Source organism: Streptomyces sp. sk2.1 (genome assembly GCF_008120935.1).
Taxonomy (GTDB): Bacteria; Actinomycetota; Actinomycetes; order Streptomycetales; family Streptomycetaceae; genus Streptomyces.
On sequence record NZ_RDBO01000077.1, the window covers coordinates 1788593 to 1843096 of the forward strand.

At 72.8% G+C, this 54504-nt stretch carries 51 protein-coding genes and 1 pseudogene; 26 read left to right on the plus strand and 26 right to left on the minus strand.

Features of this window, described 5'->3' with window-relative positions:
* From EAO76_RS35090 to EAO76_RS35105, 4 genes are all read left to right on the plus strand, one after another.
* A partial coding sequence (locus tag EAO76_RS35090; protein WP_148840485.1) for an urease subunit alpha occupies window positions 1-785 on the plus strand: 785 nt, incomplete at its 5' end.
* Window positions 785-1450: an urease accessory protein UreF gene (locus EAO76_RS35095; RefSeq protein WP_148840486.1), complete on the plus strand. Its 666-nt coding sequence runs from the start codon at window positions 785-787 to the stop codon at window positions 1448-1450. The genes EAO76_RS35090 and EAO76_RS35095, both read left to right, overlap by 1 nt.
* Complete coding sequence (gene ureG, locus EAO76_RS35100; protein WP_376036810.1) at window positions 1443-2198, plus strand: urease accessory protein UreG; 756 nt, start codon at window positions 1443-1445, stop codon at window positions 2196-2198. The genes EAO76_RS35095 and ureG overlap by 8 nt, the downstream gene beginning before the upstream one ends.
* Window positions 2195-2944 (plus strand): urease accessory protein UreD, encoded by a 750-nt coding sequence (locus EAO76_RS35105; protein ID WP_148840116.1) that lies wholly within the window; start codon window positions 2195-2197, stop codon window positions 2942-2944. The genes ureG and EAO76_RS35105 overlap by 4 nt, the downstream gene beginning before the upstream one ends.
* On the opposite strand, the gene EAO76_RS35110 is transcribed toward EAO76_RS35105, so the two are convergent.
* Together EAO76_RS35110 and EAO76_RS35115 are read right to left on the minus strand one after the other, a co-directional pair.
* Entirely contained in the window at window positions 2931-4208 is a 1278-nt protein-coding gene (locus tag EAO76_RS35110) for an MFS transporter (protein ID WP_148840117.1), read from the minus strand. The two genes, EAO76_RS35105 and EAO76_RS35110, sit on opposite strands and share 14 nt — an antisense overlap.
* A gap of 178 nt (window positions 4209-4386) precedes the next feature.
* On the minus strand, window positions 4387-5433 hold the full coding sequence (locus EAO76_RS35115) for a hypothetical protein (RefSeq protein ID WP_148840118.1): 1047 nt from the start codon (window positions 5431-5433) through the stop codon (window positions 4387-4389).
* A gap of 216 nt (window positions 5434-5649) precedes the next feature.
* On the opposite strand from EAO76_RS35115, the gene EAO76_RS35120 reads away from it, so the two are divergent.
* On the plus strand, window positions 5650-6228 hold the full coding sequence (locus EAO76_RS35120; protein WP_148840119.1) for a dihydrofolate reductase family protein: 579 nt from the start codon (window positions 5650-5652) through the stop codon (window positions 6226-6228).
* A gap of 104 nt (window positions 6229-6332) precedes the next feature.
* The gene (locus tag EAO76_RS35125; RefSeq protein ID WP_148840120.1) at window positions 6333-6764 is read left to right on the plus strand and encodes a nuclear transport factor 2 family protein; all 432 of its coding nucleotides are present in this window, start codon (window positions 6333-6335) and stop codon (window positions 6762-6764) included.
* A gap of 78 nt (window positions 6765-6842) precedes the next feature.
* Here the strand turns inward: EAO76_RS35125 and EAO76_RS35130 are convergent, their stop codons facing one another.
* The 9 genes from EAO76_RS35130 to EAO76_RS35170 form a co-directional block, all read right to left on the minus strand.
* Window positions 6843-7982 (minus strand): zinc-binding dehydrogenase, encoded by a 1140-nt coding sequence (locus EAO76_RS35130; RefSeq protein ID WP_148840121.1) that lies wholly within the window; start codon window positions 7980-7982, stop codon window positions 6843-6845.
* Window positions 7979-8281 carry a putative quinol monooxygenase gene (locus EAO76_RS35135; RefSeq protein WP_148840122.1) on the minus strand — a complete coding sequence of 101 codons (303 nt, stop codon included), beginning with the start codon at window positions 8279-8281 and terminating at the stop codon, window positions 7979-7981. The genes EAO76_RS35130 and EAO76_RS35135 overlap by 4 nt, the downstream gene beginning before the upstream one ends.
* Window positions 8282-8287: 6 nt before the next feature.
* On the minus strand, window positions 8288-8950 hold the full coding sequence (locus tag EAO76_RS35140; RefSeq protein ID WP_148840123.1) for a glycerol-3-phosphate responsive antiterminator: 663 nt from the start codon (window positions 8948-8950) through the stop codon (window positions 8288-8290).
* 44 nt (window positions 8951-8994) lie between these two features.
* The gene (locus EAO76_RS35145; RefSeq protein WP_148840124.1) at window positions 8995-10548 is read right to left on the minus strand and encodes an FAD-binding oxidoreductase; all 1554 of its coding nucleotides are present in this window, start codon (window positions 10546-10548) and stop codon (window positions 8995-8997) included.
* Window positions 10545-12218, minus strand: coding sequence for a glycerol-3-phosphate dehydrogenase/oxidase (locus tag EAO76_RS35150; RefSeq protein ID WP_148840125.1), 1674 nt, complete (start codon window positions 12216-12218; stop codon window positions 10545-10547). Before EAO76_RS35150 ends, EAO76_RS35145 begins: the two co-directional genes overlap by 4 nt.
* A 73-nt stretch (window positions 12219-12291) precedes the next feature.
* Entirely contained in the window at window positions 12292-13860 is a 1569-nt protein-coding gene (locus tag EAO76_RS35155; protein WP_148840126.1) for an FGGY family carbohydrate kinase, read from the minus strand.
* Between the two features lie 94 nt (window positions 13861-13954).
* On the minus strand, window positions 13955-15385 hold the full coding sequence (locus tag EAO76_RS35160) for an MFS transporter (RefSeq protein WP_148840127.1): 1431 nt from the start codon (window positions 15383-15385) through the stop codon (window positions 13955-13957).
* A 351-nt stretch (window positions 15386-15736) separates the two neighbouring features.
* A complete protein-coding gene (locus tag EAO76_RS35165) occupies window positions 15737-17287 on the minus strand; it encodes an N-acetylmuramoyl-L-alanine amidase (RefSeq protein ID WP_148840128.1) in 1551 nt (516 codons plus the stop codon).
* Window positions 17288-17528: 241 nt separating this feature from the next.
* On the minus strand, window positions 17529-18245 hold the full coding sequence (locus EAO76_RS35170) for a nitroreductase family protein (RefSeq protein WP_148840129.1): 717 nt from the start codon (window positions 18243-18245) through the stop codon (window positions 17529-17531).
* A gap of 283 nt (window positions 18246-18528) precedes the next feature.
* Here EAO76_RS35170 and EAO76_RS35175 point away from each other — a divergent pair, with 283 nt between their 5' ends.
* From EAO76_RS35175 to EAO76_RS35185, 3 genes are read left to right on the plus strand one after another with little or no spacing between them, the layout of a single operon-like run.
* The gene (locus tag EAO76_RS35175; RefSeq protein ID WP_148840130.1) at window positions 18529-18762 is read left to right on the plus strand and encodes an acyl carrier protein; all 234 of its coding nucleotides are present in this window, start codon (window positions 18529-18531) and stop codon (window positions 18760-18762) included.
* The gene (locus EAO76_RS35180; RefSeq protein ID WP_148840131.1) at window positions 18759-20009 is read left to right on the plus strand and encodes a beta-ketoacyl synthase; all 1251 of its coding nucleotides are present in this window, start codon (window positions 18759-18761) and stop codon (window positions 20007-20009) included. Before EAO76_RS35175 ends, EAO76_RS35180 begins: the two co-directional genes overlap by 4 nt.
* A 28-nt stretch (window positions 20010-20037) precedes the next feature.
* On the plus strand, window positions 20038-20955 hold the full coding sequence (locus EAO76_RS35185; RefSeq protein WP_148840132.1) for an alpha/beta fold hydrolase: 918 nt from the start codon (window positions 20038-20040) through the stop codon (window positions 20953-20955).
* Window positions 20956-20991: 36 nt separating this feature from the next.
* Here EAO76_RS35185 and EAO76_RS35190 read toward each other — a convergent pair whose 3' ends face one another.
* A complete protein-coding gene (locus tag EAO76_RS35190) occupies window positions 20992-21360 on the minus strand; it encodes a nuclear transport factor 2 family protein (protein ID WP_148840133.1) in 369 nt (122 codons plus the stop codon).
* A 152-nt stretch (window positions 21361-21512) separates the two neighbouring features.
* Window positions 21513-21965, minus strand: coding sequence for a DUF5709 domain-containing protein (locus EAO76_RS35195; RefSeq protein ID WP_148840134.1), 453 nt, complete (start codon window positions 21963-21965; stop codon window positions 21513-21515).
* A gap of 249 nt (window positions 21966-22214) precedes the next feature.
* On the opposite strand from EAO76_RS35195, the gene EAO76_RS35200 reads away from it, so the two are divergent.
* Complete coding sequence (locus tag EAO76_RS35200; RefSeq protein WP_148840135.1) at window positions 22215-22484, plus strand: DUF6296 family protein; 270 nt, start codon at window positions 22215-22217, stop codon at window positions 22482-22484.
* 102 nt (window positions 22485-22586) lie between these two features.
* On the opposite strand, the gene EAO76_RS35205 is transcribed toward EAO76_RS35200, so the two are convergent.
* Together EAO76_RS35205 and EAO76_RS35210 are read right to left on the minus strand one after the other, a co-directional pair.
* Window positions 22587-23006, minus strand: a complete 420-nt coding sequence (locus EAO76_RS35205; protein ID WP_148840136.1) for a cold-shock protein — start codon at window positions 23004-23006, stop codon at window positions 22587-22589.
* Between the two features lie 149 nt (window positions 23007-23155).
* Entirely contained in the window at window positions 23156-24031 is an 876-nt protein-coding gene (locus tag EAO76_RS35210; RefSeq protein ID WP_148840137.1) for a DMT family transporter, read from the minus strand.
* Window positions 24032-24162: 131 nt separating this feature from the next.
* Here EAO76_RS35210 and EAO76_RS35215 point away from each other — a divergent pair, with 131 nt between their 5' ends.
* Window positions 24163-25437: a winged helix DNA-binding domain-containing protein gene (locus EAO76_RS35215; protein ID WP_148840138.1), complete on the plus strand. Its 1275-nt coding sequence runs from the start codon at window positions 24163-24165 to the stop codon at window positions 25435-25437.
* Window positions 25438-25482: 45 nt separating this feature from the next.
* On the opposite strand, the gene EAO76_RS35220 is transcribed toward EAO76_RS35215, so the two are convergent.
* On the minus strand, window positions 25483-26325 hold the full coding sequence (locus EAO76_RS35220; protein ID WP_187438886.1) for a helix-turn-helix transcriptional regulator: 843 nt from the start codon (window positions 26323-26325) through the stop codon (window positions 25483-25485).
* Window positions 26326-26454: 129 nt separating this feature from the next.
* Between EAO76_RS35220 and EAO76_RS35225 the strand changes: the two genes are divergently transcribed.
* Window positions 26455-28137 (plus strand): AMP-binding protein, encoded by a 1683-nt coding sequence (locus EAO76_RS35225; RefSeq protein ID WP_148840139.1) that lies wholly within the window; start codon window positions 26455-26457, stop codon window positions 28135-28137.
* Window positions 28134-29741 (plus strand): AMP-binding protein, encoded by a 1608-nt coding sequence (locus EAO76_RS35230; RefSeq protein ID WP_148840140.1) that lies wholly within the window; start codon window positions 28134-28136, stop codon window positions 29739-29741. Before EAO76_RS35225 ends, EAO76_RS35230 begins: the two co-directional genes overlap by 4 nt.
* Before the next feature lie 22 nt (window positions 29742-29763).
* On the opposite strand, the gene EAO76_RS35235 is transcribed toward EAO76_RS35230, so the two are convergent.
* The 3 genes and pseudogenes from EAO76_RS35235 to EAO76_RS35245 all read right to left on the minus strand — a co-directional run.
* Window positions 29764-29985, minus strand: coding sequence for a hypothetical protein (locus EAO76_RS35235; protein WP_148840141.1), 222 nt, complete (start codon window positions 29983-29985; stop codon window positions 29764-29766).
* Window positions 29986-30125: 140 nt separating this feature from the next.
* Window positions 30126-30650, minus strand: a complete 525-nt coding sequence (locus tag EAO76_RS35240; protein ID WP_148840489.1) for a GNAT family N-acetyltransferase — start codon at window positions 30648-30650, stop codon at window positions 30126-30128.
* Window positions 30651-30698: 48 nt separating this feature from the next.
* Window positions 30699-31397, minus strand: a pseudogene (locus tag EAO76_RS35245) (hypothetical protein); the annotation flags it as partial.
* A 329-nt stretch (window positions 31398-31726) separates the two neighbouring features.
* On the opposite strand from EAO76_RS35245, the gene gcl reads away from it, so the two are divergent.
* Window positions 31727-33502: a glyoxylate carboligase gene (gcl, locus tag EAO76_RS35250; protein WP_148840142.1), complete on the plus strand. Its 1776-nt coding sequence runs from the start codon at window positions 31727-31729 to the stop codon at window positions 33500-33502.
* A 494-nt stretch (window positions 33503-33996) separates the two neighbouring features.
* On the opposite strand, the gene EAO76_RS35255 is transcribed toward gcl, so the two are convergent.
* The 3 genes from EAO76_RS35255 to EAO76_RS35265 all read right to left on the minus strand — a co-directional run bounded on the left by EAO76_RS35255 (window position 33997) and on the right by EAO76_RS35265 (window position 37513).
* Window positions 33997-35454, minus strand: a complete 1458-nt coding sequence (locus EAO76_RS35255; RefSeq protein ID WP_148840143.1) for a catalase — start codon at window positions 35452-35454, stop codon at window positions 33997-33999.
* A 273-nt stretch (window positions 35455-35727) separates the two neighbouring features.
* Complete coding sequence (locus tag EAO76_RS35260; protein ID WP_148840144.1) at window positions 35728-36627, minus strand: 2-hydroxy-3-oxopropionate reductase; 900 nt, start codon at window positions 36625-36627, stop codon at window positions 35728-35730.
* A gap of 46 nt (window positions 36628-36673) precedes the next feature.
* A complete protein-coding gene (locus EAO76_RS35265) occupies window positions 36674-37513 on the minus strand; it encodes a TIM barrel protein (protein WP_148840145.1) in 840 nt (279 codons plus the stop codon).
* A gap of 223 nt (window positions 37514-37736) precedes the next feature.
* On the opposite strand from EAO76_RS35265, the gene EAO76_RS35270 reads away from it, so the two are divergent.
* The 9 genes from EAO76_RS35270 to EAO76_RS35310 all read left to right on the plus strand — a co-directional run bounded on the left by EAO76_RS35270 (window position 37737) and on the right by EAO76_RS35310 (window position 46378).
* The gene (locus tag EAO76_RS35270; RefSeq protein WP_148840146.1) at window positions 37737-39044 is read left to right on the plus strand and encodes a lactonase family protein; all 1308 of its coding nucleotides are present in this window, start codon (window positions 37737-37739) and stop codon (window positions 39042-39044) included.
* Entirely contained in the window at window positions 39035-39286 is a 252-nt protein-coding gene (locus EAO76_RS35275; RefSeq protein ID WP_148840147.1) for a hypothetical protein, read from the plus strand. Before EAO76_RS35270 ends, EAO76_RS35275 begins: the two co-directional genes overlap by 10 nt.
* Window positions 39283-39660 (plus strand): helix-turn-helix domain-containing protein, encoded by a 378-nt coding sequence (locus tag EAO76_RS35280; RefSeq protein WP_148840148.1) that lies wholly within the window; start codon window positions 39283-39285, stop codon window positions 39658-39660. The genes EAO76_RS35275 and EAO76_RS35280 overlap by 4 nt, the downstream gene beginning before the upstream one ends.
* Window positions 39661-39851: 191 nt before the next feature.
* Entirely contained in the window at window positions 39852-40361 is a 510-nt protein-coding gene (gene uraD / locus EAO76_RS35285; protein WP_148840149.1) for a 2-oxo-4-hydroxy-4-carboxy-5-ureidoimidazoline decarboxylase, read from the plus strand.
* A 69-nt stretch (window positions 40362-40430) separates the two neighbouring features.
* Window positions 40431-40823 carry a hydroxyisourate hydrolase gene (uraH, locus tag EAO76_RS35290; protein WP_148840150.1) on the plus strand — a complete coding sequence of 131 codons (393 nt, stop codon included), beginning with the start codon at window positions 40431-40433 and terminating at the stop codon, window positions 40821-40823.
* 7 nt (window positions 40824-40830) lie between these two features.
* The gene (gene pucL / locus EAO76_RS35295) at window positions 40831-41778 is read left to right on the plus strand and encodes a factor-independent urate hydroxylase (protein WP_148840151.1); all 948 of its coding nucleotides are present in this window, start codon (window positions 40831-40833) and stop codon (window positions 41776-41778) included.
* A gap of 71 nt (window positions 41779-41849) precedes the next feature.
* Complete coding sequence (locus EAO76_RS35300) at window positions 41850-43247, plus strand: nucleobase:cation symporter-2 family protein (protein ID WP_148840152.1); 1398 nt, start codon at window positions 41850-41852, stop codon at window positions 43245-43247.
* Window positions 43248-43292: 45 nt separating this feature from the next.
* Entirely contained in the window at window positions 43293-44690 is a 1398-nt protein-coding gene (locus EAO76_RS35305; protein WP_148840153.1) for an 8-oxoguanine deaminase, read from the plus strand.
* A 245-nt stretch (window positions 44691-44935) separates the two neighbouring features.
* A complete protein-coding gene (locus EAO76_RS35310) occupies window positions 44936-46378 on the plus strand; it encodes a nucleobase:cation symporter-2 family protein (RefSeq protein WP_148840154.1) in 1443 nt (480 codons plus the stop codon).
* 83 nt (window positions 46379-46461) lie between these two features.
* On the opposite strand, the gene EAO76_RS35315 is transcribed toward EAO76_RS35310, so the two are convergent.
* The gene (locus EAO76_RS35315; protein ID WP_148840155.1) at window positions 46462-47349 is read right to left on the minus strand and encodes a chitosanase; all 888 of its coding nucleotides are present in this window, start codon (window positions 47347-47349) and stop codon (window positions 46462-46464) included.
* A 220-nt stretch (window positions 47350-47569) separates the two neighbouring features.
* On the minus strand, window positions 47570-47878 hold the full coding sequence (locus EAO76_RS35320; protein ID WP_148840156.1) for an SH3 domain-containing protein: 309 nt from the start codon (window positions 47876-47878) through the stop codon (window positions 47570-47572).
* Between the two features lie 357 nt (window positions 47879-48235).
* Here EAO76_RS35320 and EAO76_RS35325 point away from each other — a divergent pair, with 357 nt between their 5' ends.
* Both EAO76_RS35325 and EAO76_RS35330 read left to right on the plus strand, forming a co-directional pair.
* Complete coding sequence (locus EAO76_RS35325) at window positions 48236-49015, plus strand: hypothetical protein (protein ID WP_148840157.1); 780 nt, start codon at window positions 48236-48238, stop codon at window positions 49013-49015.
* Between the two features lie 403 nt (window positions 49016-49418).
* The gene (locus EAO76_RS35330) at window positions 49419-51545 is read left to right on the plus strand and encodes a hypothetical protein (protein ID WP_262375959.1); all 2127 of its coding nucleotides are present in this window, start codon (window positions 49419-49421) and stop codon (window positions 51543-51545) included.
* A gap of 90 nt (window positions 51546-51635) precedes the next feature.
* Here the strand turns inward: EAO76_RS35330 and EAO76_RS35335 are convergent, their stop codons facing one another.
* A complete protein-coding gene (locus EAO76_RS35335; RefSeq protein WP_148840159.1) occupies window positions 51636-52241 on the minus strand; it encodes a TIGR03086 family metal-binding protein in 606 nt (201 codons plus the stop codon).
* Between the two features lie 36 nt (window positions 52242-52277).
* Window positions 52278-53339: an amidohydrolase family protein gene (locus EAO76_RS35340; protein ID WP_187438887.1), complete on the minus strand. Its 1062-nt coding sequence runs from the start codon at window positions 53337-53339 to the stop codon at window positions 52278-52280.
* 158 nt (window positions 53340-53497) lie between these two features.
* Between EAO76_RS35340 and EAO76_RS35345 the strand changes: the two genes are divergently transcribed.
* On the plus strand, window positions 53498-54487 hold the full coding sequence (locus tag EAO76_RS35345; protein WP_187438919.1) for a fibronectin type III domain-containing protein: 990 nt from the start codon (window positions 53498-53500) through the stop codon (window positions 54485-54487).
* Window positions 54488-54504 lie beyond the last annotated feature (17 nt).

Consider the following 54504-nt stretch of genomic DNA (forward strand, 5'->3'; position numbering starts at 1 on the left):
ACACCGTCAACACCGTCGCCGAACACCTCGACATGCTGATGGTCTGCCACCACCTCAACCCGCGCGTCCCCGAGGACCTCGCCTTCGCCGAGTCCCGCATCCGCGCCACCACCATCGCCGCCGAGGACGTCCTGCACGACATCGGCGCCCTCTCCATCACCTCCTCCGACGCCCAGGCCATGGGCCGCATCGGCGAGGTGGTCTGCCGCACCTGGCAGGTCGCCCACACCATGAAGCAGCGCTTCGGCGACCGCGGCAGCCAACTGCCCGCCGACAACGAACGCGCCCGCCGCTACGTCGCCAAGTACACGATCTGCCCCGCCGTCGCCCACGGCATCGACCACGTCGTCGGCTCCGTCGAACCGGGCAAACTGGCCGACCTGGTGCTGTGGGACCCCGCCTTCTTCGGCATCCGCCCCGCCGCCGTCGTCAAGGGCGGCATGGTGGTGTACGCCCCGCTCGGCGACGCCAACGCCGCGATCCCCACCACCCAGCCCGTCCTGCTGCGCCCCACCGCGGCCGCCGACGCCGCCCCGCACCTCTCGGTCGGTTTCGTCGCCCCGGCCGCCCTGGCCGACGGACTGGCCGAACGGCTCGGGATCGTACGGGAGCTGGTGGCCGTGAAACCCACCCGCCACCTCACCAAGGCGGACCTGCCGAACAACACGGCGCTCCCGGACATCGACGTCGACCCGGAGACCTTCGCCATCCGGATCGACGGAGAGCTCGTCGAGCCCGCCCCCGCCACCGAACTGCCGCTGGCCCAGCGGTACTCCATGTTCTGATGGCGAACCCGGCACTCCTCCTGCTCGGCGACGGACGGCTCCCGGTCGGCGCGTACACCTACAGCGCGGGACTCGAACCGGCCGTCGCGGCCGGACTCACCCGCGACGACATCCCCGCCCTGCTGCGGGCCCGGCTGCACACCGCGGCCGTCACCGAGGCCGCCGCCGCCGTGCTCGCCCTGCGGGCCGCGGGGCGGGACCCGGTGGACTACGGCCCCGTCCAGCACGCCCTCGCGGCCCGGACTCCCGCCGCACCCCTGCGCGAGGCGTCGGCGACGCTCGGCCGCGGGGTGCACCGGCTGGCCCGGCGGCTGGCCCCGGACCACCCCGCGGTCACCGCCCTGGCCGCGCTCCGGCCCCGCCCGCTGCGGCCGGTCGCGCTCGGCGCCCTCGGGGCGGTCATGAAGGTGACCCCGGAGGAACTGGCGCACGCCGTCGTCCACGACGAACTCCAGACCATCACCTCCGCGGCGCTCAAGCTCCTGCCCGGCGACCCGCTCGACACGGTCGCCTGGGTCCTCGACGCCGAACCGCACACCACCGCCGCGGTCGCCGAGGCCCTCGCGGTACGGACCCCGGCCGGACTGCCGGCCCGTACGCCCCCGCTCACCGAACAGTGGGCACTCGAACACGCACGACGAGAACGGAGACTCTTCCTTGCCTGACCAGCACCACGACCAGCACACCCACACCCGCACCCCGGCCCACCCGCACGGGCACCGGCCGCGCGCCCTGCGCCTCGGCGTCGCGGGCCCGGTCGGCACCGGCAAGAGCTCGATCCTCGCCACCCTGTGCCGCGAACTGGCCGGCGAACTCGCCATGGCCGTCGTCACCAACGACATCTACACCGACGAGGACGCCCGCTTCCTCCGCTCGGCGGGCGTCCTGCCCACCGAACGCATCCGCGCCGTCGAGACCGGCGCCTGCCCGCACACCGCGATCCGCGACGACATCACCGCCAACCTCGACGCCGTCGAGGACCTGGAGGAGGCGTACGGGCCGCTCGACCTGGTGCTCGTCGAGAGCGGCGGCGACAACCTCACCGCCACCTTCAGCCCGGCCCTCGCCGACGCCCAGCTCTTCTGCATCGACGTCGCGGGCGGCGGCGACGTCGCCCGCAAGGGCGGCCCCGGCATCACCGGGGCCGACCTCCTGATCATCAACAAGACCGACCTCGCACCCCATGTGGAGGTCGACGTGGCCGCGATGGTCGCCGACGCGTCGGACGCGCGCGACGGCCTGCCCGTCCTCGCGCTCTCCAAGCACGACCCGGCCTCGGTCGCCGAACTCGCCGCCTGGGTGCGGTCGGTGCTCGCACGCCACCGCGACGGCACCCTGGTCCCCACCGACCCGGGCCCGATGGCACCGCACAGCCACGGCGACGGGGACACCCGCGGCCACGGCCACTCATGACCACGGAGCCGGCCGATCCCACCGTCGTCCGCGTCGAACGCGACGGCACGGGCCGCCACCTCGCCCGCGAACTGCGCCCCGGGGCGTTCCTCGCGCCCCGCCCCCTGCTGCCGTCCCCCGACCGGCTGCGGATCGCCCTGGTCGGGACCCGGGCGGGCCTGCTCGCCGGTGACGACCTGCTGCTGCGCGTCTCGGTCGGCCCCGGTGCCCGGCTCGAACTGGTCGAACCGTCCGGCCTGGTCGCGTACGACCACCGCGGCGGCACGTCCAGGTGGCGGGCCGTCGTCGACGTCGCGGAGGGCGGCGAACTGCACTGGGACGCCCGGCCGTTCGTGATCTCGGCCGGAGCGGCGGTCGAGCGCTCGATGGAGGTCGCGCTGGCGGCCGGGGCCCGGATGCTGTGGCGCGAGACCCTGGTCCTGGGCCGCTCCGGCGAGCGCGGCGGCGCCGTGCGGGCGACCACCCGGGCCACGTACGACGGTCACGAGCTGCTGGTCGAGGACCTGGACCTCACCGACCCGGAGCTGCGCGAACTCCCCGGAATCCTGGGCCCCCACCGGATCATCGGCTCGGTCACCGCCCTCGGCACGGTGCCGGGCGACCGGCCCCACCCGTACCGCACGGTACTGGCGGGGCCGGGAGCACAGGTGCGGCTGCTGGACACGGTGGCCCCGGCCGTCGAGGCGGAACTCGCCGCGGTCTGGGCGGACTGGTGCGCGCCGGACCTCCCGGTCACGGACGGCTGACCGCGCCCCGGGCCGCTCCGTCACGGTCCACCGGACCCCGTGCCACCGGGGCACGGAACACCACCGCCGCGCACAGCAGCGCGGGAACCGCCGCGACCGCGAAACAGGTGACCGGCGACAGCCGGTCCACCAGCAGCCCCACGACGGCGGTGCCCACCGAGGACCCGGCGTTGACCGCCGTGTTGACCCACGCACCCGCCCGGGTGCGGACCTCCTCCGCCACGGACTCGTCCGCGACGAGATAGGCGGTCGTCAGCGCCGGGGCGACGAACACCCCGGCGACCGCGACCACCCCGGCCAGCACGTACACATCGGGCGACAGCCCGGCCACGGCCAGCGCCACCCCCAGGCCGACGGCCGGCCACGGCAGCCGCGCCCGGTTCGACGCACGCCAGGGGACGGCGCCGTGGGCCAGCCCGCCGACCGCGCTGCCCGCCGAGAGCGCGGCCAGCACCCACGCCGCGGCCGAGCCCCGGCCGTGCTGCTCGGCGAAGGCCACCACCAGCAGATCCAGACCGCCCAGGCACAGCCCCACGGCCGCCGCCACCAGCGCGGCGTGCCGCACCCCGACGACACCGAGCAGCCGCCGCCGGCGGGGGGCGTCCGGCCCGGCCCCGGCCTCCTTCGCCGCCGGGGCCGCGCCCCCGCCGCGCAGCGCGGGCGAGGACACCAGGGCCAGGGTGCCCACCAGCACGAGCGCCGAGCCGATCGCGACGCCCGCCGCGGGAACGGTGAGACCGATGACCACACCCACCAGCAACGGCCCGGTGACGAACAGCAGTTCCTCGGCGACACCGTCCAGGCTGTACGCCCGCCGCAGCAGCTCCCGCTCCGGGACGAGGCGGCTCCACAGGGTCCGCATCACCGGCCCCAGCGGCGGCGTGCAGGCACCCGCCGTCACGGCGAGCGCCCCCAGCAGGACCGGCGGGGCGCCCGGCCGCCAAGTGACGTACGCCAGGACGGCGAGCAGCACCGCGTAGCTCCCGGCCATCGGCGGCAGGGCCCGGCGCGGCCCGTACCGGTCGATCAGCGCGGCACGGGCGGGGGAGAGGAAGACACTGGTGGCCCCGAACAGGGCCATGACGGTACCGGCGACGGAGTACGAGCCGGTGGCGTCGTTCACCGCCAGCATCAGGGAGAGCGGCGCCATCCCGTACGAGAGCCGCCCCAGCAGGGCGGAACCGAAGGCGCGGGCGGCGTGCGGGGTGCGCAGGACGGCGGCGTACGAGGGCGCGCGCGACGGCGCGGGTGAAGACGAAGGCATGAGGACGTTCCTCGTGAAGGGCAGCGCGACGCACGGCGCTGCGGGCATGCGGGGACACCGAAGTGCCGCACCCGGTGGGACGACGGGGTGCGGGCGGTCACGGGGTCCTACGCACGGGGGAGGAACATGCCGACCAAGGTAGCAGCGCGACAGGCCCGGCCGGAGGGGGAGCCGGACCTCAACCGGACCGGGGGACACCGCCGGGACCGGCCGCCAGGATCCGCTCGGCGGTCCGCCGGAGTCGGGGGAGGAAGGCGATGACCTCCTCGCCCCGGCGGAGCAGGTCCTCGGTGGAGGCGATGCCGAGGTCGGCGACCGCCTCCCGGAAGGCCGGGAGACGCGCACGGTGCAGTTCGGGGGCGTCCGCGGCCAGCACGGTGTGGCAACGCGCGAAGGTCGCGACGATCCAGAACACGGCTTCGCGGTGGTCGCCCCGCTCGACGAGGTGCCGACTGCCGTCGATGGCGACCGGCCGCGCCCCGGCGGTGATGTCGCCGCTGAAGAAGAACGGGGTGCGGGCGACCGCGGCGGCGGCGTCGAAGGTGCGGGCCAGCTCGTCCAGATGATGACCCGTCCGGCGGGCCGACAGCCGCGCACAGCCCAGGAGCTCCAGCAGCTCCGGGTACAGGTGCGCCTGCCCGTACGCGTCGAGGACCTCCCTGGCCGCCGGGTACCGCAGCCGGACCGTGGGGTTGCGCAGCGCCGCGACCAGCAGGACGTGGGTGGTCACCCCGGTGGGGAACAGCCAGGACGTCACCTGTTCGTGGAACGGCGCGGAGGCGTCGAGGGCGGCGAGCCGGCTCTCGATCCGGTGCTCGGCGTCCAGACACCGACGGCGCACCCACGACGGCTCGGCGAACCGGCGCGACACGTCCGCCCGCAGCTCGCGCAGCCGGCCCGTCGGGTCGTCGATGACCGTGTCCCGGCGGAAGCTCCCCGCCAGGTGGTACGAGGAGAGCACCGCGTCCGCCGAGGCGAGTTCGTCCCACGGCAGATGGCTGACCTCCAGCAGCGCGTCCCGGAACCGGAACTTTCCGGGCCCGGCGGGCGGGCCCGGTGCGGCGGTGACGACCACCACGTCCACGTCCGAGAACGGGGACAGCTCGGCGTCGTCCGGCAGGCCCACCGTGGAGCCGCTGAAACAGGCACCCCGGAAGCCGGCATCGGGCCGGGCGTGCTCGGCGACCCACTGGACCGCGGCCGATCGGGCCGTACCGACTCTCATGCCGAACCTCTTTCCGAACCGTGGGGACGCACCGGCCGAAGCCCCCGGGCCGCCCGGTGACCGGACCGGCGCGGCGCTGCTCCGGGGCCACCGTACGCGGGCCCGCGCCGTTCCGGGCCCGGGAGGCGTGTCACTCGTTGCCAGGGCATGCCGCCGGGGCGTCAACTGTTGTGTCGCGGCGGCACGGCGCGACGTCTCCGGAGAAAGAGGATCGGTATGAGGAAGATCGTCCTGATGGCCTCGATGTCCCTCGACGGCTTCATGGAGGGGCCGGACCGCGAGATCGACTGGCACGTGGTCGACGACGAACTGCACCGTCACTTCAACGAGCTGCTCGCGACCATGGGCGGCTTCCTCGAAGGCCGGGTGACCTATCAGCTCATGGAGGACTTCTGGCCGACCGCCGACTCCGATCCCTCCGCCACCGAAACCACGGTGGAGTTCGCCGGTATCTGGCGGGAGAAGCCCAAGATCGTGTTCTCCCGGACCCTGGAACACGTCGGCCGGAACGCCACGATCAGGCGGGAGGTCGACGCGGAGGAGATGAGGGCGCTGAAGGCGCAGCCCGGCGGGGACCTGTGCCTCGGAGGCGCCGACCTCGGCGCGGCCTTCATGCGGCTCGACCTGGTCGACGAGTACCGCGTCTACGTCCATCCGGTCCTCATCGGCCGGGGCAAGCCCCTGTTCCCCGAATCGGCGGCCCGGACCGGCCTCCGTCTGGTCGAGACCAGGGCATTCGGCAACGGGGTCGTGCTGCTTCGTCACGAGCGCCGCGAGGTTGCTCCAGCGGAATGAACTCCCCGGGCCACGACGGTGTGCGACCGGTGCTGTGCCGGGTCGTACGGGAGCCCTCCCCGTATAACTGCCGCACATCGCGAGATCTCATGAAAGGACCGGCGATGACGCTCAGTGTCGAGGACCGTCTGGACATCTCCGAACTGCTCGCCCTGCACGGGCACTTGGTCGACAACGACGAAATGGACCGGCTGGACGAGCTGTTCACCGACGACGTCGTCTACGAGACCTCGAACCTCGGGCACGGGGAGGTGCGTGGACTGGCGGCCTTCCGGGACATGGCGCGGGCACGGGCGGGCAAGCCGGGCGCGCCCGTCGGCCACCACGTCACCAACATCGTGCTCACCGAGGCCGGGGACGGCCGGGTCCACGCGAGGTCCAAGGGGATCGGCGCAGGCCCGGACGGTGAGTGCGGAAGCGTGACCTACGAGGACGTGATCGTGCGCGGCGAGCGGGGATGGCGCATCAGCCGGCGCAGGATCTTCCTGCACTTCACGCCCGCGGCCGCGCCGGAGACCGGGAAGGCCGGCGGCTGAACGGCCGGCGGCTGAAAGACCGGCGGCGCCCCCTCGGACCTGCGGAGGGGGCGCCACCGGCCGTTCACGGCTCCGGCCTCAGCCGTCCAGCATGCCCGAGGTGTCGATGACCTGACGGATCGCCCGGCCCGAGGCCAGCTCCTCCAGCGCCGTGTTGATGTCGGCCAGCGGCAGTGTGCCCGTGTGCATCAGCTCCACCGGCATCAGGCCCGCCCGCCACAGGTCCAGGAACCTCGGTATGTCACGGCGCGGCACCGCGTCGCCCATGTACGAACCCAGCAGGGACTTGCCCTCGCCCGCGAACGCCAGCGCCGGTACCTCCAGCACCCGGTCGGGGGCGGGCAGGCCCACCGAGACGACCTTGCCGCCCCGGGCCACGGCCGTCAGGCACTCGGCCATCACCTTCGGGCTGCCCACCGCCTCGATCGCCACCTCGGCGCCGCCGGAGGTGAGTTCGCGGATCCGCCGCACGGCGTCGTCGGGGGCGAACGCGTGGGTCGCGCCCAGGCGGAGGGCCAGTTCGCGCTTCTCCGGGACCGGGTCGATCGCGACGACCGGGTACGCGCCGGCCGCGCGGGCGCCCAGCACCGCGGACAGGCCCACCCCGCCCAGGCCGTAGACCACCGCCGACTGCCCCGGCCGCAGCGCCGCCGTGTTGATCACGGCCCCGGCACCGGTCAGCACCGCGCAGCCGAACAGCGACGCCACGGCGAACGGGACGTCCTTCGGGATCGGCACCACCGACTCCTGGGCCAGCACCGCGTGCTCGGAGAACGCGGAGACGCCCAGCTGGTGGTGGACCGTTTCGCCGGACGCGTCGGTCAGCAGCGACGGGCCGTGCAGCAGCGCGCCCGAACCGTTCGCCGCGGCGGCCCGCGCGCACAGCGCCGGCCGGCCCGCCGCGCAGTCGGCGCAGGAACCGCAGCTCGGCACGAAGACCAGGGCCACGTGGTCACCGGGGGAGACCCGGCCGACGCCCGGCCCGGTGTCCTCGACGACCCCCACCGCCTCGTGGCCCAGGGCCATCGGCAGCGGACGGACCCGGTCGCCGTTGACCACCGAGAGGTCGGAGTGGCAGAGCGAGGCGGCCGCGACGCGGACCAGCACCTCGCCCTCGCGCGGGGCGCCCAGCTCCAGCTCCTCCACCTCGACCGGGCGGGTCTCGGAGTAGGGGCGGGCGGTCGACACGCCGCGCAGCACCACCGCGCGGGTCCTCACGCCGTCACCTCCGCACGCGGGGCGCAGCGCAGCACGTCACGGCTCTCCAGCAGCGGGACGACCCGGCCGAGCACGATCTCCCGGAAGTGCTCGGTGGCACAGTGCGCGGTGAAGTCGGCCTCGGAGGCGTACTCCTCGTACAGCACGACCGCCCGCGGGTCCTCGGTGCCCTGGTGGACCCGGTAGGCGAGGTTGCCCGGCTCCTGCCGGGAGGCGGCGGCCATCGCGTCGAGCAGGGGCAGGACGGTGTTCTCCTCGCCCTCCTTGGTGCGGTAGCGGGCGACGACGACGTAGGACATGGGGACTTACTCCTGGGGTGGTGCGGCGGGCCTCTTCAGGGCGGCGGACGGGACCGGCGGCAGCTGGTCCCGGCGCAGGTGCCAGAGGCGGGGATCGGACGTGGCGGCGGCGGCCGAACCGAGGGCCAGCGCCAGCGCGACGTCCGCGGGGGACTCCACGAAGCCCGCGGCGATCGAGGGGGACATCGCGCGCTGTGCCTGCGCGCTCATCCGGCCGATGATCGGAGCGGGCATGATCTCGACCAGGTCCGGCGCCCCGCGCGAGATCGCGTCCGTGGAACGGCGCAGGTTGGACCGGTCGGTGACGAACACCTTCATCATCGTCAGCAGGCCGAGCGGGCGGCCCTTCTCTATGAGGGACAGCCGGGTGCTGACCACGCCGTGCGCGCCCATGTTCTTGATGAACTCCAGCGCGCCCCGGTCCTGTGCCAGACCGGGGCTGCTGTCCACGTTCACGAACACGGTCTTCCCCGCCCGGCCCAGCGCCGGCACGACCTGGGGCAGCTGCCCCACCGCGAGCGAGGCGACGATGCACACCTTGGCCGGTGCGGTCAGGAACTGCCGCAGCGGCTGGGTGCCGACGACCGACGCGACGACCGGCACCTCGGCGAACGCCGAGACGAGCCGGGGGTCGAGCGCGGAACCGGACCGGGAGGGGGAAGGGGTCATGGCGAGGGCCTGCCTGGAGGAGGAGGGTTTCGTGGCCGCCGTGATCAGTGCAGCGGGGACGTACCGAATCGGCTGGGAAGGCCCAGTTTGCCAGGGTTGAGGATGCCGGCCGGGTCCAGGGCCTTCTTCACCGCGACGAAGGTCGCGAAGCCCGCCCCGAGGGATTCCTCCAGGTAGGGGCCGCGCAGCAGACCGCAGCCGTGGTGGTGGCTGAGCGCCGCCGCGTGCTTGATCAGTACGGCGTTGGCGGCGTCCCACACCGAGCGGTACCAGTCGCGGCGCGACTCGGGAGCCACGTCGCCGCGCAGCGAGAAGTAGACGCAGGCGCCGTCGGTGTACGCGTGGGACTGGTGGGCCGAGGCGGCCAGGGTGCCGTCCACCGACTGGATCGCGGCGACCACCTCGTCGTAGATCACCGGGAGGTCGGTCCAGGACGCGGCCATCTCCAGGGTGTCGGCGACGAAGCCGGGACCGGGCTTGAAGCCGTCGGCGGACTTGCCGACCAGCATCCGCTCGTCCAGCCAGCGCTCGAAGACCGCCTTGCTGTCCAGCTCGGGGCCGTACTTCGCGCAGACCTCCTTCGCCACCCGGATCGAGGCGTCCACGATCGCCGGGTCGCCCTCGTCCGCGACGAGCAGGAGGTTGGTCTCCGGGTGGCCGAAGTGGGTGCCCGACTCCAGGGCGTCGTACAGCCGCAGGACGGCCGGGGTGGCGCCGCGCTGCATGATCCGGCGGCAGGCGTCCAGGCCCTGGGCGAAGGTCTCGAAGCCGTACGCGACGGCGTTCGCGTACTCGGGCAGCGGGTGGACCCGCAGCCGGGCCGACACGATCACGCCGAGGGTGCCCTCGGAGCCGACGAACAGCTGGCGCAGGTCCGGGCCGACCGCGGCGCGGGCGTAGTCGCCGTACGTGGCCCGGGTGCCGTCGGCGTGCACCACGTCCACGCCGACGACCATGTCCTCGATCTTGCCGTACCGGGTGGAGAGCTGACCGGCGCCGCGGCAGGCGATCCAGCCGCCGACCGTGGAGACGGCGAAGGCGGACGGCCAGTGGCCGGTGGTGACGCCGTACTCCTCCTGGAGCTGCTTCTCGAAGAGGTCGCCGAACATGCCGGCCTGGACGTCCACGATGTTCGACTCGGCGTCGAAGCCGGTGATCGTGTTCAGCCCGCAGACGTCCAGGACGACACCGCCGAACACCGGCAGCGCCGCGCCCGTGACGTTGGAGCGGCCCGCGGACGGGGTGACCGGGACGCCCGCCTCGTGGCAGATCCGCAGCACGGCCGCGACCTGGTCGGCGTCGGCCGCCTCGACGACCACGGCGTCCGGCGTCGCGGGACGGCCCTCGGTCTCGCCGATCATCGACCCGGCCCACCAGTCACGGGTCCGGGTGACGACCTCCTCGCGCGTGGTGTGCACCGCGTGCGCGGCCCCGCGCAGCGCCTCGACCACGGCCTCGGGAACCTCGACCGGGTCCACCTGGAGGGCGGCCCCGCCGTCCCCGATCGGGGTGTTGCGCGCCCACTTCGCGAAGCTGGGGGCGCCGACGGTGTAGTCGCCCCGGTTGAACGGATGGGTGATGGTCTGACGGCTGATCATGCTGCTGCCCCTTCGAGGAGTACGGACTTTTCGTGACGGACGGCTGCGAGGTACTCGGCGACCGAGCGCTCGACCTCCGCCTCCGTGAGGTTCAGTTCCCGGCCGAGGATGGCGCCGACGGCCCCGGCGGCGTCCGCGGACGCGTCCCGGGCGAACAGCCGGGCGCGCAGTCGGCGCGAGAGCACGTCGTCGACCGAGCGGGCCAGTTCGGCGCGGGCCGCGTAGACGACCTCCGCCTTCGTGTACGGGAGTCCCGCGACGATCGGCTCGGCCAGCGCCGGGTCGTCCTGGATCAGGTCGCCGACGAACCGGGCCTCGGTGCCGAAGCGCTCGCCCAGGTGCGCGGCGATGCCGCCGGACGCGGCGACGGCCTCGGAGTCGTAACCGGCGCCGCCGAGCAGCGGGAGGTCGGTGGTGCGGCTGCGGCCCTTGCGGCCGAGGACGGTCATCACCTTGTCGATGACGAGTTCGCCCATGTGCCGGCTGGTGGTGAGCTTGCCGCCGGTCACCGTCACCATGCCGGTGCGGCCGATGGTGATGTGGTGGTCGCGGCGCATGTCGAGCGTCGCGCCCTCCTTGCCGCCGACCAGCGGGCGCAGGCCGCCGATCGAGCCGACCACGTCGTCCGGGGTGAGCTTCCCCTCGAAGGCGGTGTTGGCGCCCTCCAGCAGGAAGTCCATCTCCTCGCGGGTGCAGTGCACGTCGTCGGGGGAACCCTGGTAGTCCTCGTCGGTGGTGCCCAGCACGACGCTGTTGCCCCAGCGGGTGCAGGTCGCGCGGCGGGCCCGGCCGGGGATCGGCACGGTGACCGTGCAGTTGATCCGCACCTTGTCCCACGGCACCACGATGTGGACGCCCTTGGCGGGCCGCACCTGCGGCCTGTGCCCGTCGTCCGCCTTCGCGTCCAGCTCGTCGGTCCACACCCCGGTGGCGTTGACGACGGCGCGGGCGCGGATGTCGATGCTGTCGCCGTCCGCCGAGACCCGGGCCCCGGACACCCTGCCCATCTGCGTCAGCAGCCCCTCGGCCTTCGCCCCGTTGAGGACCGTCGCGCCGAGCGCGGCGGCGGTGCGGACGATGGTGAGGACGAGCCGGGCGTCGTCGGTGCGGGCGTCGAAGTACATCAGCCCGCCCTTGAGGTTCTCCGAGCGCAGCGTCGGCGCCTGCGCGAGGACCTCGGGCACGCTGAGCCGCTGGTGGAGCTTGCCGATCCGCCACCCCCCGACCAGGTCGTACGTCCACAGCAGACCCTCGAAGCCCTTGGCCAGCCGGGCGTCGAACACCCCCTCCTTCTCCAGGATCGGGAAGAGGAACGGCAGCCGGTGCACCAGGTGCGGGGCGTTCTTCCGGAAGCGGTGGCGCTCCAGGAGCGAGTGACGGACCAGGTTGACGTTGCCCTGCTCGATGTAGCGCAGACCGCCGTGCACCATCTTCGAGGACTTCGACGAGGTGCCGGAGGCGAAGTCGTCCTTCTCGACCAGGGCCGCGCGCAGACCGCGCGAGACCGCGTCGAGCACGGCGTACGCCCCGGTGATGCCGCCGCCGATGACGAGCACGTCGTACGTGTCGTCGGCCAGCCGGCGCTTGAGGGCCGCCCGGTCGAGCAGCAGGGGCGTACGGCGGGTCGCCGCGGCGGAGCGCCGCGGTTTCCTGGCGGGCATGGTGATCACAACATCAACTCCTGGTGTTTCGGTGCGGCGGCCGCGTGGTCGGGTGCGGCCGCCGGGGCGACGGCCGGGGCCGTCAGCGAGGGGTGTGGGGTTCGGGGGCCTTCAGCGGGAGCAGCGCGGGATCGTCCAGGTGGGCGATCAGCACGTCGCGCCAGGCGCGTCGCTGGTCGGCGCGTTCGGCCGCGGTGATCGAGGGTTCGAAGATCCGGCCCCGGGGCTGCGCCTCGACGACCTCCTCGAGCGAGGACCACAGGCCCTGGGCGACCCCGGCCAGATAGGCGGTGCCGCGCAGGCTCGCGGTCGCGGAGTCGGCGACCCGCTCCAGCGGCAGGCCGGTCAGGTCGGCCTGGATGCGCATGAGCGGGTCGCTGCCGGAGACGCCGCCGCCGACCCGGAGCCGGGTGAACGGGGTGCCCATGGTGTCGGCGACGCCGTCGATCAGGTCGCACACCGAGTGCGCGATCCCGTCGAGGACGGCGCGCGCGAGGTCGGCGCGGGTGGTGGCGAGGGTGAGCCCGGTGAGGGAGGCGGTGGCCTCCGGGTGCCAGACCGGCGTACGGACCCCGGCGAGCGCCGGGACGAAACGCGGGGTGCGGCCCGGCCGGGTGGGGACCCGGCCCGCCTCCTCACCGAGCTCCTTCGGCGAGGCGAACAGCCCCAGGTCGTCGCAGAGCCAGCGCAGCGCCGAACCCGCCGTGGAGGTGTACGCCTCCAGGCTGTAGTGGCTGGTGTCGCCCTGCCGCCGGCCGGGCTGGGCGAGCACCCCGGAGATGTCCGGCCGGGGCAGGGCGGGCGTGGTGCCGGTCGCCGCGTCGACGAAGGCGCCGGTCCCGTACACGCACATGCCCTGCCCGGCGGCGAGACCGCCGAGCGCGACGAGTGCGGCGTGCTGGTCGCCCATGGAGGCGGCCAGCGGGACGGCGATGCCGAGGGCGGCCGGGTCGGTGGTGCCGAATCCGGCGTCGTCGGAGCGGAGCTCCGGCAGCAGGTCGAGGGGGAAGCCGAGGTGGCCGATCCACTCCTCGTCCCAGGCGTGCCGCTCCAGCAGGTAACCACCGGTGGAGGCGGCGTTCGTCGGTGTGGTGGCGTGCACGGCGCCGCCGGTGAGGCGCCAGATCAGCCAGGTGTCGACGGTGCCGAAGAGCAGTCGGCCCTCGCGGTGCGCGGCGGCCGTCTCCGGGTGCGTGGCGATCTGCCGGGCGGCCCAGAGGAAGGGGGAGCGGGCGCCGACCGGCCGGCCCTGGCGGGCCAGCAGGGCGGCGTCCCACTCGGATTCGTACGCGGTCAGCTCGGCCGCGTGGCGCCGGTCCTGCCACACCACCGCGGGCAGCAGCGGCCGGCCGGTGACCCGGTCCCACAGCATCGCGGTGGCCCGCTGGGTGGAGAGGGCCACCGAGGTGATCCCGATGCCCTCCGCACGGGCCCGGCCGACGGCCCGGCGCGCCACCTCGACGGTGGCGGTCCAGATCTCCATCGGGTCCTGCTCGACGGAGAGGTCGTCGGGGTGACCGACCTTGATCGACCGGTAGAACACCTCGTGGGCGGCCCCGGAGTCGAGGACGACTCCGGCCCTGGTGCCCGTGGTGCCCTCGTCGATGGACAGCACACCGCGCCGTGGGGCGGCGGGGAACGTCTGCGTCATGGCAGCCCTTTCGTTGCGGGCATCGCGAGCGAGCCGTGCGGAGGGGTACGGAGGGGAGGGGACCATCGTGGGGTGCGACGGGTCCGGCGGCCGGTCAGCGCGCGGTGGCGGGCGCCGCGGATTCCGTCGATCCGGCCCGTGCGGCGACCTCGTCGGGGGAGGCGGCCTTCGTGGGGTCCCACTTGATCGCCAGGCAGGTGATCAGGCCGAGCAGCGGCACGACGGAGAGCACCAGGAAGGTGTCGGCCAGCCCGAGGGAGTCCTTGATCTGCGGGAAGACGTACAGCCCGACGACGCTGCCGAAACTGCCGACCATCCCGGTGACCCCGGTGCCGAGCGCACGGACGTCACTGCTGTACGAGAGCGCGGCGATGGACTTGCCGTTGGCGCCGGGGCCCGCGGAGTGGCAGAGGATGAACAGCACCGGCAGCAGGAACGCCACGGCCGTGGGCACCTTCTCGAAGGTCAGCCCCATCGCGAGCAGCGCCACGAAGACCCCGGCGAACCCGGCGGCGGAGCTGAGCCGCAGCCCGAGCCGGCGGCCGAAGTACGCGGAGAGCAGACCGCCCGCGATGCCGAAGGCGTTGAAGACCATCGAGCCGATCGTGGCCTTCTCGAAGCTCTCGCCGAAGATCGTCAGGCTGATCAGCGGGAGGTACCAGCCGACCGCGAAGTACTGCATCGACTGGCCGAGCGAGATGACCGAGGAGAGGATCGTCCGGGGCAGGTAGTCGCCCTTGAAGAGCAGCCCGGCCTGGCGGAAGCCGATGGCGGGCGCCTCGGTCGCGGCCCGGGTCACCTCGTCCGGCCGGCCGGCGACGGCCCGGATGCCGTAGATCCGGTCCAGGTTGGCGACGGCCTCGTCCAGCCGGCCCTTGCTCGCCAGCCAGGTGGGGCTCTCCTTGAGCATCAGCCACTGGCCCACCAGCAGGACCCCGGCGACGACCGCGGCCGAGCCGACCGACCAGCGCCAGATGTCCGCGCCGACGTCCAGGTTGAAGAAGACCAGGGCGAGCGCGAGGTTGCTGGTGGTGGCGACGTACCAGACGGCCTGCCACAGGTTCAGCCGGCCGCCCAGCTTCGCGGGGGTGTACTCGGCGAGCAGCGCCATGGCGACGGCGAAGTCGATGCCGTACGCGACACCCACCAGGACCCGGCCGAGCCAGACGACGGTGAAGTCACCGGCGAAGGCGGCCAGCAGGGCCCCCGCGATGGCGAACACCTTGGCGATGAGCAGCGGGGGGACGCGGCCGATCCGGGTGGCGAGCCAGCCGCCCACCGGGTTGAAGATGATCGCCAGGGCCGGAGCGGTGGCCGTGAGGATCGACACCTGGGTGCTGGTCAGCTCCATCTGGGTCGTCATCGGCCCCAGACCGGCGCTCAGCGCGGCGTTCGAGTAGGCGTCGAGGAACAGCCCGCCGAACACGAGGAACCAGATGACCTGCGCCCGGCCGGTGATCTTGCCCAGCCCATCGATGAGCGCAACGACGTCGCCGACGCCCTTGACGCTCGGACGTTGTGCCATGAATCCGCCTTCGGGGAAGACCCATCGGCGGCACGGGGAGCACAAAAAAACAGGCATGACGAAACCACCGACAGGTGGTCTGTGTCTGTGCCTGTCAAAACACTGCGGAAAGCGCCGCAGCACGTGAACTGCAAGAAGTACGAACTACGCAGTGAGGTTAAGAACGAGTCAGGAGAAACGTCAAGGGTTTCCGGAAGGTTGCCCGGACATTGCGTGTGTCCGACGTCCCGCGGGCGGTGCCCCGCCGGCCCGCCGTCCGAGTGACGGGCCGACGGGCGAACGGGGACGGGCGGGGCGCCGCGGGTCCGTGCCGCGCCGCCCCGCCCGTGGGGTGTCCGGGGGAGGAGTCCGTCAGCGCCCGGCCTGCAGCGCCGCCCAGGTCTTGGCCCCCACGAGACCGTCGGCCGTCAGGCCCCGGCTCGTCTGGTAGCTGCGCACCGCGGTCGTCGTCGCCGGTCCGAAGCTGCCGTCGACGGCGACCGTCGAGCCGAGCGCCGCGGTCAGCGAACGCTGGAGCCGCTTCACCGCGTCGCCCGACGAGCCCTCCTGGAGGGACGTCGCGGAGCCGGCCGACAGCAGCGCGGTCCAGGTCCTGGCCCCCACGATCCCGTCGGCCGTCAGACCGCGCGCCTTCTGGTAGGCGGTCACCGCGCTCTTGGTGGTCGGCCCGAAGCTGCCGTCCACCGCGCCCGCGTTCTGCCCCTGCTCGTTCAGCAGCTGCTGGACGGCCTTGACCTGGGCGCCCGTCGAGCCGCTCTGCTGGGTCGCGTACGAGGTGAAGCTCAGCCCGTCGCTGGTGCCGCCGCCGTTGTCCCCGCCGACCAGCTCCATGTAGCGGTTCCAGTCCCAGTACGGGCCCGGGTCGGTGTGGTCGTTGCCCGGTACTTCCTTGTGCCCGAGGATGTGCGCCCGGTCCTTCGGGATGCCGTACCGGTCGCACAGGTGCTTGGTCAGGGCCGCCGACGAGCGGTACATCGTGTCCGTGAACCAGGACGGGTCGTCGATGAAGCCCTCGTGCTCGATGCCGAGCGACGAGGCGTTGGCGCTCCGGGCGTGGTACGCGGTGTCGCTGTCGCGCACGGTCTGGGTGATCTGGCCGTCGGAGGACCGCACCACGTAGTGGGCGCTGACCTCCGACGTCGGGTTCTGGAACCAGCTGATCGAGCCCGCGTACGAGCCCTGCGTGACGTGGATGACGACCTTGTCGATCTTCGCCGTGCGGCCCTTGGTGTAGTTGTTCGTGTGGGCCGCGGCCCACAGCGCCGACGGGTAGTCGGTGCTCCGGGTGCTCACGTCGGCGGCGGAGACCGAGCCCTTCTGCGGGGCGACCGGACGGCCCGTCACCGAGATCCGCTCGCCCCCGGGCACGACGGCGTCGAGCCCGTCGGCCAGGAAGGTGTAGACGGTGTCGGCGTACAGGGCGGCGAGGGGTCCCTGCGAGCCGCTGTACCGGGCGACGACCGGGTACCAGGCGTCGATGTCGTCGCGGTCCCGGGCGTCGAGGCCGAGCTTGTCCGCGTGGGCGCGCAGCACCGCCGCGCCGCCCATGATGTTGGCCCCGGTGTCGGTGCGCAGCTCGGAGAGGGGTTCGCCGGTGAGGGCGGCGGCCCGTTCCAGCGACTGGTTGGTGGGGTTGCTCACCAGGTGCATCACGCCGTAGCCGTTGGCCTGGCTGGGGCGTCCCGAGTGGCCGTCGAGGCGGGTCTCGCCGTAGCCGACGGCCGCGAGCAGATCACGGGGTACGTCGAACTCCGCGGCGGCCCGTGCGAACGCCCGGTCCATCGGGTGGTCGTCGCCCGGGGCGGCGAGGGCCGGGGTGCCGGTCGCGGTCAGGACGGTGGCGGTGAGGGCCGCGAGGACGGATGCGCGGCCCGTGGTGAGGGCGGCGGGGCGTCGGGGCATACCTGCTCCTGCTCGGTGGGTGGGGGGAGAAGAATGGCCCCCGGGCCCGAGTGGGGTGGGCCGAGGGGCCGCGAAGCCCGCTCAGACTATCCATCTGTTAAGGGCATGACAATCATCTGACGGTGTGTCGAACTCCCTTTCACTCCAATGGAGTTGAGCAGTGTTCAGGGATGCCCGATGACCTGCCCGGCAACCGGGTGACGGTTGCCGGGCAGGGATGGAGCGGGGCGGTGAAGTCGTTCTACCAGCGGTCGCGGTGGATGACGTCCGCCACCGGACGGCGCCGGACCGGGCCGAAGTTGCCCTGCGGCCATCCGACCGGGACGGCGGCGTAGGTGTGCATGTCCTCGGGGATGCCGAGCGCCTCCTTCCACTCCTGCTCCAGCATCAGGTGCCAGATGGTGATGTTCGCGGCGAGCCCCAGGGCCCGCGCGGCGAGCAGGAGGTTCTGCACGCCGGGGTAGACGCAGGAGCCCTCGGCGAGCGCCTGGAAACGCGTCTGGGTGTGCGCCATGCGCTCGGTCGCGGCCGGGCCGAGCGCCCGCGCGGAGGCCAGCAGCCCCTCCTCGTCCAGGCGGGGCTCCGGGAAGCGGTAGCAGGGCACGATCAGCGCCGGGGTGTCGGCGAAGTGGTCGCGCTGGTACTCGATCGCGGCGACCATCCGGCCGTACGCCGCCTCGTCCATGCCCTTCGGCGCGTACTTCCCGGTCGTCGCCAGATAGGCGTCCACGCACCGCTTCCACAGCGGCGCGAGACGGGCCATCACCTCACGGTCGGTCACCACCACGTACTCGTAACACTGCATGTTGCCGCCGCTGGGACCCCAGACGGCCGCCTGTATCAGCTGCTCCAGCGTCTCGTCCGGCACCGGCTCCGGCTTCAGGCGGCGCATCGCGCGCATGGTGGACATCGTGGCGAAGAGCGCGGGACCGTCGGTCCGATTCATATCGATCGTCATGATCGCGGAGTGTACGGGCGAAGTGCGGTGGAAGGGGAGGGGCTTTCGTCCCGGTCCGCGGGCGCCGGCGCACCGGGCGGTACGGGTGCCGACGCGCCGGACGGACGGTGCGGGCCACCGGATTCGTACACCCGGTCGCCCCAACGTCGTACGGGGGAACGCGGACCGGTTTCTTCTTCGCGAAGGCGTATAAAGGGTTTCTCCGGACCGGCCGGCGTCCCTCGATGGCACTCACCCCTCACGCGGCAGGGCGTCACCGCGTACGAGAGCGCAGGAGCGCCGCATGAGCACGGCAGAAGAGATCAACGACTTGCTGGTGGCGAACTTCGGGACCGACCCCCTCGCCATCCGGCCCGAGGTGTCGCTGCGTCACCTCAGGCTCGACTCCCTCGCGCTGGAGGAGCTCCGGCTGCTCATCGAGGACCGGCTGGGCGTCGACCTGGACGATGTGCACCTGACCTCCCGGGACACCGTCGAACGGCTCGTCGACGCGGTGCACCGCAGGATCGTCGCGTGACGGGCCGCCCGTACCGCCCCGAGCCGTTCGCCGCCGCCGTCACCGGGATCGGCCTGGTCACCGCGGCGGGCACCGGCACCGGGGCCACCTGGAAGGCCGTCACCGGGGCGTCGGACCCGCCCTCGGTCCTGCACCGGCCCGAACTCCACGGCCTGCCCTGCGACTTCATGTACACCATCACCGGCCTCGACCCCCGGACCCGGCTCGGGGTGGCCACCGCGCGGCTGATGGACCGCTTCTCGCAACTGGCCGTCATCGCGGCCCGCGAGGCCGTCGCCGACGCCGGACTCGACCCCCTGCTCTGGGACGGCGGACGGGTCGCCGTCGTCATCGGCTCCGCGCACGGCGGACTGCCCTTCTACGACGAACAGCACACGATCCTCACCGAACGCGGCGCCCGCCGGGTCTCCCCGAAACTCGCCCCGCTCACCGTCGTCAACGGCGCGGCCAGCAGCGTCGCCACCGACCTGGGCGCCCTCGGCCCGAGCCAGGCCGTCTCCACCGCGTGCTCCTCCGGCACCGTCGCCATCGGCACCGCCCACCAGATGCTCCGTACCGGGGCCTGCGACGTCGTCGTCGCGGGCGGCGCCGAATCGGTCTGCTCCCGGCTGCTGATCGCCAGCGCCTGCCAGCTGAAGGCCGTCTCCACCCGGCGCGAGGACCCCGGGGCCGCCTGCCGCCCCTTCGACATCCACCGCGACGGCTTCGTCGTCGGGGAGGGCGCCGGACTCCTCGTGATGGAGCGGCCGGAGCACGCCCGGGCCCGCGGCGCCACCGTCCGCGCGCACATCGCCGGTTACGGGGCCGCCTGCGACGCCTACTCCGCCGTGGCCCCCGACCCCGGGGGCCGGGGCATCGAACGGGCGCTGCGCACCGCGCTCGCGGACGCCGGGATCGACGCCCGGGACATCGGACACGTCAACGCCCACGGCACCTCGACCGTCTCCAACGACCTCATCGAGGCGACGATGCTGCGCCGGGTCGTCGGCGAACACCCCCTGGTCACCTCGACGAAGGCGATGACCGGGCACACGCTCGGGGCGGCCGGTGGCATCGAGACCGCGCTGACCGCGCTGGCGCTCCAGCACCAACTCGTCCCGCCCACCGTGAACCTCGACGCCCCCGACCCCGGCATCCCCGTCGACGTGGTGAGCAAGGAGGCCCGGCGGGGAACGTTCGACGCGGCCGTCAAGACCTCGCTCGGCTTCGGCGGACACAATGCCGCGCTCGTCCTCACCAGGCCCTGACCGGAAACCCCAGAGACACGGAGCCACCATGGCCGACGAGATCATCCGGACCCTGTCGGTGGACGGACTGCGCTACGGCTACCGGGTCCTGCGGCAGCCCGCCCCGCGCACCGAGCCGGTCATCGTGCTCGGCGGCGCGCTCCAGGGGATGCACGGCTGGCCGCAGATGGACGACCACCTGGGTCCGCTCGCCTCCGTCGTCACCGCCGACCTGCCCGGCATGGGGGACGCCGACCCCATGCCGGCCGACACCGGCAACGAAGTCCTGTGCGCCGCCGTCGCCGGGATCATCGACGACCTCGGCGTGCCGAAGGTCAACATCTTCGGGTTCTCCTACGGCACGGCGATCGCCTTCGGCTGCGCCCGGCGCGATCCCGGCCGCGTCGCCCGGCTGGTCCTCGGCGGGGTGCCGTCCCACATCACCGACGACCAGCGCGACCGGTGGAGCCGCGCCGTGGGCCGACTGGGGACCGGCGACCTGGAAGGGCTCGCCGCCCTGGCCGCCGGGGTGCTGATGTGCCAGGACCCGGAACGCCGGGTCCACCGGGGCGAACTGGCGCGGCGCTATGTGCGGCGCTCGTTCCTGCACGCCCTGAACCATTCCCCGCACGCCGCGCGGTCCCTGCACCGGGCGCTGGAGCACCGGCCGGACTTCTCCGGCGGGCTGACGGGCGTACCGACCCTCGTCTTCGCCGGCGAGCACGACACGGTGACCTCGCCCGAACGGCAGCGCGCCTTCGCGGCCACGATCGAGGGCAGCCGGTTCGTCACGATCGAGGAGTCCGACCACTGGGTCGTCCTGGAGCGGCCGGACGACGTCGCGGACCTCGCGGCCCGATTCTTCACCGACCGCCCGCTGGAGCAGGCCCCCGGCCTCGCCGCGCTCCCCGCCCAGGCCCGCGCGTCGTCGTCGCGGGCGGTCCGGCCGCCCGCGACGAAGCGGTGACCGGGTGGCGGGGAGGCGCGGCGGGCCGCCCGGTGCTCAGGCCCCGGGGACGCGGTCGAGGAAGCCGCTGACCGAGGCGATGCGCCCGTCGTCGGCGAGGGCGATCACGTCCGATCCGGCGACGGGCGCCGAGCCGTCGGCGGTGGAGACCAGGTCCCAGCTGAAGCGCACGATGTCGTGGTGCCCGTCGTGGGCGCCGGTCAGCCGGAACTCGAAACCGGGGAACTGCTGGTGGACGCCGCTGATCGCGGCCGCGAGCCCGTCGTGGCCGCGCACGTCGGCCAACGGGTCGGTGTAGGTGGCCTCCTCGGTGAAAGCCGCCGCGACGGCCTTCTCCAGGCCCTCGGGCGTGGCGGCGTTCCAGGCGGTGAAGTAGCGCCGGACGGCGTCCTCGTACACGGCCATGGGTTGTGTCCTCTCCTCGCGGTCCGGCCCCGGGCCTCCCGTCCGGATCGCGCCGGGCCCGCGTGCCCCGGACCGATCCGGACGAAAGCCCCTGAGGAACGGCTTCCGTCTGCTGGTGAGGACCACGATGTCCGAAGGCGCGCGGGGCGGTACTAACCGTCCGACACCACGTGCATGGCCGCTTCCTCGGCCGAGGCCCCGGCCCCGTCGATGCCGACGTCCTCGGCCGCCAGGGTGTCCGGCTCGTCGATGTCCAACTGCCGGGTGAGCCGGCCGGCGCGCACCGTGCCGACCTCGCCGTCCCACGGCTCGCCGTCGCCGTCGGACAGGTCCCCCATGCCGTCCCCGTCGCCGTCGGCCCCGGCGGTGTCGGGCAGTTCCCTGGCCAGCCGGCTCTCCAGCGACTCACCGGTGTGCTGCTCGGCGGCGGTGGTGCCCAGGTCCTCCACCGCCCAGGGGCGCTCGGGCGGGGAATAGCCCTCGTCGAGCGCGTCGGTCAGACCCCGGTCGTCCAGGGTGTCCTCGACGTCGAGTTGTTCCATGGGGTCCGAGGCCTCCGGCTGCTGGGGCTGGTAGACGTCATCTCCCCTGTCGGCATCATTCATGGTGTGTCCCTTCCCGATCCTCGGGGATCCCGGTCGCACATGCCGTGCATGCCGTGCACGCGACGCATACGACTCGGGACAAAGGGGGCCTTCGTGCGGTGTGTGCCCGAATGTCGTCGAACCGCCCGTACGGGTTCAGGATAAGTGGCCGGGGCGCGAGGCCGCTGCTCGGGCGTGACGGGCCGGACGGGGGGACCATGGAAGGTACAGGCGGAAGACGCCCTGCCCCACCCGTCACGGGAGACCGCCATGGATTACCCGGAGAGCTACCAGCTGGTGTTTCAGGCGTCCGCGGTGGAGGACGACACGGTGACCGTCTGGCGCACCGCGCAGTCGGGGGCGGGCGGATACCCGGTCTACGAGGACGAGACCGGGATCGTGCGCGCGGAGATCAGCGACCGGGGCGAGGTCCGCATGCTGGCCAGTGGCGGACACCAGGTGCTCGGCACCCCGCTCGTGGTGCGGGAGGTGAGGGACGGACAACTGGGCGCGCCCCGCGGTGGCGGCGGACCGGTGTAGGAGGCGGGTCGGCGCGGACGGGGCGACGCCCCGCGGACCGGGACGACCCGAGGGGTCCGGTCGCGGGGCGTCGGCCCTGCTGCCCGCGTGCGTTGTCCGGGATCAGCCCTCGGTCCAGCCGCGGTTCTTCGCGAACTGCAGCAACCCGCGCCGGATCTGCAGGATCTGGGACCCCGTCAGCGTCGGCGCCGACTCCAGCAGGACGTCGGTGACGTCCCGCGTGAACTCGGCCGCACTGAGCACGTCGCACAGGGCGTCGTCGTCCGACGCCCCGGAGACCACCGCGGGCCTCGGCGGCGTCACGGGTTTTCCGTCCGCCCCCTCGGCGAGCCGGACCGACGAGGCCTTCAGCCCGCGGTCGCCGTCCTCGATCTCGAACTCGACAGCCGTGCCCGTATGTACATAGGACTCGGGGATCAACATGTCGTTCACATGGAGAAAGACATCCTCACCACCGTGATCGGGTGCGATGAACCCGTATCCCCGAGCTCCGTCGAACCGCACGACGCGACCAGAAACCACACCAACCCCCAAGAAAGAACCGGGCCCCTCGCCCGTTCGCCACACATGGCTCGACCGGAGAATAGCCCTGGTCGACCGGGGCGCGCGACCCGATCGCAACAATCGGTCGTGGCCCGCCCGGGCGGGCGCGCCCGCGGTACCGGCCCCGTTCAGCGGAGCCGGCGCGGGGGCGGAGGAGCGCTGCCGGACGCCAGTGGGGAGCGGGACAGCCCCACGCAGCCCGCGGCGATCAGGGCGAGCGCGAGCAGTTCGGGCAGCAGCCACCAGCCGGTGCGCAGCTCCTCGCCGAACAACGTCACCCCGTACAGGATGCTGATCAGCGCGTCACCGAGCGTCAGCATCGGCTGGACCGCGACCAGGGTGCCCGCCTGGAGGGCGTTCTGGAGCAGGAACAGCGCCCCCAGCCCGGCCAGGGCGGTCGCGTACAGCTGCCAGGACGTGAGGAGGGCCGCTGCTCCACCGCCCCCTTCCAGTTGCGCCATGGCGTCCTTCATGAGTGCCGCGGTCAGGGCGTAGCCGCAGGCGGCGGCGAGGCCGAGCAACGCGCCCCGGGCGTTGCCGCAGGCCCCCAGGGCCGCACCGATCAGCACGGCCTCGAAGACCCCGGTCAGGATCAGCGCCGGAACCCACGCGGCCCCGTGCACGGTCGCGCTGCCGCCCTCGGGCGCCGCGGAGGCCATGCCCAGGGCCAGCCCGCAGGTCACCGCGGCCACCCCGTACCAGAGGGACCGCGACAGCCGGACCCGCATGACGAACCCGGCCATCAGCAGCGTGGCCGGCAGTTCGATCACGAAGATCGGCTGGACCACGGCGATCGGACCGGTGGCCAGTGCCACGGCCTGACAGACGGCCGCGACGATCACCAGGCCGATCCCGGCGAGCCAGACCGGCCGGCGCAGCAACTGCCCGATCAACGACAGGTGCATCGCGGCGCTGTCGGGGACGGTACGGGCGGCCCGGCGCTGCAGCACGGAGGCGGCTCCGTTGCTGAACGCGGTCAGGACGGCGAACAGAACGCTGATCACCGCCCCATGATGGGGGCGACGCCCCCGCGATCCCGGATCCCGCCGCCGGACGGCATGGCGGGTCACACGAATTGCCGCGCGTTCCCCGATGAGGACCGAAGCTGTCCGCAAGGGTGCGTACCGTGCCGCTCATGGCCGCCCCGAAGAAGCCCATCACCCCGAAGAAGCCCGCCGCTCCGAAGAAGCCCATCGCCTCGAAGAGCCCCGCCCCGAAGCGTCCCGCCGCGGGGAAGAACCCCACTGCGGGGAAGGGGCCCGCCGCGCCCGCGGTGCTGTCCGCCCGTGCGCTGAACCGCGCCACGCTGGAGCGCCAGCTGCTGCTGCGCCGCACCGCGATGCCGGCGAAGGACGCCGTGGAGCACCTGGTCGGCCTCCAGGCGCAGAACGTCAGACCGCCCTACCACCAGCTCCTCGCCCGCCTCGACGGCTTCGAGCCGGCCGAGCTCGCCGGGCTGCTGGAGTCCCGCGAGGCGGTCCGCATGGTCACCCTGCGGTCCACCATCCACCTGCACACCGCCGCCGACGCGCTCACCCTGCGCCCGTTCGTCCAGCCGGCCCGCGACCGGGAGCTCAACCTGTTCCGCAAGGGGCTCGTCGGGGTGGACCGGGACCGGCTCGGGGCACTCGCCCGGGAACTCGTCGAGGAGCGGCCCCGCACGCCCAAGGAGATCCGCGAGGCGCTGGCGGCCGAATGGCCCGACGCCGACCCGCGGGCCCTGGGGTCGGCCGCCCGCTGCCTGCTGCCGCTGGTCCAGGTCACGCCGCGCGGGGTGTGGGGCAGGAGCGGCGGGGTCGCGCTGACCACCCTCGGGCACTGGCTCGACGGCGCCCCGGAACGGGTCCCCTCCCCGGACGACCTGGTCCTGCGCTACCTGGGGGCCTTCGGGCCCGCCTCCGTCCAGGACATGCAGAGCTGGGCCGGGCTGACCCGGCTGCGCGAGGTCTTCGAACGGCTGCGGCCGCGGCTGATCACCTTCCGGGACGGGAACGGGACCGAACTCTTCGACCTGCCGGATGCCCCGCGCCCGGCCGAGGACACCCCCGCCCCGCCCCGCTTCCTGCCCGAGTTCGACAACGTGCTGCTCGGCCACGCGGACCGCACGCGCGTGATCCCGCCCCAGTACCGGGGACGCAACGGGAAGGGCAACCAGACCTACGGCTCGGTGCTGGTCGACGGCTTCCTCGCGGCGATCTGGCGACGGGACGCCGCCACCGGCCCGGAGTCCGGATCCGGACCGGTCACCCTCACCGTGCAGCCGTTCGACGACCTCGGCCGCGCCGGCCGCGACGCCGTCACGGAGGAGGCCGTGCGGATGCTCACCGCCCTGCCCGCACCGGGCGCCGCCGGCACGCACGAAGCACACGGATACGACATCAGGTTCGCGGCCTTCGTCGACTTCGGGTGAGGACGGCGGGCGGCGGGCCCGGCACGGAGAACGCCCCGGGCCGGATCAGGGCAGCAGCCCCGCACGCCGGGCCGCCACCACCGCCTCCAGCCGGGTGTGCGCCCCCAGCTTGCGCATCGCCGAACGCAGATACCCCTTGACCGTCTCCGGCCGCAGCCCGAGCCGCTTCGCCGCCGCCGCGTTCGTCGCCCCCGACGCCACACAGGCCAGCACGTCCACCTCGCGCGGCGCCAGCCGCACCCCGCAGGGCTCCGGCGTCCGAGCCCCCGCCGCCGACGCGAGCCGCCCGCACACCGACAGCAGCTCCTCGCGCAGGGCCGGGTCGACGACCTTGGGGACCAGGGAACGCAGCTCGCGGTGCGCCTCGCGGACGTCCTCCCACGCCTCCGGGGCCGCCCTCGGGTCCGTCACCTGCTCCCGGGTCGTGGCCAGCAGCTGCTGCACCTCGTCCCGCACGACCAGGGCCTGCTCCACGTCCCGGGCGGCGGACACCGCCGCGTCGAACGTGCGGTCCCCGAGCGTGATCGGCTCGCGCAGCGCCCCGTACAGCACCCCGCGCACCCTGCGTCGTACGACGACGGGCACCGCGACCACCGAGCGCAGGCCCTCCGCCGCGACGGCCAGGTCGTACTCGTGGCTGATGTGGCGCGAGGAGTGGTAGTCGGTCACCGCGCACGGCCGGGACAGGGCTATCGCCTTGCCGCCGAGCCCGCTGCCCGCCGAGATGACGAGCCCGCGCAGGGCGGCGGTCTGCGCCCCGTTCAGCTCGGCGATGCGGGCGTGGCGGGCATCGGCGAGCAGTCCGCCGAAGGCCACGGGCAGTCCGCTGGTCCGGCGCAGCCGCAGCAGCGCGGCTTGCATCTCGACCGCATCGACGGATTCCGGCACGCTGACGCCTCCCTGCCCGGTCCGGGGGATCGGCCACCCCTCGCTGCACCCCCGTTCGGGGGTGGTGAGACCTGGGTCACTGTTTACATGATGTTAAGTGACCGGTCCGGTCCGCAATGAGGAGGGCACATGTCGGCAACCAGTGCGACGGAGACGTTCCGGGCCGCCCGGGACTTTCTGCTGCGGCATCGCGAGGACTACCTCGCGGCCTACGAGGGCTTCCGCTGGCCCCGCAGCGATCACTTCAACTGGGCGCTCGACTGGTTCGACGTCATCGCCGAGGACAACGACCGCACCGCCCTGCACATCGTGGAGGAGGACGGCGACCGCACCGAGGTGTCCTTCGCACAGATGTCCGCCCGCTCCAACCGGGCCGCGAACTGGCTGCGCGCCCGGGGCGTACGGGCCGGGGACCGCATCCTCGTCATGCTCGGCAACCAGGTCGAGCTGTGGGAGACCGCCCTCGCCGCGATGAAGCTGCGCGCCGTCGTCATCCCCGCCACCCCGCTGCTGGGCCCGGTCGACCTGCGCGACCGGGTGGAGCGCGGCCGGGTCCGGCACGTCCTGGTGCGGGACGCCGACACCGCCAAGTTCGACGAGGTGCCCGGCGACTACACCCGGATCTCCGTCGGCGCGGAGGTGCCCGGCTGGCTGTCGTACACCGGTGCCGACGAGCAGCCGGACACCTTCGAGGCGGACCGGGAGACCGACGCCGACGAGCCGCTGATGCTGTACTTCACCTCCGGCACGACCGCCAGCCCCAAGCTCGTCGAGCACACCCATGTCTCCTACCCCGTGGGCCACCTGGCGACGATGTACTGGATCGGCCTCAAGCCCGGGGACGTCCACCTCAACATCTCCTCACCGGGCTGGGCCAAGCACGCCTGGTCCAACCTCTTTGCGCCCTGGAGCGCCGAGGCGACCGTCTTCATCTTCAACTACACCCGCTTCGACGCCGCCCGGCTGATGGCCGAGATGGACCGCTCGGGCGTCACCAGCTTCTGCGCCCCGCCCACCGTCTGGCGGATGCTGATCCAGGCCGACCTCTCCCAGCTGAAGACCCCGCCGCGGGAGGTCGTCGCGGCCGGCGAACCGCTGAACCCGGAGGTCATCGAGACGGTGCGGCGGATCTGGGGCGTCACCATCCGGGACGGCTTCGGCCAGACCGAGACCGCCGTGCAGGTCGCCAACAGTCCCGGCCAGCTCCTCAAGGCCGGTTCGATGGGACGGCCCAGCCCCGGCTTCAGGGTCGAGCTCCTGGACCCGGTCACCGGTGAGCCCGGCGCGCTGGAGGGCGAGATCTCCCTGGACCTGTCGGACCGCCCGGTGGGCCTGATGACCGGCTACCACGGCGACCCGGACCGGACCGCCGAGGCCATGGCCGGCGGCTACTACCGCACCGGCGACATCGGCTCCCGCGACGAGGACGGCTACATCACCTACGTCGGCCGCGCCGACGACGTCTTCAAGGCGTCCGACTACAAGATCTCGCCGTTCGAGCTGGAGAGCGCGCTGCTGGAGCACGAGGCGGTCGCCGAGGCCGCGGTCGTCCCCGCCCCCGACCCGGTCCGGCTCGCCGTCCCGAAGGCGTATGTCGTCCTGGCGGAGGGCTGGGAGCCCGGCCCCGACACCGCGAAGCTGCTGTTCGAGCACTCCCGGTCGGTCCTCGCCCCGTACAAGCGCATCCGCAGGCTGGAGTTCGCCGAACTGCCCAAGACCGTCTCCGGCAAGATCCGCCGCATCGAACTGCGCGAGCGCACGGCCCGCGGCACCGGCACCGGCACCGAGTACGACGAGGGGAACCTGCGATGAGTGAGCTCTCCTACGCGCACGGCGCCGCCACCACACCGTTGCTCGGCGACACCATAGGACGCAACCTCGACCGGGCGGTCGAGGCGTTCGGCGAACGCGAGGCGCTGGTGGACGTCCCGTCGGGACGGCGCTGGACGTACGCCGAGTTCGGTGCCGCGGTCGACGAACTGGCCCGCGCGCTCATGGCGTCGGGCGTGGCCAAGGGGGACCGGGTCGGGATCTGGGCGATCAACTGCCCGGAGTGGGTGCTCGTGCAGTACGCCACCGCCCGCATCGGCGCCGTCATGGTCAACATCAACCCCGCGTACCGGGCGCACGAGCTGGAGTACGTGCTGAACCAGGCCGGGATCTCGCTCCTGGTCGCCTCGCTCTCGCACCGCACCAGCGACTACCGCGCCCTGGTCGACCAGGTCCGCGCCGACTGCCCCGCGCTGCGCGCCGTGCACTACATCGGTGACCCGGGCTGGGACGAACTGCTGGCCGGCGCCGGGGCCGTGACGCCGGGGCAGTTCGCCGCGCGCGAGGCCGAGCTGTCCTGCGACGACCCGATCAACATCCAGTACACCTCGGGCACGACCGGCTTCCCCAAGGGGGCCACGCTCTCCCACCACAACATCCTCAACAACGGTTATTTCGTCGGTGAGTTGATCGCCTACACGGAGCAGGACCGGGTCTGCCTGCCGGTGCCCTTCTACCACTGCTTCGGCATGGTCATGGGCAACCTCGGTGCCACCTCGCACGGCGCCTGCATCGTGATCCCGGCCCCCGCCTTCGAGGCCGCCGCCGTCCTCGCCGCCGTGCAGCAGGAACGCTGCACCTCGCTCTACGGCGTCCCCACCATGTTCATCGCGGAGCTGAACCTCCCCGACTTCGGTTCGTACGACCTCTCCTCGCTGCGCACCGGCATCATGGCCGGATCGACCTGCCCGGTCGAGGTGATGAAGCGGGTCGTCGCCGAGATGCACATGGAGGAGGTGTCCATCTGCTACGGCATGACGGAGACCTCGCCGGTCTCCACCCAGACCCGCCGCGACGACGACCTGGAGCGCCGCACCGGGACCACCGGTCGCGTCATGCCGCACATCGAGGTCAAGGTCGTCGACCCGGTGACCGGGGTGACGCTGGAACGCGGTGAGGCGGGCGAACTCTGCACCCGCGGCTACAGCGTGATGCTCGGTTACTGGGAACAGCCCGAACGCACCGCGGAGGCGATCGACGCGGGCCGCTGGATGCACACCGGCGACCTCGCGGTGATGCGGGAGGACGGCTACGTGCAGATCGTCGGCCGGATCAAGGACATGATCATCCGGGGCGGCGAGAACATCTATCCGCGGGAGATCGAGGAATTCCTGCACCGCCACCCGAAGATCGCGGACGTGCAGGTGGTGGGCATTCCCGACGACACCTACGGCGAGGAGGTCCTGGCCTGTGTCATCCCGAAGGACCCGGCGGACCCGCCGACCCTGGACGAGGTGACGGAGTACTGCCGCGAGCAGTTGGCCCACTACAAGATCCCGCGGCGGCTGCAGATCCTGGAGACCTTCCCGATGACGGTCAGCGGGAAGGTCCGGAAGATCGAACTGCGGGAGGGCTACGGCCGGTAGGACCGGTCCGGCCCGGGTGCGGTCAGGCGGCCTCGATGATGTCGCCGGTACCGCCCCGGGTCGCGGCCGCCCATTCGATCAGCAGTACCTCGTAGGCGGCGGACTCCACGGAGGACCAGTCCTGGCCGGCCCGGGCGTCCACGAAGGCCCGTATCGCCTCGTTCGCCTGGGCGGCGGAGCGGGGCTTCGAACGGGTCGCGCGCGGTCTGTCGGTGGATGGGGTGTGCCGTGCAGTTAAAACCATGGGCACCACTTTAGGGCCCGCCACTGACACGGGCCGAACATTTGTGGCGCCCTGGCCCGAACGTGACCGATCGCACTCTCCGTCGTCGTTTGGTTCCGGTGGGGTGACATGGGCGGACGGCGCCGCTTCCGGAACGTGCTCTACGGGCGTGCGGTGCGCGGGATCTCGCGTCGCATGCAGACCCGTGGCCAGCGGTCCAGGCCGTGTTCGGCCTCCTCCGCCCTGATCTTCCGCAGTCCGTCGGTGAGTTCCGCCTCGCCGAGCGTGCGGAAGCCGAGCCGGGCGTAGTACGGCGCGTTCCACGGGACGTGCGAGAAGGTCGTCAGGGTGAGCGCGTCCAGCTGCCGGCCGGCCGCCCACCCGTCGAGGTGGGCGATGAGGGCGGCGCCCAGGCCCTGCCGGGCGACGGACGGATGCACGGAGACCTGCTCGATGTGGGCCGCCCCGTCGACCGGATCGGCGATCAGATAGCCGACCGGATGGTCGTCGGGGTCCGCCGCCACCCAGGCCCGGCCGTCCCGGCGGTATTCGTCCAGCAGGTCGAGGGGCGGCGGGTCGTCGTCCGCGACGGAGGTCATGCCGAGCGTGCGGAACGGCTCGCCGGCGGCGCGCTCGATGTCCTGGAGCAGCGGGAGATCGGAGCGGCGGGCGGTACGGATGCGCATGCGCACAGTATGTCGCCCCGGGTCGCCCGGCTCGGAGGGGAATGCCCGGGCCCCGGTGCTGAGCAGCTCGTCGGCCGGGCCGTTGACCGGTCGGGGCCCACCCGCCGCGTCCATCGTGAACAGCGGCACGCCCAGCCCGTCCGCGCGCGCCCCGGCGTCCGGTGCGTAGCCCGCGACCGAGAACAGCACGCCGGTGGCCGACGCGCCGAGGGCGTGCAGCCAGAGGCACTCGACGTCGCGCAGGGCGGTCGCGCGGGCCGACGCGTCGACCCGGGCCAGCAGTCCGGGGGCCCGCAGGTCGATCCGCGCGGGGGAGGGGCGCGCCGCCCGCACGACGTCCCGGTAGCCCAGCCACCGCAGGTACCGGGCCGCGGTGGCGACCGCGTCGTCCGCGCCGTGGACGGCCGCGGGCCGGAACGCCGGCCGGGGCGCCGGTGCCGTGCGCGGCAGCGGGATGTGGGACGGCGGGGCCGCGTCGTCGGGGGGCGCCGCGGGCCGGACCGGGATGCGCAGCACCGCCCCGCAGGGGCAGTACAGCTCCGGTCGCGGCCACTGGTCGTGGCGTCCGCAGCCGGGGCAGCGCACCGTCACCCAGTCGTCGTTCCAGGTGCGGTGGGTGACCGGTACGGCCGGGGCTCCGGGCAGCAGGGACGGGGCGGTCGGGGTGCCGCACGGGCAGGGGTAGGCCGGGGCGCTGTACGCGTGGTCGCGGCCGCAGGCCGGGCAGTGAACCGGCACCGACTCCACGATGGTCTCCCTCCGGGCCTCGGGCCCGCCCCGCGACGGGCGCCGGGCCGGCCGGCACCGGAACACACCGGTGCCGGCCGGCGGGCCCACTCCGTTCCCCACCCATGGTTCACCAGGAGCGGGGCGCCGGGGAGGGACTTGACGCATTTCGCGGGCAGGTCCCGGCGCACGGGCCGCCGGGTGCGCCGTCCCTTGACGGTCGCCGGACCGCACTTTAAATTTACTTCCGTATAACAGAATCAATTTTCCGTAATGCGGAATTGGTGCTCTCAGGTGGCGCGACAGAGCCCGAATCCACCAGATCCCGGCAGGAGCACTCAATGCCTCGAATGACCGCTGCCAGAGCGGCAGTTGAGATCCTCAAGCGTGAAGGCGTCAGCAACGCGTTCGGCGTGCCGGGCGCGGCGATCAACCCCTTCTACGCGGCCCTCAAGGCCTCCGGCGGGGTTCACCACACGCTCGCCCGGCACGTCGAGGGCGCCTCCCACATGGCGGAGGGGTACACCCGGGCCCGCCCGGGCAACATCGGCGTCTGCATCGGCACGTCGGGACCGGCCGGCACCGACATGATCACCGGCCTCTACTCGGCCATCGCCGACTCGATCCCGATCCTCTGCATCACCGGCCAGGCCCCCACCGCCGTGCTTCACAAGGAGGACTTCCAGGCGGTCGACATCGCCTCGATCGCCGCCCCGGTCACCAAGGCCGCCACCACCGTCCTGGAGGCCGCGCAGGTCCCGGGCGTCTTCCAGCAGGCGTTCCACCTGATGCGTACGGGCCGCCCCGGCCCGGTCCTCATCGACCTGCCGATCGACGTGCAGCTCACCGAGTTCGAGTTCGACCCCGACCTGTACGAGCCGCTGCCGGTGCACAAGCCCGCCGCGTCCCGCAAGCAGATCGAGCGCGCGATCGAGATGCTGAACGCCTCCGAGCGCCCGCTGCTCGTCGCGGGCGGCGGCATCATCAACGCCGACGCGGCGGAACTCCTCGTCGAGTTCGCCGAACTGACCGGCGTCCCGGTCGTTCCCACCCTCATGGGCTGGGGCATCGTCCCCGACGACCACGAGCTGAACGCCGGCATGGTCGGCCTCCAGACCTCGCACCGCTACGGCAACGCGAACTTCCTGGAGTCCGACTTCGTCCTCGGCATCGGCAACCGCTGGGCCAACCGCCACACGGGCAAGCTCGACGTCTACACGGCGGGCCGTACGTTCGTGCACGTGGACATCGCACCCACCCAGATCGGCAAGATCTTCGCCCCGGACCTCGGCATCGTCTCCGACGCGAAGGCGGCGCTGGAACTGTTCGTGGAGGTCGCCCGCGAGCTGAAGGCGGCCGGTAAGCTCCCGGACCGCTCGGCCTGGGCCGCGTCCACGCAGGAGCGCCGTGCGAGCCTCCAGCGGCGTACGCACTTCGACGACGTCCCGCTGAAGCCGCAGCGGGTGTACGAGGAGATGAACCGGGCATTCGGCCCGGAGACCCGGTACGTCACCACGATCGGCCTCTCCCAGATCGCGGGCGCCCAGATGCTCCACGTCTACCGCCCGCGCCACTGGATCAACTGCGGCCAGGCCGGCCCCCTCGGCTGGACCATCCCGGCCGCGCTCGGAGTCGCCACCGCGGACCCCGAGGGCTCGGTCGTCGCGCTCTCGGGCGACTACGACTTCCAGTTCATGCTGGAGGAGCTGGCGGTGGGCGCCCAGCACCGCATCCCGTACGTGCACGTCCTGGTCAACAACTCGTACCTCGGCCTGATCCGCCAGGCGCAGCGCAACTTCGACATCGACTTCCAGGTCAACCTGGAGTTCGAGAACCTCAACTCCCCGGAGTTGGGCGTCTACGGCGTCGACCACGTCAAGGTCGTCGAGGGCCTGGGCTGCAAGGCGATCCGCGTCACCGAGCCGGACCGGCTGCTGCCCGCCTTCGAGGAGGCGAAGAAGCTGGCCGCCGAGTTCCGGGTCCCGGTGGTGGTCGAGGCGATCCTGGAACGCGTCACGAACATCGCGATGAGCGGTACGGACATCGCGTCGGTCAACGAGTTCGAGGACCTCGCCACGGAGCCGTCCCACGCGCCGACCGCGATCCGCCCGCTCGCGGTGTCCTGACGGACCGACAGGAAGGGCCCGTGGCCCCCGCCCCGAATCCCGGGGCGGGGGCCACGGCGTATCCGTTCCGTGGGGCGTCGGGGGCTCCGCGCCGGGGCGGTCATGACATCGTGCGGCCGGCCCGGGTGTCCGTACGCGGCCCCGGTGCATGCCGCGGGGCCCCGGTCCGTGCGCGGACCGGGTGCGTGCACGGACCGGGAGCGGGCCGGTCGCGCGGAAAGGAGAGGGGAGGCCGCACGGAAACGGGGAGGGCGCGCGAAAGCGGCCGGGGTGTGGCACACGGATACGGTTCCGTGCGCCACACCCCGGCCGGGGTGGTGACGGGGGCCGCGGCGGCGGCGAGCGGGCCGTGCGCCCCCGCCCCCCTCAGGTCGGGGGGCGGGGAGGCGCTCCGGCCTCCGCCACCGCACTGGCGTCGCGCCGCCGCGGCCTCGTCCTGCCCGTGCGGTGTGCCACCCCTCATCCGGGTACACGGCACGGGCAGGGTCCGGGGGTCAGTCCTCGCGCAGGGCGCGGACCGCCTCCTCCACGCGCCGGCCGTAGTCGGCGTCGGCGGCGTGGAAGTGGGCGAGGTTCTTCTCGATCACGTCGTCGCGGGTCACCTGGGAGAGCCCGCCCGCGATGTTGGCGACCAGACGGCCCTTCTCGTCCTCGGACATGAGCCGGTACAGCTCGCCCGCCTGGAAGAAGTCGTCGTCCTTGGTGTGGGCGGGCGCCGCGTGGGTGCCGGTCCAGCCGTGGATCGCGAGCGGGGCGGAGAGCGCCGCGTCGGTCTGGGCGGGGCCCGCGTACGAGTTGGGCTCGTAGTTCTTGTCGTGGCGCGAGCCGTTGCGGGTGGCGTGCAGGCCGTCGCGGCCGTAGTTGTCGACGACGGCGGTGCGCGGCGCGTTCACCGGGAGCTGGGTGTGGTTGACGCCGAGCCGGTAGCGGTGCGCGTCCGCGTAGGCGAACAGCCGGCCCTGGAGCATCTTGTCCGGGGAGGGGCCGATGCCGGGCACGAAGTTGTTGGGCGAGAACGCGGCCTGCTCGACCTCGGCGAAGACGTTGTCCGGGTTGCGGTCCAGCACCAGCCGGCCCACCCGCTGGAGCGGGTGGTCGGCGTGCGGCCACACCTTGGTCAGGTCGAACGGGTTGAAACGGTAGTCCGCGGCCTCGGCGGCCGGCATGACCTGCACGTACAGCGTCCAGGACGGGTGCACCCCGCGCTCGATGGCCTGCAGCAGGTCGGTCTGGTGCGAGTTGGCGTCCTTGCCCACGAGCTCGGCGGCCTGCTCGGCGGAGAGCGAGCGCACGCCCTGGTTCGTCTTGAAGTGGTACTTGACGAAGAACGCCTCGCCCGCGGCGTTCGTCCACTGGTAGGTGTGCGAGCCGTAACCGTTCATGTGGCGGTACGAGGCGGGGATGCCGCGGTCGCCCATCAGCCAGGTGACCTGGTGCGTCGCCTCGGGGGCGTGGGCCCAGAAGTCCCAGACGTTGTCCGGCTCCTGACGGCCCGTGAACGGGTCGCGCTTCTGCGAGTGGATGAAGTCGGGGAACTTGATCGGGTCCTTGATGAAGAACACCGGGGTGTTGTTGCCGACCAGGTCGTAATTGCCCTCGTCCGTGTAGAACTTGAGGGCGAAGCCGCGCGGGTCGCGCACCGCGTCCGCGCCGCCCAGCGAGTCGGCGACGGTCGAGAAGCGGATGAACGTCTCGGTGCGCCTGCCGACCTCGGAGAGGAAGTCGGCCCGGGTGAAGGCGGTGACGTCGTCGGTCACCTCGAAGTAGCCGTACGCGCCGGAGCCGCGGGCGTGGACCACGCGCTCCGGGATGCGCTCCCGGTTGAAGCGGGCCAGCTTCTCCAGCAGGTGCTGGTCCTGGAGGAGGATCGGGCCACCGACGCCTGCGGTGGCGGAGTTCTGGTTGTCGGCGACCGGGGCGCCTGACTCGGTCGTAAGCACACGCTGCGTCATGGTGTCGGGGCGACCTTCCGTACGGGAGCTGCTGAGTTGCTGAACTGCTGAACTGAGACGGCTCAAGGCTCCAGGAGCGTAAGTACGCCCCGAACCCGGCGTCAACAGTTTGTTGAATCTGGCTGCGAGGTGTTCCGGACGGCGCCGGCGCCTGGGCGCGACAGGACAGGTGTCAGCGCCGACGCCGTCCGGAAGCCGAGGGGGACGGGGTGTTCCGCGAGGAGTGTGTCCGGCCCGGGGCGTCCGGGCGGACGGGTTCGCGGCCCCTTCCGGTCAGGCCTGGACGGGCTGCCCCGACAGGCGCTCGACGGCGCGCAGCAGCGCCGAGTGGTCCAGGCCGCCGTCGCCCTGTGCGCGCAGCGAGGCGACGAGCTGGGCGACCACGGCGCCGACGGGCAGCGCGGCGCCGACGTTGCGGGCGGCGTCCGTGACGATGCCCATGTCCTTGTGGTGCAGGTCGATCCGGAAGCCCGGCGCGAAGTCCCGCTTGAGGAAGTTGTCCTTCTTGCGGGTCAGGACGGTCGAGCCGGCCAGGCCGCCGTTGAGGACGTCCAGCGCGGCGGTGAGGTCCACCCCGGACTTCTCCAGGAAGACGACGGCCTCGGCGCACGCCTGGATGTTGACCGCGACGATCAGCTGGTTGGCGGCCTTCACCGTCTGGCCCGAACCGTGCGGACCGCACAGCACGATGGTCTTTCCGAGCGCCCGGAGGATCGGTCCGGCCTGGTCGAAGTCGGTCCGCTCGCCGCCGACCATGATCGACAGCACCGCCTCGATCGCACCGGCCTCGCCGCCGGAGACCGGGGCGTCGAGCACCCGGATGCCCTTGTCCTCCGCGTTCCTCGCGAGGTCCACGGAGGTCTGCGGGGTGATCGACGACATGTCGATCAGCAGGGTGCCGGGCCGCGCGTTCTCCAGGATGCCGTCGGGGCCGTAGGCGACGGCCTCGACCTGCGGGGAGGCGGGCACCATCGTGATGACGACGTCGGCGTCCCGCACCGCCTCGGCGACCGAGGCCGCGCCGGTGCCGCCGGCCGCGACCAGCCGGTCGACCTTCGCCCGCTCCAGGGTGTACCCGGTGACGTCGTACCCGGCCTTGATCAGGTTCTCGGACATGGGGGAGCCCATGATGCCGAGTCCGATCCACGCGACCTTGGGGAGATTGCTGCTCATGAGGGTGCCTTCCGAATAAGCGTGTGTACGAGAGGGGCGGCCGCCCTCAGCGGGCGGCCCGCGCGGTGGCCGGGAGCCACTCGAAGGCCTCGGCGCTCGGCCGGTCGCCCGGCTTGTACTCCAGGCCGACCCAGCCGTCGTAACCGGCCTTCGTCAGCTCGTCGAGGAGCTGTTCCAGCGGGAGCGAGCCGGTGCCGGGCGCGCCGCGCCCCGGGTTGTCGGCGATCTGGACGTGGCCGGTCCTCCCGGCGTACCGCGCGATGGCCTCGCCGAGGTCCTCGCCGTTCATCGACAGGTGGTACAGGTCGAGGAGGAACTTCGCGTTGCCGAGGCCGGTCGCCGCGTTGACCCGGTCGACGACCTCGATCCCGGCCGGTGCGCTCACCAGGGGGTAGCGCGGGGACTCCGGTGCGTTGAGGGTCTCGATCAGGAGCACCGCCCCGATCCGGTCGGCCGCGCGGGCGGCGATGACCAGGTTCTCCAGGGCGAGTTCGTCCTGCGCGGCCGGGTCCACGCCGTCGACCCGGTTGCCGTAGAGCGCGTTGAGCGCCCTGCAGCCGACCGAGGCGGCGAAGTCGGCCGCCACCTCGATGTTGGCGCGGAAGCGCTCCGACTCGGTGCCGGGCACGGAGAGTGCGCCGCGGTCGGGGCCGGGCAGCCGGCCGGCGTAGAAGTTCAGCCCCACCAGCTGCGTGCCGGCGTCGTCGAGCGCCTTCTTGAGGGCGTCGAGCTCGGCCTGCGGCGGAGTGGGGGTCTCGATCCAGGGCCACCACAGCTCGACCGCCGTGAAGCCGGCCGCGGCGGCGGCCGCGGGGCGCTCCAGGAGCGGGAGCTCGGTGAAGAGGATCGAAAGGTTCACATCGAAGCGCTGGTCCGGGTAGCCCATGAGGGTTCGGCGCTCCTTCCGTATTGCGGAAGTTAGTTTCTACGTGATGGAAGATTGCCCGGCGGTGTGGAGGCTGTCAAGGGGGTGCCCGGAATTCGGTCCGGCCGCCTCCGCGCGGATCGCGCGGGGCGTGGCGGGATCGGGCCGGTTGCCGAGGGGGTGCGGGGCGGGCCAGGGTGGCCGGTGCGTCCGACGCAACCGACCCCCACGCGAGGTGTCCCGCATGAACCACGCCACCAGCCGCCGCACCGTCCTCGGAGCGCTGATCGGCGGCGCCGCCCTCTCGATGGCCCCCGCCCCGGCCGGTACTCCGAAGCCCGCGCCGGACCCGGTGCGCGCCGCCGCCGCGCGCCCGCGCACCGCCCCGCGCCTGCTGCTCGGCACGTACACCTCCGCCCGGGGCGGCGGCACGGGCATCGGGACCGCGACCTGTGACCCCCGCACCGGGGCGATCACCGCGGGCCCCGTGATCACCGGCGTGGCCGACCCCTCGTACCTGGCCCWGCACCCCTCGGGCGCCACCGTCTACGCGGTCGACGAGCAGGACCGGGGCCGGGTGACGGCCGTGGCCCTCTCGCCCGACGGCGCCCACCGGGTGCTGGGGACGCGCGACACGGGCGGGGCGGGACCCGCCCACCTCTCCGTCCACCCCACCGGCAGGTGGCTGCTGACCGCGAACCACACCTCGGGCAGCGTCGCGGTGCACCCCGTCCGGGCCGACGGCTCGCTGGGGGAGCGCACGGACCTGGTCGCCCACGACGCGCCGCCGCCCGGCCCCGGCCAGGACGGACCGCACGCCCACCAGATCGTCACCACCCCCGACGGCGGCCACGTCCTCGCCGTGGACCTCGGCAACGACACCGTGTACACCTACCGGCTGGACGAGGAACGCGGCACGCTCGCCCGGGTCTCCCATGCGTCGCTGCGCCCCGGGTCCGGGCCCCGGCACCTCGCCTTCCATCCCGGCGGCCGCTTCGCCTACCTGGCCTGCGAACTCGACGACACCGCCGTCGTCTGCGGCTACGACCCGGCCACCGGCACCCTGTCCCCGGGCGCCCCGCAGTCCACCGGGACCGGCCCCGGCACCAGCTACCCGGCGCAGTTCCTGGTCACCGCCGACGGCCGGTTCGCCTACCTCGCCAACCGGGGGCACAACAGCCTGGCGCGCTACGCGGTCGAGGATGGCGGGGCCGTGCTGCGGCTGCTGGACACGGTGCCGGTCGGCGGCGACTTCCCCCGGCACACCGCCCTCTCGCCCGACGGGAGGCTGCTCTTCGCGGCCAACCAGAGGTCGAGCACCGTCACGGTCTTCCGGGTCGACGCCCGCACCGGCGGTCTGACCCGCACCGGGGGCGCCTTCGCGGCCCCGGTCGCCGTGTGCGTCCTGCCGTACGGGGGCGGCGCCCCGGGCCGGGGCCGACCGGGGCGGACCGCCGTCGCCCGGCCCCGGCGCGGGTCCGTTAGGGTCGGGCCCGAGCCGCGGGTTCCGCAGCGAGGCGGAGCGCGCATGAGGGAGGCACAGTGCGCTTGAGAGTGGAGTTCACCACCGAGCCCTTCGATCTCGACGAGGCGCCCGCCCACGCGGTCGTGGCCCGCGAGGTCATCCAGACGGCCGACCTGGACGCGGTGGACGTCGGTCCCTTCGGCAACACGGCCGAGGGCGGCGCGGACGAGGTGCTCACCGCGGTGGACGCCCTGCTGCGCAGAGCCCTGGCATCGGGTGCCACCCGGGTGTCGCTCCAGGTCAACGTGATCGGGGAGGACGCGAAGTGACCGAATCGGCCGATCACCCGCTCGTCGCCGCGGTCAAACCGCTCGTCGACGCCATGGGCGCGGAGCTGCTCGTACCGGAGCAGGCCCGCGCCGACGACGTCGTGCTGTCCTGGGAGGGCGAGGACGTCATGGCCGTGCGACTGCCCCAGCTCTCGGAGTCGCTCGGCCACATCCTGGCCGCCATGGAGCGCCGGCACGGCAAGCCGCTCGCCGAGCTGGACCGCAGAACCAAACAGGAGGCGGTGCGGAGTCTGGAGGCACGCGGTGCCTTCTCGGTGCGGCACGGGGTGGAGACCGTGGCGAGTGCGCTGGGCGTCAGTCGCTTCACCATCTACAACTACCTGAACAGGGAAAATGCCGCCAAAGCCGAGTAGTTGAGGCCGTGGGTGAACAAAGGCGGTGCGGGATCGCACGGGGCCGTCGTCCGGAGGAACGGGCGACGGCCTTTTACGTTCGCGTAATTTCAACAAAGTGTTGACGTGGTGTTGTGGAGGGCGTTAGCTATCCGCAGCCCGACCGACGCGGCGCGAAGAGACGCACAGCGAAAACAGCCACGGAGGCTCCCGTGACTTCGAGCTCCACGCCGGGCCTCGCCCGGTTCAACACCCTGGCGGACGACGAGGCCATCACCACCTTGCACGAGGTGTGCGCCAGTGCGGCATGGGGAAGAGCGATCCTCTCCCGACGCCCGTACGCCACCCCGCAGGACCTGCTCCTTGCCGGTGACACCGCTACGGCCGAGCTGACCCCGGAGGACCTGGCCGAAGCGATGGCCGGACATCCGCCGATAGGCCGCCCGAAGCCCGGGGACCCGACCTCCTCCCGCGAACAGCGGGGGATGGCCGGAGCCTCCGAGGAACTCAAGGCCGAGATGCTCGAACTGAACCTGGCCTACCAGGAGCGGTTCGGACACGTCTTCCTGATCTGCGCCACCGGGGCCACCGGGGAACAGATGCGCGACGCGGTGAAGTCCCGGATCGGGAACTCGCCCGAGCAGGAGCGCGAGCAGGTGCGCACCGAACTGGGCAAGATCAACCGCATCCGCCTCACCCGTCTCGTCACGGAAGACACGTAACACGGGACGCGTCCCGGAAACACCCCGGACACGTACCGCAGAACGCGCATCAGAAGGAGAGTGAAGGTCTTGAGCACCTCCGCCACCGCATCGGTGTCCACCCACATCCTGGACACCAGCATCGGCCGCCCCGCCGCAGCCGTCGCCGTCACGCTCGCCGCCCGCAGCGGCGCCGACGCACCGTGGACGGCACTCGGCGGCTCCGCGACCGACGCGGACGGACGCTGCAAGGACCTGCCGGCACTGCCGGAGGGCACCACCCACGTACGGCTCGACTTCGAGACCGGGACGTACTTCGCCAGCAAGAAGCAAGCCGAGGCGCAGCAGGACGCCCCCCGCGTAAGGGACAGCGGTGTGTTCTTCCCGGAGGTGGCGATCACCTTCGCCGTCACTCCGGGCGAGCACTATCACGTACCGCTGCTGCTCAACCCGTTCGGCTACTCCGTTTACCGAGGGAGCTAGCACCGACATGACAGTCAATCCCCACCAGCCCCGCCCTGTGGTCCTCGGACAGAACCAGTACGGCAAGGCCGAGAACCGCGTCGTCAGGATCACGCGGGACGGCGACACCCACCACATCAAGGACCTGAACGTCTCCGTCGCGCTCTCCGGCGACATGGAGGACGTCCACTACTCCGGCTCCAACGCCCACGTCCTGCCGACCGACACCACCAAGAACACGGTGTACGCGTTCGCCAAGGAGCACGGCATCGAGTCGGCCGAGCAGTTCGGCATCCACCTCGCCCGCCACTTCGTGACCTCGCAGGAGCCGATCAGGACGGCCCGGATCCGGATCGAGGAGTACGCCTGGGAGCGCATCGCCACCTCCGACGCCAACTCGCAGTTCATCGGCGCCGACGAGGTCAAGCACTCCTTCGTCCGCAGGGGCCAGGAGACGCGCACCACCCAGATCACCTTCGACGGCGAGAAGTGGCAGGTCGTCTCGGGGCTCAAGGACCTCGTGGTGATGAACTCCACGCACTCCGAGTTCTGGGGCTACGTCAAGGACGAGTACACGACGCTCAAGGAGGCGTACGACCGCATCCTCGCGACCGAGGTGTCCGCCAGGTGGCGGTACAACTGGACCAGCGACGACGCGCGGATGCCGAACTGGGAGAAGTCCTACGAGCAGGTGCGCAAGCACATGCTCCAGGCCTTCGCCGAGACGTACTCCCTCTCCCTCCAGCAGACCCTGTACCAGATGGGCTCGCGCATCATCAACAGCCGCAGCGAGGTCGACGAGATCCGCTTCTCGCTGCCGAACAAGCACCACTTCCTGGTGGACCTGGAACCGTTCGGGCTCAAGAACGACAACGAGGTCTACTTCGCGGCGGACCGCCCGTACGGCCTGATCGAGGCCACCGTGCTGCGGGACGGCATCGAGCCGCAGATCCCGGTCGACATGACCAACCTCTGACGCGGCGCCGAGCCGGTCCCCGTCCCGAGCGCACCGCCGGACGGGGACCGGCCGGACCGGAGGGAATCCTCATGGCACAGCCCGTACACGGGCCCGCGGAAGCAGACGGCCCGTGCCCCACCCCACCGGCGACCTCGGTCCACCCGGTGGACGAGAAGCTCCGCCCCGCACGGCTCGTCCCCGCCGCGCTCCAGCACATCGCCGCCATGTACGCGGGCGTCGTCACCCCTCCGCTCATCATCGGCCAGGCCGTCGGTCTCGACCCGGCGGGCATGACCCGGCTGATCGCGGCGAGCCTGCTGATCGCCGGCTGCGCCACCCTCCTGCAGACCCTCGGCATCGGCGGCCTCGCCGGGAACCGGCTGCCGTTCGTCAACGCGGCCTCCTCCGCGGGCATCGCCCCGATGCTCGCCATCGCCGAGACCACCGCGCCCGGACACCAACTCCCCGCGATCTACGGGGCGGTGATCGTCGCCGGTGCCTTCTGCCTGGCCGTCGGACCGTTCTTCGGCCGGCTGCTGCGCTTCTTCCCGCCCCTGGTCACCGGCGTCGTCATCACCCTGATCGGCGTCACCCTGATGCCCGTACCGGTCTCCTGGGCGCAGGGCGGTGACAAGGAAGCCGCCGACTTCGGCGACATGAAGTACCTCGCGCTGGCCGCCTTCACCCTCGTCGTCATCCTGCTCGTCCAGCGGTTCGGACGCGGCTTCCTCAAGCAGATCGCCCTGCTGATGGGGCTGTTGACCGGCACGCTGGCCGCGATCCCGTTCGGACTCGCCGACTTCGGCGCGCTGGGTTCCGCACCGGTCGCCGCGCTGCCGACCCCCTTCGCCTTCGGCGCCCCCGAGTTCCACCCCGCCGCGATCCTCTCCCTCTGCATCGTCATGCTCGTCCTGATGACCGAGTCCAGCGCCGGAATGCTGGCCCTCGGCGAGATCTGCGACCGGCCCGCCGACGGCCGGACCATCACCCGCGGACTGCGCACCGACGGCATCGCCACCGTGCTCGGCCCGGTCTTCGGCGGCTTCCCGACGAGCGCCTTCGCCCAGAACGTCGGCGTGGTCTCCCTGACGAAGGTGCGCAGCCGCTACGTCGTCGCGGCCGCGGGCGGCACCCTGCTGGTCCTGGGCGCCTTCCCGATGCTCGGCGCGGTCGTCTCCCTCGTCCCGATGCCCGTGCTCGGCGGCGCCGGCGTCGTCCTGTTCGGCTCGATCGCGGTGAGCGGCATCCGCACCCTCGCCGAGGCCGGACTCGACGACAGCTCCAACATCATCCTGGTCGCCGTGGCCCTCGGCGCGGGCATCATCCCGCTCGCCGCGCCCGGCTTCTACGCGGGATTCCCCTCCTGGGCACAGACCGTCCTGGGCTCCGGGATCAGCGCCGGAGCGCTCGTCGCGGTCCTGCTCAACCTGTTCTTCCACCATCTCGGCACCCACGGCCGCCCGGCCGTGGCACTCAAATCCTCCTAGGGTCCTGCCGTGCCCGCACCCCCGGAAAGAGAAGGAAGCAGCGCCATGGCAGCAACGCCGACCCCCGAGCACGTGGAACGCGTCGTCATCGAGAACTGTTCGATCGCGACCGTCGACGCCGACGACACCGAGTACGCCTCGGGCCACATCGTCGTCGCCGGCAACCGCATCGAATCCGTCGGCGCGGGACGGGCACCCGAGGGCCTGGAGAACGTCGTGCGCCGCGTCGACGGCACCGGACACCTGGCCACCCCCGGCCTGGTCAACACGCATCACCACTTCTATCAGTGGATCACCCGAGGCCTGGCCACCGACCACAACCTGTTCGACTGGCTGGTCGCGCTGTACCCGACGTGGGCGCGCATCGACGAACCGATGGTCCGCGCCGCCGCGCAGGGCTCGCTCGCCATGATGGCCCGCGGCGGCGTCACCACCGCCATGGACCACCACTACGTCTACCCGCGCGGCTCCGGCGACCTGTCCGGCGCCATCATCGGGGCCGCCCGAGACATGGGCGTACGGTTCACCCTCGCCCGGGGCTCCATGGACCGCAGCGCGAAGGACGGCGGACTGCCGCCGGACTTCGCCGTCGAGACGCTCGACGGCGCGCTCGCCGGCACCGAGGCCACCATCGACGCGCACCACGACCCCTCCTTCGACGCGATGACCCAGGTCGCCGCCGCACCCTGCTCCCCGTTCTCCATCTCCACCGAACTGCTGCGCCAGGGCGCCGAACTGGCCCGGCGCAAGGGGGTGCGCATGCACACCCACGGCTCGGAGACCGTGGAGGAGGAGAAGTTCTGCCACGAGCTGTTCGGGATGGGCCCGACCGACTACTTCGAGTCGACCGGCTGGCTCGGCGACGACGTGTGGATGGCGCACTGCGTCCACATGAACGACTCCGACATCGCCGCGTTCGCCCGCACCGGAACGGGCGTCGCGCACTGCCCCTCGTCCAACGCCCGGCTGGCCGCGGGCATCGCCCGGGTCCCCGACATGCTCGCGGCCGGCGTCCCGGTCGGCCTCGGCGTCGACGGCACCGCCTCCAACGAGTCCGGCGAACTCCACACCGAACTGCGCAACGCCCTCCTCATCAACCGCCTCGGCGCCCACCGGGAGAAGGCCCTGAACGCCCGGCAGGCCCTGCGGCTGGGAACGTACGGCGGCGCCCAGGTCCTGGGCCGCGCCGAGCAGATCGGCTCCCTGGAGCCGGGCAAGCTCGCCGACCTGGTGCTCTGGAAGCTGGACACCCTCGCCCACGCCTCCATCGCCGACCCGGTGACCGCGCTCGTGTTCGGCGCCGCCGCCCCCGTCACCCTCTCCCTCGTCGACGGCAGGCCCGTCGTCGAGGACAACCACCTGATCACCGCGGACGAGGAAGCCATCGCCCGCGCCACCCGCGACGAGGCCCGCCGCCTCGCGCAGGTCGCCGCCGGGGCCTGACACGCCCCGGACCCCCCGTACCGGCCGGTCGAGGGGGACGGCCCTCGACCGGCCGCCGCGGACCCCGAAGGGGTCCACGGCAAACCGGTGCGGTGGAGCGTGCCTCCGCGCACGCGCCGCCGCACCGGCGACCCAAGCTGCCCGCACCAGCTGCACGTCACGTTCCACCTGCATCAACGCCCCACTTGCACCACCTCCCTGACACCCACGCCGCCCCAGGCGTGTAACCGACCGGAGGAACCGCCGTGGCAGCTAAGCCCAGGTTTCACAACGACGCAGTCGCAGCACCCGACACCGGCCCCGCCCCCGGGCCGTCCTCGGCGGACCGGAAACATCCGGTCGACGAGACGCTTCCCCCGCTGAAGATGTTCACCAGCGGCCTCCAGCACGTGGCCGCGATGTACGCGGGCGTGGTCGCCCCGCCGATGATCGTGGGGCCCGCCGTCGGCCTCACGGCCAAGGAGACCGCCTTCCTGATGGGGGCGAGCCTGTTCACCGCGGGCATCGCCACCCTGCTCCAGACCCTCGGCTTCTGGCGCATCGGCGCCCGGCTGCCGTTCGTCAACGGCGTCTCGTTCGCCGGGGTCACCCCGATGGTGGCGATCGGGAAGGACCGGGGGCACGACGGCATCGCCGTCATCTTCGGCGCGATCATCGTCGCCAGCCTGCTCGGCTTCCTGCTGGCCCCGTACTTCTGCAAACTGGTCCGCTTCTTCCCGCCCGTCGTCACCGGCACCGTGATCACCCTGATCGGCGTGTCACTGCTGCCGGTCGCCTTCAACTGGTCCCAGGGCGGCAACGCCAAGGCCGCGGACTACGGCTCCACGACCAACATCACCATGGCCGCCGTCACCCTGGTGATCGTCCTGGCGCTGCGGAAACTGCTGCGCGGATTCCTCCAGCAGATCTCCATCCTGCTGGGCCTGGTCATCGGCACACTGATCGCGATCCCGGTCGGCATCACCGACTTCGGCGCCCTCGGGGACGCCGACCCGATCGGCTTCCCCACCCCGTTCCACTTCGGGGCGCCGCAGTTCGAGATCGCCGCGATCGTCTCCATGAGCATCGTGATGCTGGTCTGCATGACCGAGTCCACCGCCGACATGCTCGCACTCGGCAAGATCGTCGACCGGCCGGCGGACGAGCGGACCATCGAGGGCGGCCTGCGCGCCGACACGCTCGGCAGCGCCATCAGCCCGCTCTTCAACGGCTTCATGTGCAGCGCCTTCGCCCAGAACATCGGCCTCGTCGCGATGACCAAGGTGCGCAGCCGCTTCGTGGTGGCGGCCGGCGGCGGCATCCTGATCGTCCTCGGGCTGGTCCCGGTCGCGGCCTCGGTCATCGCGCTCGTCCCGCTGCCGGTCCTCGGCGGCGCGGGCATCGTGCTGTTCGGCTCGGTCGCCGCGASCGGGATCCAGACCCTGGCGGCCGCCGCGCTGGAGAAGGGCGAGAACGCGCTGATCGTGGCCGCGGCCGTGGGCGTCGGCCTCATCCCGATCGCCGCGCCGGAGTTCTACCACGCGTTCCCCGAGGACCTGCTCGTCGTGCTCGACTCCGGCATCTCGACCGGCTGCGTGGTGGCGATCGTGCTCAACCTGGCCTTCAACCACCTCGGCCGCAAGCCGGACGAGGAGACGCCCGAGCGGGACGGGGACCGGCCGGTGGCGGCCCCGGTGGGCGCGCACTGACCCGAGCCGGTACGACGCGGCGGCCGGTACGGCGGCACTTGAGGGTGCCGCCGTACCGGCCGCGGTCATGAGCTCCGGACGGGTCAGCCGATGTGGAAGCTGTCGCCGTACACCTTCCAGTCGAGCGGCGGGTCGAGGTTCAGGTTGCGCTTCTTCAGGAAGACCCGCTGGGCGGTGTCCACCCGGCTGGTGTCCTCGTGGGCCTCCTCCTGCTTCATCGCCCAGACCCGGGCGTCCAGGAAGGCGTTGAGGTACGTGACCTCGTCACCGCCCTGGGACGGCGGCTTCGCCTTCGAGAGGGCGCGCTTGCGGATGGAGCCGAAACCGGTGCTGTCGCCGCCGTCGCCGTGCATGACGATGGCGTCGTAGTACGCGAACTGGCCGAGCGTGCCGATGCCGTCGGCCTTGCCCTGCTTGACGGCCGGGTTGAAGTACACCCGGTCGCGCTCGTCGTCCTGCGCCTTCCGGAACGCCGAGTCGGACGCGGCCTTCACCCAGTCCTTGGTGAAGTTCGGGTCGAGGCCCTCGTGCGAGGGGGTGCCGTCGACCTTCCGCAGGGCGGGGAGGTACTTCGCGAGGACGTTGTCGGGCTTGCGCTCGGTGTACAGCTCGACGAGGTCGAGCATGTCCCCGGTGCCGGAGCAGAAGCCGATGATGCCCGCGGTGTAGCCGCGGTCGTCGTCGATGTCCTCGATGTACTTGTACTGGGCCTTCCAGTCGAGGGAGGAGTTCTCGGCGCTGGAGACCAGTTGCATGGCGATCTCCTTCTTCGCCGGGTCGTCCAGACCGGTCGCCGCGGCGACGGTCGCGGCAGGCCGGACCACCGCCGAGGACTGCGGTGTCGCCCGGTGCGTGGGGGCACCGGCGTGGGCTGCGACGGGGATCGCCGTGAGGGAAAGCCCGAGCACGACGACCGCGATGCGCACGGGACGGGCGTTGCGACGTGCGGCGCGCTTATGGGGAGCGTGCACCAGAGTCCTCCAGAGGGAGTTCTTCGTTCCGTCGGTCTGTTAGGAAGCTTTCCTATCAGGATGGAGCGAGGGTCGTACACCCCTCGGCAGGGGGAAGTTGAGAACTTCCCCCGGAACGCGGAACGGCCCCGCGCCGCGCGGAGTGCGCGACGCGGGGCCTGGGCGGGCCGGAATCCGGGCCTGGTACGGGGCTGGGGCACGGACCGGGGCGCGCCCGGTCTCAGCAGTCGAGGTAGCCCACGTAGATCCAGACGCCGGTGGGGCCGCCCCACAGGTCGCCCATGACCCAGCTGCCGTCCTGGCCACGGGCGTTGAGCTTCTGACCCCGGTTCACCTGTCCCAGGACCGGGTAGTTGGAGCCGGGCCCGCCGCGGAAGTTCACCCCGTTGTCGTTGACGGTGCAGACCACTGCGGCGGCCTTCGCGGCCTGCGCCGCGACGGGGCTCTGCACGGCCTGGGCGGCGGGGCTCAGGGCGAGCCCGAGACCGGCCGCCAGGACCGTCGCGGCCAGCATCATCTTCTTCACCATGCGGTTCTCTCCTCCGTGTTCCGGATCGCGTCGGCGCGAGCCGTCCGTCGACCCCAACGCGGCCGCGGACCGTCCGGTCACGGGTCGGGCACTCCGTTCGAGCAGCAGTGAAAGTGCAGTTCACGCGATGTGCGCACCGGCGTGCGCGGGGGGCGGGCGGACGCTTCTGGCGCCCGTCGGCCGAGGGTTTGGACGCGGGGAACCGGAACCGGGCGATGCCGTGGTGATCAAATCGTTGCCGCGCCGCGTACAACCGCGCGCGGCCCTCTCCTGTCCCACAGTCAGCCGTGAGGACGGACCTCCGGCGGGGCGCCTGCGCGTTCGGTCAGGGGCACAGGGGAAAGGGCGAGTTCGAGGATGGCGAGAACGATGTGGAAAGCGGTGGTGGCCGGTGGGGCGGCGATCGTGTTCACGGGGATGGCGGCGGTGCCGGCCGGGGCGGCGGAGGGCGGGGTCTCCTTCAGCCGGGTCTCGGTGAACGGCGGGAAGCCGATCGTGATCGGGGTCAAGGAGGAGGTCGAGGTGCACGCGACCTTCCGGATGACGACCAAACTCAGATACGACCCCGGGCCGACGGTGTTCCCCTACCGGGGGAAGCCCGATGCCGGGGACACCCTGCACAGCGCCGTCATCACCAGCGACTGCAAGGTCGTGGACAGGGCGAAAGGGATCTGCGACTTCGAGGAATGGCTGTACATCGACCCGCGGAACCTCGACTTCGGGAACGAGGACGCCGGCACCTGGCGGACCGCCGCCCGGGTCTTTCTCGCCGGTGACGCCCACGACACCGACGACAAGGACCTCCCGCTGCAGGTCAAGCGGGCCACCCGCGTCACGGTCAACGCCTCGCCGGAGCCGGTCGCGAAAGGGCGGACGATCACCGTGACCGGGCGGGTCACGCGTGCGAACTGGGACACCCACACGTACCAGGGATACGCGGGCCGCACGGTCAGCCTGCAGTTCAAGGCGGCGGGCGCCTCCTCGTACACGACGGTCAAGAAAGCGACGTCGAGCAGGACCGGGGAGCTCAGGACCACGGTGAAGGCCACCGGGCCGGGGACATGGCGGTGGACGTACTACGGGAACTCCACCTCCGGGACGAAGTCGTCGACCGGGGACTACGTCGCCGTGCGGTAGGCGACGTGCGCGGACCGCCTCGCGCGCGGAGCGGAACCCCGAGGGCGCTGCCCGGCCGGCCCGGCCGGGCAGCGCCCTCGGCCACATGACCGGTCTCCCGCCTCCCACTTCGCCGGACACCTCCCGGCCCACGGTGTCCGCCGCGACCTCCGATGCCGTGCCGACACCACCTCCCCGCCGAGGGCGGGCGCCGGCCGGGCGGCGCGGACAGGGCATCGAAGGGGCTTCCGGTCAGGCTCCCGCCAGGTCGCGTTCCGCCCGGCCGGAGCCGTGGGAACGAGCTCCGATGGCCGGACGGACCCGCGGAAGGACGGCCCGGCGGGGCGTCGGCCGGTGCCCGGGCCGCGACCACCGGAACCCGGGCACCGGCTCGATGTCAGTGCCGGGTGCCATGATCCGTCGCATGGATCTCGAACTGTTCTTCGCCGACGTCGACGCGCAGCCCTGGGCGGAGTTGCAGCACGCCTACGGCCCCGCCGACGACGTTTCCGGGCACCTGCGGGCGCTCGCGGGCGACGACGAGGAGGCCGCGGGCGAGGCGATCTCCGAGCTGTACTCCGCCATCCTGCACCAGGGTTCGGTCTACGGGGCGACGGCCCACGCCGTCCCCTACCTCGCGCGGCTCGCCGGGGCCGGGTACCGCACGGAGGACCTGCTGGTCCTCCTCGGCGGGATAGCGGAGGGCGGCGCGGACGACGGGGACACGGACGAGGCCGCCTGCCGGGCGGCCGTCGTGGACCAGTTGCCGCTGATCCTGTCGTCGGTCGACGCCGAGGAGCCGGGGCTCCGGTGCGCCGCGGTGTGGGCCGCCGCGATGACCGGTGCCGCCGATCGGGTGCTGCCGGTGCTCCGGCGGCGCCGGGGGACGGAGGAGCACCCGCGGGTGCGGGCCGAGCTGATCGGGGCCATGGCGCGTCTGGACCCGACGGGCACCGCGGCCGGGGCGGGCGCGGTCATCGGCGGGCGGGAGCCGGACGAGGTGCGCGTCGCGGCCCTGCTGGCCTGCGTGGACGGCGGCCTGCCCTGGGGCCCCGAGCACCACGGGGCGATGCTGTCCCTGCTGCCCGCGAACGGACTGGTCGTGGACCACCTCGACCAGGAGCGGAACGAGCCCCTGCAGTACGTCGTCGAGACACTGCTGCTCCGCGACACCGACGCGGACCGGGACGCGGCGTACGCGCTGCTCGACGCGGCCCTGCGCAGCACGGCCGCCGAGGCGCGCACGGAGGCGCTGTGGGCGGCCGAGCAGGCATGTCTGCTGTCGCGCAGCGCCCCGCGGCGGCTGGCGGACGCCGTGCCGGCGCTGGCCGCCGATCCGGACACCCTGCCCGCTGCGTACTCGCTGCTCCAGAAGCTGGGTCCGTACGCCGCCGCGGCCGCCCCGGAGCTGGCCCGGATCGCCCGGGGCGGGGGCGATCCGGCGGACTGCGCCCTGGAGACGCTCGTCCTCGTGGCCCCCGACCTGGCGGCGCCGCTCCTCGCCCGTGACCTGGGACGGCGCCCGCGAGCGCTCCGCGCCGTGGGCGGCCCCCTGTTCGGGGTGGTGGTCGGCACCCGGCCCCTGCCGTGCGACGACGCGCTGCTGGCCGCGGTCCGTGCCCGGCTGGTCGTCGAGGACGTCGAGGGCAACGAGCCCGTTCACCTGCTGTCCCTGCTCGAATCCTGGGGGAGCGGGGCGGCGGCCGCCCTGCCCGAGCTGCGGTCCGTGCTGCCGCGTTTCCCGGCGGCCGTGCCGAGGACGCTGGTCGCGGTCTGCCCGCCGGAACACCGTACGGAGACGGCACGGCTGCTGACCGCCGCCGCTTCCGGGCCGGGGAACGGCCGGCTCGCCGCCGCGAAGGCGCTGCGCGAACTGACGGGGGAGACCGGGCCGCTCAGGACGGCCGTCGCCGCGTGCCTCGCCGACGGCGACGACGTGCAGGAGGCCGCGGAACTCGCCGCCGGGCTGGGCGCGGAGGCGTTGGAGCTGGTACCGGCCCTGCGGGCCGCGTTCAGCGACCTCGGGAACGGCCGCACCACCCCGCGGATGGACTGCGACATCGCGGTCGCGTCGGCCCTGTGGCGGATCACGGGGGACACCGCGCAGGCGGTGCCGGTGCTGGCCGGTGTGCTGGCGGAGACCGGGAACATGTGGATGCGCTGGACGTTCCGCCGGGCCGCGCGGGCGGCCGCGGTCATGGGCGGGGCGGCCCGGCCGCTGGTGCCCGCGCTGGAGGGGCTGCTGACCGACCGGGCGCACGTTCCGGCGGCGGTGCTCGCCCTGCACGCGATCGCCCCCGAAACCCTCGACGGACCGCGTACGGCCGGTCTGCTCCTGGACTCCGCGGAGGCGGACGCCGACACGGAACTCGCGCTGGAGGCCCTGGTCCTCCTCGGCCCCGCCGCCCTCACCGAGGACCACCGGCGCAGGCTGACGGCCCTGGCCGAACAGGATCTCCGGGTGCGGTCCTCGGGCGTGGAGCCGACGATATGCCCGGCCGACGAACAACTGCGGGAACAGGCCCGCGAGGCGGCGCGCAGCCTGGGCTGACCGCCCGGCGCGCCGTCGTCGGCACCGGACCGCGACCGGGCCGGACCGCGCCCCCGTGCCGGGCGTGGTCCGGTGCGGGGGCGGCGTGGCTCAGGCGCCCGGCCGCCAGTCCGGGCGGCGGCCGCTCATGGCGACGGTCTGGTCGAGCAGGGGCGCGCCGGCCGGGACCGGAACCGGGGGACCGAAGATGTCCGCCGGGCGGGGAGCGTCGTCGTCAGGGGTCAGCAGGGCCAGCGAGACGCGCAGGCTCGCCTCGTCCGGCTCGTACTCCTGACCGGTCGCACGGGCCAGGTCCCAGCCGTGGATCACCAGCTCGTCCAGCGCGACCACCACCGCCACCTCGSCCGGCAGATCCACCCCGCCCGCCCTGGTCATCCCCTGCCGGGCGTCGGGGGCGCGCCAGGCCGCCACCAGCTCGTCCAGCAGCGGCGGCAGCGTCTCGCGCCAGTCGTCGGGGAGCACCGGCGGGGCATCGGCCGGTGGGGTGTCGGTCGTCGGCCCGAGGTCCTTGCGCGCCGCGTCGCGGAAGGCCGTGCTCAGCCCGACCACATGGGCGAGCAGCTTGCGCACCGTGTAGTCGGGGCAGGGCGTCGGACCGGCCAGTCGCCGTTCGTCGATGCCGTCGAGCAGGGCGGCGAGCCGGCGCGCGGCGGGCTCCAGATCGATCGTGGGGATCGTCTCGGTGTGCGTGTCCATACAGTGCAGACCTCTCCCGCGCCCCGAACTCATCGCTCATCGCACGACGCGTCCACGGAGCACGATCCGGCTCGGGTGGTTCAGCACGGCAGGGTCCTCGGTCGGGTCGGTGGCGTATGCGACGAGGTCGGCGGGCGCGCCGTCCACGAGGCCCGGCAGTCCGAGCCAGGCCCGTGCCGTCCAGGACGCGGCACCGAGTGCCGCGTGGGCCGGCAGCCCGGCCCGTACCAGCCATTCCATCTCGCCCGCGACCGTCCCGCAAGGGAAGGAGTCCGTCCCCGCCAGCACCGTGACACCGGCCTCGTGGGCCGCGCGCACATTGTCGAGCATGCCGTCCCACCCGGCCAGCCACAGATCGCGGCGCACGCCCGGCTCCCGGGCCCGCATCCGGTCCACCCCGGCGGCGAAGACGCTCAGCGTCGGCACGAACGCCGTGCCCCGCGCGGCCATCCGGTCCAGCAGCGCCGGATCGAGATGCATGCCGTGCTCCAGGCTGTCGGCGCCCGCCAGTACGGCGTTGCGGGTGCCCTCGGCGGTCTGGCAGTGCACCGCCACCTTGCCGCCGGCCGCGTGCACCGCCTCCACCACCGAGGTCAACAGCGGCAGCGGCAGGGCGGGTTCGTCGGCGGCCCAGTCCCCGATGACCTTGCACCACCCGGACGAGGCGGTCGCCTCCTCCACGGCGGCCCGCACCAACTCCGCCTCGCTCACGTCGCGTCCGAAGCCGGGGATGAACCGGCCGGGCGTGGCCAGCCACCGCCCCGCCGACGTCACACGCGGCAGCTCCGGGTCATCCGTCACCCAGCCGGGCATCCGCCGCGCCGTGCCCGGGGTGCGTACCGCGAGCACCCCGGCGTCCCGGTGCTCCGTCAACTGCCGCCGCAGCATCCCCTCGTCGAAGGGCACACGGGGATCCGTCGTGCCGGGGTGCGTGTGCACGTCGACGAGGCCGGGCAGCAGCCAGCCGCCGTCCACGACCATCTCCACGTCCCGGCCCGAGAGGCCGCCCGGCGGGCCGCCCGCGCGGAGCACTCCGCCGTCGATCAGGAAGACGCGCTCCTCGCGCTCCGGCAGCACGATCCCTCGTATGCACAGCATCGGACGACCGTACGACATGACGGCGCCCCGCCGGCGGAGTGCCACCGCCCCGCCCCGCGGGACGCGCGGTCACACCGGCACATTGCGGAACGTTCCGATCCGTCCTCTTGTCGACGACCCCCGCGTCGTGCGATACAGGTCTGGACCATTGCCCCCGGCTGGAAGGCGCACCCGTGCAACGCCCCCACGCAACCGCCGCGTTGGCCTGCTCCGTCGTCCTGCTCGCCGCGCTGACCGCCTGTGAATCCGCCCCCGGGGCCGACACCGAGGGGCCGACGGTGCCGGGTCATGTGACGGCGCAGGCCAGCAGCGCCACCTCCGTGCACGTCATGTGGGAGCGAGCCTCGGACGACCGGGCGGTCACCGGCTACGAGGTCTACCGGGAGGGGAAGCGGGTGAAGTCGGTCCCGGCGGCCAAGCTGATGATCGACGTCGACGGGCTGACCGCGTCGACCGCCCACACCTTCACGGTCCGGGCTCGCGACGCCGCCGGGAACCTCTCCGCGCCCAGCGCCGCCGCGCGCGTCACCACGCCCGCCGCCACCCGTGCCGACCGGGAGGCGCCGACCCGTCCGGTGGAGCTGCGCGGCACGGTGGACGGCAGCCGGGCGGTGAACCTCTCCTGGGGCGGTTCGACGGACGACGTCGGCGTCACCTCGTACGACATCTACCAGGAGGACTCCCGGATCCACAGCGTGCCCGGCGACCGGACCACCGCGCACCTGACCGGGCTGCGCCCCGGCACCGTCTACACCTTCACCGTCCGGGCCCGCGACGCCGCCGACACCTCCTCGCCGGACAGCAACGCCGTCGACCTCACGACCGGGTCCGCCCCGGGTGCCCCGGCCGCCACCGCCCCCACCGACCTGCGGGTCGGCAGTCGTGTCCAGGGTGAGGAGTACGCCATCGACCTGGACTGGGAACAGCCGGAGACCGGCGGGGAGATCCCCGCGTACCAGCTGTTCATGAACGGCCGGCTGACCACCACGATCGTGTGGGGCGGGGCCCCGCCCGAGGGGCGGGCGAGCTACCGGCTCACCGTCGGCGACCCGCGCGGTACCCGCTACTCGCTGAAGATCCGCGCGAAGCTGCCCGACGGGAAGTGGGGTGACTTCTCCGCCCAGCGCACGGTCGTCCTCGGCGAGTGAGGCGAACGGGGTGGCCG

Coding starts and splice junctions, on each gene's coding strand:
- pucL (WP_148840151.1), top strand. CDS start 40,831: ATGACAGTCAATCCCCACCAGCCCCGCCCTGTGGTCCTCGGACAGAAC.
- EAO76_RS35340 (WP_187438887.1), bottom strand. CDS start 53,339: ATGCTGTGCATACGAGGGATCGTGCTGCCGGAGCGCGAGGAGCGCGTC.
- EAO76_RS35330 (WP_262375959.1), top strand. CDS start 49,419: ATGGATCTCGAACTGTTCTTCGCCGACGTCGACGCGCAGCCCTGGGCG.
- EAO76_RS35165 (WP_148840128.1), bottom strand. CDS start 17,287: ATGCCCCGACGCCCCGCCGCCCTCACCACGGGCCGCGCATCCGTCCTC.
- EAO76_RS35200 (WP_148840135.1), top strand. CDS start 22,215: ATGGATTACCCGGAGAGCTACCAGCTGGTGTTTCAGGCGTCCGCGGTG.
- EAO76_RS35195 (WP_148840134.1), bottom strand. CDS start 21,965: ATGAATGATGCCGACAGGGGAGATGACGTCTACCAGCCCCAGCAGCCG.
- EAO76_RS35260 (WP_148840144.1), bottom strand. CDS start 36,627: ATGAGCAGCAATCTCCCCAAGGTCGCGTGGATCGGACTCGGCATCATG.
- EAO76_RS35240 (WP_148840489.1), bottom strand. CDS start 30,650: ATGCGCATCCGTACCGCCCGCCGCTCCGATCTCCCGCTGCTCCAGGAC.
- EAO76_RS35185 (WP_148840132.1), top strand. CDS start 20,038: ATGGCCGACGAGATCATCCGGACCCTGTCGGTGGACGGACTGCGCTAC.
- EAO76_RS35125 (WP_148840120.1), top strand. CDS start 6,333: ATGACGCTCAGTGTCGAGGACCGTCTGGACATCTCCGAACTGCTCGCC.
- EAO76_RS35320 (WP_148840156.1), bottom strand. CDS start 47,878: ATGGTGAAGAAGATGATGCTGGCCGCGACGGTCCTGGCGGCCGGTCTC.
- EAO76_RS35230 (WP_148840140.1), top strand. CDS start 28,134: ATGAGTGAGCTCTCCTACGCGCACGGCGCCGCCACCACACCGTTGCTC.
- gcl (WP_148840142.1), top strand. CDS start 31,727: ATGACCGCTGCCAGAGCGGCAGTTGAGATCCTCAAGCGTGAAGGCGTC.
- EAO76_RS35145 (WP_148840124.1), bottom strand. CDS start 10,548: ATGATCAGCCGTCAGACCATCACCCATCCGTTCAACCGGGGCGACTAC.
- EAO76_RS35105 (WP_148840116.1), top strand. CDS start 2,195: ATGACCACGGAGCCGGCCGATCCCACCGTCGTCCGCGTCGAACGCGAC.
- EAO76_RS35190 (WP_148840133.1), bottom strand. CDS start 21,360: ATGGCCGTGTACGAGGACGCCGTCCGGCGCTACTTCACCGCCTGGAAC.
- EAO76_RS35170 (WP_148840129.1), bottom strand. CDS start 18,245: ATGACGATCGATATGAATCGGACCGACGGTCCCGCGCTCTTCGCCACG.
- EAO76_RS35265 (WP_148840145.1), bottom strand. CDS start 37,513: ATGGGCTACCCGGACCAGCGCTTCGATGTGAACCTTTCGATCCTCTTC.
- EAO76_RS35115 (WP_148840118.1), bottom strand. CDS start 5,433: ATGAGAGTCGGTACGGCCCGATCGGCCGCGGTCCAGTGGGTCGCCGAG.
- EAO76_RS35305 (WP_148840153.1), top strand. CDS start 43,293: ATGGCAGCAACGCCGACCCCCGAGCACGTGGAACGCGTCGTCATCGAG.
- EAO76_RS35160 (WP_148840127.1), bottom strand. CDS start 15,385: ATGGCACAACGTCCGAGCGTCAAGGGCGTCGGCGACGTCGTTGCGCTC.
- EAO76_RS35110 (WP_148840117.1), bottom strand. CDS start 4,208: ATGCCTTCGTCTTCACCCGCGCCGTCGCGCGCGCCCTCGTACGCCGCC.
- EAO76_RS35235 (WP_148840141.1), bottom strand. CDS start 29,985: ATGGTTTTAACTGCACGGCACACCCCATCCACCGACAGACCGCGCGCG.
- EAO76_RS35175 (WP_148840130.1), top strand. CDS start 18,529: ATGAGCACGGCAGAAGAGATCAACGACTTGCTGGTGGCGAACTTCGGG.
- EAO76_RS35225 (WP_148840139.1), top strand. CDS start 26,455: ATGTCGGCAACCAGTGCGACGGAGACGTTCCGGGCCGCCCGGGACTTT.
- EAO76_RS35255 (WP_148840143.1), bottom strand. CDS start 35,454: ATGACGCAGCGTGTGCTTACGACCGAGTCAGGCGCCCCGGTCGCCGAC.
- EAO76_RS35215 (WP_148840138.1), top strand. CDS start 24,163: ATGGCCGCCCCGAAGAAGCCCATCACCCCGAAGAAGCCCGCCGCTCCG.
- EAO76_RS35095 (WP_148840486.1), top strand. CDS start 785: ATGGCGAACCCGGCACTCCTCCTGCTCGGCGACGGACGGCTCCCGGTC.
- EAO76_RS35120 (WP_148840119.1), top strand. CDS start 5,650: ATGAGGAAGATCGTCCTGATGGCCTCGATGTCCCTCGACGGCTTCATG.
- EAO76_RS35140 (WP_148840123.1), bottom strand. CDS start 8,950: ATGACCCCTTCCCCCTCCCGGTCCGGTTCCGCGCTCGACCCCCGGCTC.
- EAO76_RS35135 (WP_148840122.1), bottom strand. CDS start 8,281: ATGTCCTACGTCGTCGTCGCCCGCTACCGCACCAAGGAGGGCGAGGAG.
- EAO76_RS35325 (WP_148840157.1), top strand. CDS start 48,236: ATGGCGAGAACGATGTGGAAAGCGGTGGTGGCCGGTGGGGCGGCGATC.
- EAO76_RS35155 (WP_148840126.1), bottom strand. CDS start 13,860: ATGACGCAGACGTTCCCCGCCGCCCCACGGCGCGGTGTGCTGTCCATC.
- EAO76_RS35300 (WP_148840152.1), top strand. CDS start 41,850: ATGGCACAGCCCGTACACGGGCCCGCGGAAGCAGACGGCCCGTGCCCC.